This window comes from Pseudocitrobacter cyperus, from assembly GCF_039889165.1.
In the GTDB taxonomy this organism is placed as follows: domain Bacteria; phylum Pseudomonadota; class Gammaproteobacteria; order Enterobacterales; family Enterobacteriaceae; genus Pseudocitrobacter; species Pseudocitrobacter cyperus.
Genome location: NZ_JAYMYY010000001.1, coordinates 690268 through 747589 on the forward strand (window position 1 = coordinate 690268; position 57322 = coordinate 747589).

Annotated in this window: 55 protein-coding genes and 1 other annotated feature (1 of these 56 cut by a window edge); of the genes, 32 read left to right on the forward strand and 23 right to left on the reverse strand. The window is 53.2% G+C overall.

What is annotated here, in order from left to right; genetic code table 11:
- A protein-coding gene (gene pspF / locus VSR74_RS03375) for a phage shock protein operon transcriptional activator (protein ID WP_347793391.1) crosses the window boundary here: on the forward strand, positions 1 to 340 show its 3' end. 644 nt of this gene lie to the left of the window's left edge; 340 of the gene's 984 nt are visible here — the last part of the coding sequence; the start codon falls outside the window, past its left edge; its stop codon occupies positions 338 to 340.
- Here pspF and VSR74_RS03380 read toward each other — a convergent pair.
- Positions 331 to 1722: an MFS transporter gene (locus tag VSR74_RS03380; protein WP_347793392.1), complete on the reverse strand. Its 1392-nt coding sequence runs from the start codon at positions 1720 to 1722 to the stop codon at positions 331 to 333. The genes pspF and VSR74_RS03380 overlap by 10 nt on opposite strands.
- A 24-nt stretch (positions 1723 to 1746) precedes the next feature.
- Positions 1747 to 2919: a M20 aminoacylase family protein gene (locus VSR74_RS03385; RefSeq protein ID WP_347793393.1), complete on the reverse strand. Its 1173-nt coding sequence runs from the start codon at positions 2917 to 2919 to the stop codon at positions 1747 to 1749.
- 172 nt (positions 2920 to 3091) lie between these two features.
- Here VSR74_RS03385 and VSR74_RS03390 point away from each other — a divergent pair, with 172 nt between their 5' ends.
- The 12 genes from VSR74_RS03390 to osmB all read left to right on the forward strand — a co-directional run bounded on the left by VSR74_RS03390 (position 3092) and on the right by osmB (position 16761).
- On the forward strand, positions 3092 to 5404 hold the full coding sequence (locus VSR74_RS03390; RefSeq protein ID WP_347793394.1) for a helix-turn-helix domain-containing protein: 2313 nt from the start codon (positions 3092 to 3094) through the stop codon (positions 5402 to 5404).
- A gap of 90 nt (positions 5405 to 5494) precedes the next feature.
- Positions 5495 to 7144, forward strand: a complete 1650-nt coding sequence (gene sapA, locus VSR74_RS03395; protein WP_347793395.1) for an ABC transporter substrate-binding protein SapA — start codon at positions 5495 to 5497, stop codon at positions 7142 to 7144.
- Positions 7141 to 8106, forward strand: a complete 966-nt coding sequence (sapB, locus tag VSR74_RS03400; protein WP_347793396.1) for a putrescine export ABC transporter permease SapB — start codon at positions 7141 to 7143, stop codon at positions 8104 to 8106. Before sapA ends, sapB begins: the two co-directional genes overlap by 4 nt.
- Positions 8093 to 8983, forward strand: coding sequence for a putrescine export ABC transporter permease SapC (sapC, locus tag VSR74_RS03405; RefSeq protein WP_347793397.1), 891 nt, complete (start codon positions 8093 to 8095; stop codon positions 8981 to 8983). Before sapB ends, sapC begins: the two co-directional genes overlap by 14 nt.
- Positions 8983 to 9975, forward strand: a complete 993-nt coding sequence (gene sapD, locus VSR74_RS03410) for a putrescine export ABC transporter ATP-binding protein SapD (RefSeq protein ID WP_347793398.1) — start codon at positions 8983 to 8985, stop codon at positions 9973 to 9975. Before sapC ends, sapD begins: the two co-directional genes overlap by 1 nt.
- A gap of 1 nt (position 9976) precedes the next feature.
- Positions 9977 to 10783 carry a putrescine export ABC transporter ATP-binding protein SapF gene (gene sapF / locus VSR74_RS03415; protein ID WP_347793399.1) on the forward strand — a complete coding sequence of 269 codons (807 nt, stop codon included), beginning with the start codon at positions 9977 to 9979 and terminating at the stop codon, positions 10781 to 10783.
- Positions 10784 to 10942: 159 nt separating this feature from the next.
- The gene (gene fabI / locus VSR74_RS03420; RefSeq protein WP_347793400.1) at positions 10943 to 11731 is read left to right on the forward strand and encodes an enoyl-ACP reductase FabI; all 789 of its coding nucleotides are present in this window, start codon (positions 10943 to 10945) and stop codon (positions 11729 to 11731) included.
- A 195-nt stretch (positions 11732 to 11926) separates the two neighbouring features.
- Positions 11927 to 13114, forward strand: coding sequence for a CMD domain-containing protein (locus VSR74_RS03425; RefSeq protein ID WP_347793401.1), 1188 nt, complete (start codon positions 11927 to 11929; stop codon positions 13112 to 13114).
- A gap of 50 nt (positions 13115 to 13164) precedes the next feature.
- Entirely contained in the window at positions 13165 to 15099 is a 1935-nt protein-coding gene (locus tag VSR74_RS03430) for an exoribonuclease II (RefSeq protein WP_347793402.1), read from the forward strand.
- 136 nt (positions 15100 to 15235) lie between these two features.
- The gene (locus VSR74_RS03435; RefSeq protein ID WP_347793403.1) at positions 15236 to 15418 is read left to right on the forward strand and encodes a YciZ family protein; all 183 of its coding nucleotides are present in this window, start codon (positions 15236 to 15238) and stop codon (positions 15416 to 15418) included.
- A 73-nt stretch (positions 15419 to 15491) separates the two neighbouring features.
- Positions 15492 to 16241, forward strand: a complete 750-nt coding sequence (yciT, locus tag VSR74_RS03440) for a DNA-binding transcriptional regulator YciT (RefSeq protein WP_347793404.1) — start codon at positions 15492 to 15494, stop codon at positions 16239 to 16241.
- Between the two features lie 301 nt (positions 16242 to 16542).
- Positions 16543 to 16761, forward strand: a complete 219-nt coding sequence (osmB, locus tag VSR74_RS03445) for an osmotically-inducible lipoprotein OsmB (RefSeq protein ID WP_347793405.1) — start codon at positions 16543 to 16545, stop codon at positions 16759 to 16761.
- A 57-nt stretch (positions 16762 to 16818) separates the two neighbouring features.
- On the opposite strand, the gene yciH is transcribed toward osmB, so the two are convergent.
- From yciH to pgpB, 5 genes are all read right to left on the reverse strand, one after another.
- On the reverse strand, positions 16819 to 17145 hold the full coding sequence (gene yciH / locus VSR74_RS03450) for a stress response translation initiation inhibitor YciH (RefSeq protein WP_347793406.1): 327 nt from the start codon (positions 17143 to 17145) through the stop codon (positions 16819 to 16821).
- A complete protein-coding gene (gene pyrF, locus VSR74_RS03455) occupies positions 17145 to 17882 on the reverse strand; it encodes an orotidine-5'-phosphate decarboxylase (RefSeq protein WP_347793407.1) in 738 nt (245 codons plus the stop codon). Before pyrF ends, yciH begins: the two co-directional genes overlap by 1 nt.
- Before the next feature lie 191 nt (positions 17883 to 18073).
- Entirely contained in the window at positions 18074 to 19243 is a 1170-nt protein-coding gene (lapB, locus tag VSR74_RS03460; RefSeq protein WP_347793408.1) for a lipopolysaccharide assembly protein LapB, read from the reverse strand.
- Between the two features lie 6 nt (positions 19244 to 19249).
- Positions 19250 to 19558, reverse strand: coding sequence for a LapA family protein (locus VSR74_RS03465; protein WP_347793409.1), 309 nt, complete (start codon positions 19556 to 19558; stop codon positions 19250 to 19252).
- A 152-nt stretch (positions 19559 to 19710) separates the two neighbouring features.
- On the reverse strand, positions 19711 to 20475 hold the full coding sequence (gene pgpB / locus VSR74_RS03470) for a phosphatidylglycerophosphatase B (protein WP_347793410.1): 765 nt from the start codon (positions 20473 to 20475) through the stop codon (positions 19711 to 19713).
- 178 nt (positions 20476 to 20653) lie between these two features.
- Here pgpB and ribA point away from each other — a divergent pair, with 178 nt between their 5' ends.
- On the forward strand, positions 20654 to 21247 hold the full coding sequence (gene ribA / locus VSR74_RS03475) for a GTP cyclohydrolase II (protein ID WP_347793411.1): 594 nt from the start codon (positions 20654 to 20656) through the stop codon (positions 21245 to 21247).
- Between the two features lie 45 nt (positions 21248 to 21292).
- Here the strand turns inward: ribA and acnA are convergent, their stop codons facing one another.
- From acnA to topA, 6 genes are all read right to left on the reverse strand, one after another.
- Entirely contained in the window at positions 21293 to 23968 is a 2676-nt protein-coding gene (gene acnA, locus VSR74_RS03480; RefSeq protein WP_347793412.1) for an aconitate hydratase AcnA, read from the reverse strand.
- A 204-nt stretch (positions 23969 to 24172) separates the two neighbouring features.
- Positions 24173 to 24271, reverse strand: a complete 99-nt coding sequence (gene ymiC, locus VSR74_RS03485; protein ID WP_347793413.1) for a small membrane protein YmiC — start codon at positions 24269 to 24271, stop codon at positions 24173 to 24175.
- Positions 24272 to 24388: 117 nt separating this feature from the next.
- On the reverse strand, positions 24389 to 24622 hold the full coding sequence (locus VSR74_RS03490; protein ID WP_347794385.1) for a hypothetical protein: 234 nt from the start codon (positions 24620 to 24622) through the stop codon (positions 24389 to 24391).
- On the reverse strand, positions 24547 to 24708 hold the full coding sequence (locus VSR74_RS03495; RefSeq protein ID WP_347793414.1) for a YmiA family putative membrane protein: 162 nt from the start codon (positions 24706 to 24708) through the stop codon (positions 24547 to 24549). Before VSR74_RS03495 ends, VSR74_RS03490 begins: the two co-directional genes overlap by 76 nt.
- A gap of 333 nt (positions 24709 to 25041) precedes the next feature.
- Positions 25042 to 26016 (reverse strand): HTH-type transcriptional regulator CysB, encoded by a 975-nt coding sequence (cysB, locus tag VSR74_RS03500; RefSeq protein ID WP_015964648.1) that lies wholly within the window; start codon positions 26014 to 26016, stop codon positions 25042 to 25044.
- Positions 26017 to 26193: 177 nt separating this feature from the next.
- Positions 26194 to 28791: a type I DNA topoisomerase gene (gene topA, locus VSR74_RS03505; RefSeq protein WP_347793415.1), complete on the reverse strand. Its 2598-nt coding sequence runs from the start codon at positions 28789 to 28791 to the stop codon at positions 26194 to 26196.
- Positions 28792 to 29187: 396 nt separating this feature from the next.
- On the opposite strand from topA, the gene VSR74_RS03510 reads away from it, so the two are divergent.
- Positions 29188 to 29439: a YciN family protein gene (locus VSR74_RS03510; protein ID WP_015964650.1), complete on the forward strand. Its 252-nt coding sequence runs from the start codon at positions 29188 to 29190 to the stop codon at positions 29437 to 29439.
- A 58-nt stretch (positions 29440 to 29497) separates the two neighbouring features.
- Here the strand turns inward: VSR74_RS03510 and sohB are convergent, their stop codons facing one another.
- Positions 29498 to 30544, reverse strand: coding sequence for a protease SohB (gene sohB, locus VSR74_RS03515; RefSeq protein WP_347793416.1), 1047 nt, complete (start codon positions 30542 to 30544; stop codon positions 29498 to 29500).
- Between the two features lie 252 nt (positions 30545 to 30796).
- On the opposite strand from sohB, the gene VSR74_RS03520 reads away from it, so the two are divergent.
- Entirely contained in the window at positions 30797 to 31558 is a 762-nt protein-coding gene (locus VSR74_RS03520) for a YciK family oxidoreductase (RefSeq protein ID WP_347793417.1), read from the forward strand.
- The gene (gene cobO, locus VSR74_RS03525; RefSeq protein ID WP_347793418.1) at positions 31555 to 32145 is read left to right on the forward strand and encodes a cob(I)yrinic acid a,c-diamide adenosyltransferase; all 591 of its coding nucleotides are present in this window, start codon (positions 31555 to 31557) and stop codon (positions 32143 to 32145) included. The genes VSR74_RS03520 and cobO overlap by 4 nt, the downstream gene beginning before the upstream one ends.
- Positions 32146 to 32188: 43 nt before the next feature.
- On the opposite strand, the gene VSR74_RS03530 is transcribed toward cobO, so the two are convergent.
- The 5 genes from VSR74_RS03530 to VSR74_RS03550 all read right to left on the reverse strand — a co-directional run bounded on the left by VSR74_RS03530 (position 32189) and on the right by VSR74_RS03550 (position 38150).
- Entirely contained in the window at positions 32189 to 34381 is a 2193-nt protein-coding gene (locus tag VSR74_RS03530; protein ID WP_347793419.1) for a TonB-dependent siderophore receptor, read from the reverse strand.
- A gap of 212 nt (positions 34382 to 34593) precedes the next feature.
- Positions 34594 to 35478 (reverse strand): 23S rRNA pseudouridine(2605) synthase RluB, encoded by an 885-nt coding sequence (gene rluB, locus VSR74_RS03535; protein WP_015964655.1) that lies wholly within the window; start codon positions 35476 to 35478, stop codon positions 34594 to 34596.
- A gap of 197 nt (positions 35479 to 35675) precedes the next feature.
- The gene (locus VSR74_RS03540) at positions 35676 to 36296 is read right to left on the reverse strand and encodes an L-threonylcarbamoyladenylate synthase (protein WP_347793420.1); all 621 of its coding nucleotides are present in this window, start codon (positions 36294 to 36296) and stop codon (positions 35676 to 35678) included.
- The gene (gene rnm, locus VSR74_RS03545; RefSeq protein ID WP_347793421.1) at positions 36293 to 37174 is read right to left on the reverse strand and encodes an RNase RNM; all 882 of its coding nucleotides are present in this window, start codon (positions 37172 to 37174) and stop codon (positions 36293 to 36295) included. The genes VSR74_RS03540 and rnm overlap by 4 nt, the downstream gene beginning before the upstream one ends.
- Before the next feature lie 58 nt (positions 37175 to 37232).
- Entirely contained in the window at positions 37233 to 38150 is a 918-nt protein-coding gene (locus VSR74_RS03550; RefSeq protein ID WP_347793422.1) for a hypothetical protein, read from the reverse strand.
- 157 nt (positions 38151 to 38307) lie between these two features.
- Positions 38308 to 38402 (forward strand) — a sequence feature (Trp leader region).
- A gap of 33 nt (positions 38403 to 38435) precedes the next feature.
- On the opposite strand from VSR74_RS03550, the gene VSR74_RS03555 reads away from it, so the two are divergent.
- From VSR74_RS03555 to trpA, 5 genes are read left to right on the forward strand one after another with little or no spacing between them, the layout of a single operon-like run.
- Positions 38436 to 39998, forward strand: coding sequence for an anthranilate synthase component 1 (locus tag VSR74_RS03555; protein ID WP_347793423.1), 1563 nt, complete (start codon positions 38436 to 38438; stop codon positions 39996 to 39998).
- The gene (gene trpD / locus VSR74_RS03560) at positions 39998 to 41593 is read left to right on the forward strand and encodes a bifunctional anthranilate synthase glutamate amidotransferase component TrpG/anthranilate phosphoribosyltransferase TrpD (RefSeq protein ID WP_347793424.1); all 1596 of its coding nucleotides are present in this window, start codon (positions 39998 to 40000) and stop codon (positions 41591 to 41593) included. The genes VSR74_RS03555 and trpD overlap by 1 nt, the downstream gene beginning before the upstream one ends.
- 3 nt (positions 41594 to 41596) lie before the next feature.
- Positions 41597 to 42955, forward strand: a complete 1359-nt coding sequence (trpCF, locus tag VSR74_RS03565) for a bifunctional indole-3-glycerol-phosphate synthase TrpC/phosphoribosylanthranilate isomerase TrpF (protein WP_347793425.1) — start codon at positions 41597 to 41599, stop codon at positions 42953 to 42955.
- 18 nt (positions 42956 to 42973) lie between these two features.
- On the forward strand, positions 42974 to 44167 hold the full coding sequence (trpB, locus tag VSR74_RS03570; RefSeq protein WP_347793426.1) for a tryptophan synthase subunit beta: 1194 nt from the start codon (positions 42974 to 42976) through the stop codon (positions 44165 to 44167).
- The gene (gene trpA, locus VSR74_RS03575; RefSeq protein ID WP_347793427.1) at positions 44167 to 44976 is read left to right on the forward strand and encodes a tryptophan synthase subunit alpha; all 810 of its coding nucleotides are present in this window, start codon (positions 44167 to 44169) and stop codon (positions 44974 to 44976) included. Before trpB ends, trpA begins: the two co-directional genes overlap by 1 nt.
- Before the next feature lie 192 nt (positions 44977 to 45168).
- Here the strand turns inward: trpA and VSR74_RS03580 are convergent, their stop codons facing one another.
- On the reverse strand, positions 45169 to 46065 hold the full coding sequence (locus VSR74_RS03580) for a diguanylate cyclase (protein ID WP_347793428.1): 897 nt from the start codon (positions 46063 to 46065) through the stop codon (positions 45169 to 45171).
- A gap of 437 nt (positions 46066 to 46502) precedes the next feature.
- Between VSR74_RS03580 and VSR74_RS03585 the strand changes: the two genes are divergently transcribed.
- On the forward strand, positions 46503 to 46652 hold the full coding sequence (locus tag VSR74_RS03585; RefSeq protein WP_347793429.1) for a hypothetical protein: 150 nt from the start codon (positions 46503 to 46505) through the stop codon (positions 46650 to 46652).
- A gap of 92 nt (positions 46653 to 46744) precedes the next feature.
- On the opposite strand, the gene ompW is transcribed toward VSR74_RS03585, so the two are convergent.
- Positions 46745 to 47380 carry an outer membrane protein OmpW gene (ompW, locus tag VSR74_RS03590; RefSeq protein ID WP_347793430.1) on the reverse strand — a complete coding sequence of 212 codons (636 nt, stop codon included), beginning with the start codon at positions 47378 to 47380 and terminating at the stop codon, positions 46745 to 46747.
- A gap of 274 nt (positions 47381 to 47654) precedes the next feature.
- Here ompW and VSR74_RS03595 point away from each other — a divergent pair, with 274 nt between their 5' ends.
- The 4 genes from VSR74_RS03595 to yciA all read left to right on the forward strand — a co-directional run bounded on the left by VSR74_RS03595 (position 47655) and on the right by yciA (position 49953).
- Positions 47655 to 48059 carry a YkgJ family cysteine cluster protein gene (locus tag VSR74_RS03595; RefSeq protein WP_347793431.1) on the forward strand — a complete coding sequence of 135 codons (405 nt, stop codon included), beginning with the start codon at positions 47655 to 47657 and terminating at the stop codon, positions 48057 to 48059.
- 25 nt (positions 48060 to 48084) lie between these two features.
- Complete coding sequence (locus VSR74_RS03600) at positions 48085 to 48828, forward strand: YciC family protein (RefSeq protein ID WP_347793432.1); 744 nt, start codon at positions 48085 to 48087, stop codon at positions 48826 to 48828.
- Positions 48829 to 48881: 53 nt separating this feature from the next.
- On the forward strand, positions 48882 to 49418 hold the full coding sequence (locus VSR74_RS03605) for a septation protein A (protein WP_347793433.1): 537 nt from the start codon (positions 48882 to 48884) through the stop codon (positions 49416 to 49418).
- 136 nt (positions 49419 to 49554) lie between these two features.
- Entirely contained in the window at positions 49555 to 49953 is a 399-nt protein-coding gene (gene yciA, locus VSR74_RS03610) for an acyl-CoA thioester hydrolase YciA (protein WP_347793434.1), read from the forward strand.
- Positions 49954 to 49989: 36 nt separating this feature from the next.
- On the opposite strand, the gene VSR74_RS03615 is transcribed toward yciA, so the two are convergent.
- A complete protein-coding gene (locus tag VSR74_RS03615) occupies positions 49990 to 50526 on the reverse strand; it encodes a YniB family protein (RefSeq protein WP_347793435.1) in 537 nt (178 codons plus the stop codon).
- A 145-nt stretch (positions 50527 to 50671) separates the two neighbouring features.
- Between VSR74_RS03615 and hxpB the strand changes: the two genes are divergently transcribed.
- The 4 genes from hxpB to VSR74_RS03635 all read left to right on the forward strand — a co-directional run bounded on the left by hxpB (position 50672) and on the right by VSR74_RS03635 (position 54459).
- On the forward strand, positions 50672 to 51340 hold the full coding sequence (gene hxpB / locus VSR74_RS03620) for a hexitol phosphatase HxpB (protein ID WP_347793436.1): 669 nt from the start codon (positions 50672 to 50674) through the stop codon (positions 51338 to 51340).
- A 153-nt stretch (positions 51341 to 51493) separates the two neighbouring features.
- Positions 51494 to 52255: a 2-dehydro-3-deoxy-D-gluconate 5-dehydrogenase KduD gene (kduD, locus tag VSR74_RS03625; protein ID WP_347793437.1), complete on the forward strand. Its 762-nt coding sequence runs from the start codon at positions 51494 to 51496 to the stop codon at positions 52253 to 52255.
- A 90-nt stretch (positions 52256 to 52345) separates the two neighbouring features.
- Complete coding sequence (locus VSR74_RS03630) at positions 52346 to 52936, forward strand: metal-dependent hydrolase (protein WP_347793438.1); 591 nt, start codon at positions 52346 to 52348, stop codon at positions 52934 to 52936.
- Between the two features lie 131 nt (positions 52937 to 53067).
- On the forward strand, positions 53068 to 54459 hold the full coding sequence (locus VSR74_RS03635) for an L-cystine transporter (RefSeq protein ID WP_347793439.1): 1392 nt from the start codon (positions 53068 to 53070) through the stop codon (positions 54457 to 54459).
- Positions 54460 to 54541: 82 nt separating this feature from the next.
- Here VSR74_RS03635 and cedA read toward each other — a convergent pair whose 3' ends face one another.
- Positions 54542 to 54805, reverse strand: a complete 264-nt coding sequence (gene cedA, locus VSR74_RS03640; protein ID WP_347793440.1) for a cell division activator CedA — start codon at positions 54803 to 54805, stop codon at positions 54542 to 54544.
- A gap of 209 nt (positions 54806 to 55014) precedes the next feature.
- Here cedA and katE point away from each other — a divergent pair, with 209 nt between their 5' ends.
- Positions 55015 to 57273 carry a catalase HPII gene (gene katE / locus VSR74_RS03645; RefSeq protein ID WP_347793441.1) on the forward strand — a complete coding sequence of 753 codons (2259 nt, stop codon included), beginning with the start codon at positions 55015 to 55017 and terminating at the stop codon, positions 57271 to 57273.
- Positions 57274 to 57322 lie beyond the last annotated feature (49 nt).

A 57322-nucleotide genomic window follows, 5' to 3' on the forward strand; every position in this document is an offset into this window, starting at 1 on the left:
TGAACACGCCCGTGAAACACTCATGGATTACCGCTGGCCGGGAAATATTCGTGAACTGAAAAACGTTGTTGAGCGCTCGGTCTATCGCCATGGCAGCAGCGAGATCCCACTGGATGATATTATTATCGATCCGTTTCAGCGTCACACAGTGCATGCGCCTCAGCCAGCGCCAGCAATGCCGTCACTTCCGATGGACTTACGACAGTTTCAACTCTCACAAGAAAAAGACCTGTTGCAACAAAGTCTGCAACAGGCCCGGTTTAACCAAAAAAACGCAGCCGAACTGCTGGGCTTAACTTATCACCAGCTACGGGCGCTATTGAAGAAACATCAGCTTTGACATGCCTTCGGCAACATGAAGGCGCTGACCAGCATTGCGCCCAGGCAAAGAGCACAGTTAAACCACAGTGCATACTGTGCCGCTGCCGCCATACCATTTGGCAGGAACAACGCATACAACGAGGCGGTAATAGCCAGACCAAAAGCGCCGCCGAGCGAGCTCCCCATTTTATATATGCCTGACGCCACGCCGACTTTATTTTCCGGCGCGCTGGTTACAGCCGTATCCGTTGACGGTGTGGCGTAGCACCCCAGCCCAAGGCCGAACAGTACATTGCTAAAAAATACGGTGATGATGTAGATCCACGTATCAAGGAAGGTGCAGGAGATAAGAAATATTCCGACCATCGCAATCAGCGGCCCCCCCATCATCGGTAATCTCGCGCCATAGCGTTGCAACAGTTTTTCACCCACTCGAATCATCAGCAAGACAGTAACCAGATAGCCGAGCGTCATCATCCCCGTTTGAAAAGGGCTAAGGTGGCGCCCCTGCTGTAGCCAGATACTGGTGATCATCATGGTGCCAATGGCGCCATTAAGCATAAAGTTCGATAATACCGCCGCGCCGTAAGACCGGTTTTTAAACAGGTCAAAATCAATCAGCGCCGCCTCTTTTTTGCGCTTTTCAGTACGGATGAAAAACGCCATTGCGATAATCGCCCCCGCCAGCATCGCCAGCGTCAACGAATGCCCCCAGCCCCAGTGATGCCCTTTGGCGATAAACAGGTTAAAAAGCACCAGTGCTGTCACAAGGCTAAGTAGCCCGGCAACATCCAGCTTATGCTGCCCCGCCGTTTCGCTACGACTCTCTGGCGTACCGCGAATTAACAACAATGCCGTTAATGCGACAATAATGGAGAAGACAAAAATCCAGCGCCAGCCCAGCCCGGTGGCAATCGCCCCTCCGACGAATGAACACAGCCCACTGCCGCCCCACGAACCAATAACCCAAAAACTGACGGCTCGCTGACGAGCCTTGCCCGCATACCAGGTTTTTATCAACGCCAGCGTGGCGGGCATAATGCAAGCCGCAGAAAGCCCTTGAACGATGCGACCAGCCAGGAACAATACCGGCCCCTGTGAGACGACCAATAACGCGCTGCCGACCACACTCAGCAGTAAGCCAAACGTCGTCAGCCGCAGGCGTCCATACTTATCCGCCAGCCCGCCACTCACCACCACAAAGCAGCCGCTGAATAACGCGCTCAGACTCACGGCAAGCGTTAGGGTTTCCAGCGAGATATCAATACTGTTTTTAACCACTGGCACCACGTTAATAACCGACTGCGCAAACAGCCAGAACGTCAGAACGCTTAATACAATCCCTGCCAGCAATCGGTCGGTGCCAACATATGGTGCTGCACTGATTGAAACACTACTCATGGCGAGCCCTCCTTCCACCGGCCGCTAGGCACGCAGGTAGTGTTCAGTCAGGCCGCACCACAGTGCCGCACCGGTGAGCAGGATCTGATCGTTAAAATCGTAACCAGGGTTGTGCACCATGCAGCGGTCAGGTTCGTCACCCGCCCCGATAGTGAAATAGGCACCCTGAGGATTTTTTTCGAGCATAAAAGCAAAATCTTCGCTGCCCATAAATGGCGATACCGTGCCTACCGCATCTTCACCAAATAGTGAGGTCGCGACCTGCCGCACCATGGCATTAGCCTCAGGGTCATTTTTCAACACCGGGCTGCCGTTCACATGGCTCAGCGTCGCAGTGGCGTTAAAGCTTTCTGCCTGCGCCACGGCGATATCATGAATGCGTTGTAATACCGTACTGCGCACTTGCTCATTTAGCGTGCGAACCGTTAATTTCATCAGCACTTTGTCGTTGATGATGTTTGGCGCATGCCCGGCCTGAATGCTACCGACGGTGACAACCGCCGGTTCGAACGGGCTGATATTGCGTGAAACAATGGTTTGCAGCGCCAGCGTGATATGGCAGGCAACTACGGTGGCATCGACCGTGTGTTCCGGCACAGCGCCGTGACCACCGACGCCCTGAACTTCGATATGCAATGTGTCGGATGACGCCATCATCGCGCCATCGCGCAGGCCAATTCTGCCGAGTTTTTGTCCTGGCATGTTATGCAGACCAAAAATTTTGTCACACGGGAATGCATCAAACAGCCCATCTTCCAGCATCACCCGGCCACCGTACAGTAACTCCTCAGCGGGTTGGAAAATCAGATGCAATGTGCCATTGAACTGGCGTGTTCGCGCCAGATACTCAGCGGCATAAAGCAGCGTGGTGGTATGTCCGTCATGGCCGCAGCCATGAAAACGTCCGTCAGTCTGGCTGGCCCAGGGTTTACCGCTATTTTCCTGCATCGGTAACGCGTCCATATCCGCACGTAGCCCCAGCGTTTTATTGCCTTCCCCCACTTTTAGCGTTCCAACAACTCCCGTTCCTGCCAGACCGTAAGCCACGTCGTAGCCCCACTCTTCAAGCAACGCGGCGACCTGTTTGCTGGTGCGGTGCTCCTCAAATCCGATTTCGGGTTGCTGATGAAACTGGCGACGAAGTTCGATAAAACGTGCTTCCTGTGTTTGTAATGCCTCTACGATAGGATGTGTCATTTTTGTTATACCTTTATTGCCTCACAGTAGTTACTGTCGAGTTTATGTGGTGAAAGAGGCTTTAAAGTGTCGTTTTTTGTTTTATATTGACGGGAAATGAAGCGACTATTTTTCATACTGTTTAGTTATGACAAAAATAACCTGTTTATTTTTGTCTCAGGAGCGTGATGTCATGCCTCATCAGGTCAGCGATTTTTCTGTGAGCGTCGAAGATATTCGTCATAAAACGCAAGATGAACAACCGTGCCTGAAGTTAATATGGCTATTGCAGGGCGAGGTCATTCTCGATGCCCCCGGCGGCACACTTTCTCTGGTTGAAGGCGACCTTGCCATGGTGAACCCTATGCAGCGCTGGCGGCTGCAAAGCCAACGGCCTAATACCATCATGCTTCTGAGCATCACGACAGGCTGGTTAACGCGTATGGATCCGCAGTTTCTGGCCTGTGACTACCAAATTTCGCAGCCAGACAGTAAACCTGAACATCAAAACAAACTGCGCACGCTGATGCGACAGCTTCTTATTTCCCACTTGCTCAATCATGATGCCAGTGCCCGCCTGGAAGCCAACCGCTGGTTAAGTGAGATCATCCTGCTGCTGGCAATGCATTTTCAGCAACCGCGTAAACCCGGGGTGTCAGGCAATAACATGCTCTGGAGCCCGCGTATTCGCCAGGTCGTTGCCCGTATTGAATCGCAGTACAGCCAGCGCTTATCGCTGGCGGAAATCGCCCGTGACGAGCGGGTATCCGAGGCATGGCTCTCCCGACTCTTTCATAAGGAAGTGGGGGTGAGTTTTATGCAATACACCACCGCATTGCGCCTGCAAAAGGCGGAGGAGCAGCTTCTTTCGAGCACGACGTCGGTGCAACGGATAGCGCTCGAACAAGGGTTCGCCAGCTCCCGGGTGATGAGTGATTTGTTTAAACGCCGTCATGGCAAGACACCACGCCAATACCGTCAACAACACCGCACTACGCCAAACGGCAATCGTGGCCGGGAGATGCGACCTGAAGAAGCCCTGCCTGTTGCCACCGATGTCCTCTTTTCGCTTCTCAACAGAACAGAAAAACAGAGTGCCGAAACATCGCCCCAGCTCCTGCATTATCAGCCCTCACGAGAAATCCGTATTGATACACTGTCCCGCCGCCGGCAGTCGTTACGCCACGCGCCAGTCGTGGTGACAGTACGCGAACTTGACGATCTTCTGCGCGAGGACGTTCGTCGAAACCTTGAGATGCTCCATCAGCAAATCCCCATCTACGGGATTGATATCCACGAGCCATTTTTGAGCAGCGCACTTTTCAGTGAAGGCTGGGATACGCCACTCACCACCGAATGCGCATGCTGGTATCCGCTGCAACAGGTGTTTACTTTCCTTTCACGCATGGGCTGGCATGTTTTATTGCATACTAATCTGACAACCCGGCCAGATCTGTTGCGCCAGTTTTTACGCATGTCAGTCCAGCACTTCCCTGCCTCCACGCTTGCAAGCTGGCATTTTGTCTGGCACTGGTCAACGCAGGCATCCGGGGAAACGCGTCAAAAGGTCTGGATGCAGCAACGTGACATCATTCGCGCACATTCACCCGACGCGCTATTGGGTATATGGCATCGTTTTACCGCGCCGGAGCACGCGTTAGCAGATTTGACTCTTCTCGACTCCACCCTGCTGAAAGAGGCCGATTTTCTTGCCTGCTCTGCAAATGCAAACGAAGGCATCCGTGAACAGCCTCTCGATTCCCACCAGCTTGCCGCCGCGGAAAACTCCCCGGTGGATAAAATTCGTCAAATACACCATACGCTGCGTCAGCGTCACCTCACGTTGCCGATTTGGTTGTTATCCTGGAATACGTTAACCGGTGCGACACGCCGAACGAACGGAGAGTTCTTTCGTGGCGCGTTACTCATGAATAATTTGATAGGGCTCTCAGAGCGCACAGGGATGACCGGTTTCTGGCTAAATTCCGCCCTGCAACGCGAGGCGCGCAACAATGGAACCTTCGATACATCAAGTCTGTCGCTGTACTACCATCATGGACTCCCGCGGCCAGTTTACTGGGTGCTGTGGCTTTGGCAGCGTCTAAAAGGGGAAATATTGGTCAATGATAAACAGACTCTGCTGCTGCATAACCGGGGGCGTTACCAGCTTTTGTTACGCAATCCTGTCGTTTACAACCCCTGGCTTTCCAGCGAAGAGACATTTATTCAGCGTTTCCGCCAGTATTATCCTCTGCAAGTCGGCGTACTGAGTGGAAAATGGAAGATAAAACGGCATCTTTTCGACCAATATCACGGTGCGCTATTTCCGCGGCTCGAAGCCATCGAAAGCAGTAGCGGCCCGGATGAAGAGACCTGGTCATGGCTGGCTCACACCACTCGCCCTGCGCTCAGCGTGCAGGAAATTGATGTGGCGGAAAACTGGCAGCTTGCCGACTCACTGGAGAGCAATGCGCTGGTGCTATATGAGTTAACCCCCCTGAATTGATGACTTTTAAAGCGGTTGCACGCAGACATTTGTACCTGAGCGCCTGAAGTGCGATACACTTTGCAGATCACTCTAAAATACAAAAACATTATGCGCCTGAATTTGTCATCCCTCCTGGCGGCGTTAGGGTTAGTTTGTGGTCAGGCCGTTGCTGCACCGCCTTCACCTCTGCCCGCCAGCGCCGACATTCGCGATAGCGGCTTCGTCTACTGCGTCAGTGGGCAGGTCAACACGTTTAACCCGCAAAAAGCAGGCAGCGGCCTGATCGTCGATACGCTGGCCGCCCAGCTATACGACCGACTGCTGGATGTCGACCCTTATACCTATCGGCTGGTACCAGAGCTGGCAGAACGCTGGGAAGTGCTGGATAACGGCGCGACTTACCGTTTCCACCTGCGCGATGATGTTCAGTTCCAGAAGACCCGCTGGTTTAAGCCTACCCGCACGCTTAATGCAGATGACGTGGTCTTTACGTTCGAGCGCATCTTTAATCGCGATCATCCGTGGCATAACGTTAACGGCGGAAGCTTCCCCTATTTCGACAGCTTACAGTTTGCCGATAGCGTACAGAGCGTGCGCAAGCTCGATAGTCACACGGTAGAGTTTCGCCTTAACCGCCCGGACGCCTCCTTCCTTTGGCATCTGGCGACCCACTATGCGTCGGTGATGTCTGCGGAATACGCCGGGAAATTAGCCAAAGAAGATCATGAAGAGTTACTGGATCGTCTGCCGGTAGGAACCGGGCCATTCCAGCTTTCTGAGTATCGCACCGGTCAGTACATTCGGTTACAACGTCACGAACATTTCTGGCGCGGTAAACCATTGATGCCACAGGTTGTTGTCGATTTGGGTTCCGGTGGCACCGGGCGTCTGTCGAAACTATTAACCGGTGAATGTGACGTGCTGGCCTGGCCTGCTGCCAGCCAGTTAACCATTCTGCGCGATGATCCGCGTTTGCGCCTGACGCTGCGCCCGGGAATGAACATCGCCTATCTGGCGTTCAATACCGATAAGCCCCCGCTGAACAACCCTGAAATCCGTCACGCGCTGGCGCTATCTATCAATAACCAACGCCTGATGCAGTCTATTTATTACGGGACGGCGGAAACAGCAGCATCAATTTTGCCTCGCGCCTCCTGGGCGTATGATAACGAGGCTAAAATTACCGAATACAGCCCGGAAAAATCGCGGCAGTTGCTGAAATCGCTCGGCGCAGAAAACTTAACGCTCCAGCTTTGGGTGCCCACGACCTCGCAGGCATGGAACCCGAGCCCGCTGAAAACCGCCGAGCTGATTCAGGCTGATATGGCGCAGGTTGGCGTGAAAGTGGTGATTGTGCCGGTGGAAGGCCGTTTCCAGGAGGCGCGCCTGATGGATATGAACCATGACCTGACGTTGTCCGGCTGGGCAACAGACAGTAACGACCCGGACAGCTTCTTCCGACCCCTGCTGAGCTGTGCGGCGATTTCGTCGCAAACCAACTTCGCCCACTGGTGCAACCGCGAATTTGATGATGTGCTGCGCAAAGCGCTGGCATCGCAGCAGCTCGCCTCACGCATCGATGCCTACGACGAAGCCCAGCAGATCCTGGCGCGTGAACTCCCCGTGCTGCCGCTCGCCTCATCACTGCGTTTACAGGCCTACCGTTATGATATTAAAGGCCTGGTGCTGAGTCCGTTCGGTAACGCTTCGTTTGCAGGCGTGTCGCGGGAGAAAGAAGATAAGGTGAAAAAACCATGATCATTTTTACCCTTCGCCGTTTGCTGCTACTGCTGGTAACGCTTTTTTTCCTCGGCTTTGTCGGCTTCAGCCTGAGCTACTTCACACCGCATGCGCCCTTACAGGGCGCGTCGTTCTGGAACGCACTGGTGTTCTGGTTCAATGGTGTACTGCATTGGGATTTTGGCGTCTCCAGCATCAACGGGCAGTTAATTTCTGAGCAGTTAAAAGAAGTTTTCCCGGCCACCATGGAGCTGTGCATCCTTGCCTTTGGGTTTGCGCTTCTGGTGGGGATCCCGGTGGGCATGGTAGCCGGCATCACCCGTAATAAATGGCAGGATAAATTTATCAGCGCGCTGGCTCTGGTCGGTTTTTCCGTGCCGGTATTCTGGCTCGCGCTGCTTTTCACCCTCTTCTTCTCGCTAACTCTCGGCTGGCTGCCGGTGTCCGGGCGTTTCGATCTGCTCTACCAGGTAAAAAGTGTGACCGGATTTGCCCTGATTGACGCCTGGCTTTCTGATTCACCGTGGCGTGACGAGATGATTGCCAGCGCACTGCGTCATATGGTGCTCCCCGTGCTGACGCTGGCCGTCGCCCCCACTACGGAAGTCGTTCGCCTGATGCGCCTGAGCACTATCACCGTGTTCGATTCCAACTACGTTAAAGCGGCGGCCACGCGTGGCGTTTCGCGCCTGACAATCCTGCGCCGTCATGTGCTGCATAACGCGCTGCCGCCCGTTATCCCGCGCCTGGGGCTGCAATTCTCCACCATGCTGACGCTGGCGATGATCACCGAGATGGTGTTTAGCTGGCCTGGCCTGGGACGCTGGATGATCAACGCCATTCGCCAACAGGATTACGCTGCGATTTCCGCCGGCGTGATGGTGATTGGCTCACTGGTGATTGTCGTTAACGTCATCTCTGATATTTTGGGTGCAATGGCTAACCCTCTGAAACATAAGGAATGGTATGCCTTACGATAGCGTCTACATCGAGAAGCGCCCGCCCGGTGCGCTGCGCACCGTGTGGCGTAAATTCTACGGCGACACCACGGCGATGATCGGCCTGTACGGCTGTGGCGCGCTGGTGTTGTTGTGCGTGTTCGGTAGCTGGTTTGCCCCTTACGGTATCGATCAGCAGTTTCTCGGTTATCAGTTACTGCCGCCATCCTGGTCTCGCTATGGCGAGGTCTCTTTCTTCCTTGGGACAGACGATCTGGGTCGCGATGTGCTGAGCCGCTTACTCAGCGGTGCGGCGCCAACGGTGGGCGGCGCCTTTGTCGTTACGCTCGCGGCCACGCTTTTTGGCCTCGTACTGGGCGTATTCGCCGGGTCTACACATGGCCTGCGTTCAGCGATGTTGAACCACATTCTCGATACCCTGCTGTCGATCCCGTCGCTATTGCTGGCCATCATTGTCGTCGCCTTCGCCGGGCCGCATCTCTCGCATGCAATGTTCGCCGTCTGGCTGGCGCTGCTGCCGCGTATGGTGCGTTCTATCTACAGCATGGTTCACGATGAACTTGAGCGTGATTATGTGGTTGCCGCCCGTCTGGATGGCGCGTCCACGCTGAACATTTTATGGTTTGCCATTTTACCCAACATCGCGGCAGGACTGGTAACGGAGATCACGCGCGCGCTGTCGATGGCCATTCTCGATATCGCCGCACTCGGTTTTCTCGACCTTGGCGCCCAACTCCCTTCCCCGGAATGGGGGGCGATGCTGGGTGATGCGCTGGAACTGATCTACGTCGCACCGTGGACGGTAATGCTGCCAGGTGCCGCAATTATGGTCAGCGTACTGCTGATTAACCTGCTGGGCGACGGGATCCGCCGCGCCATCAATGCGGGGGTGGAATAATGCCTTTACTGGATATTCGTAATTTAACCATTGAGCTGAAAACCAACGAAGGCTGGGTGAAGGCCGTAGACCGCGTCAGTATGACCCTGGCCGAGGGCGAAATTCGCGGGCTGGTCGGGGAGTCCGGCTCGGGGAAGAGCCTGATAGCCAAGGCAATTTGCGGCGTCAACAAAGACAACTGGCGCGTTACCGCTGACCGTATGCGCTTCGATGATATCGACCTGCTGCGCCTGTCCAACCGTGAACGGCGCAAGCTGGTAGGCCATAACGTGTCGATGATTTTTCAGGAGCCGCAATCCTGTCTCGACCCGTCGGAGCGAATCGGAAAACAGCTCAGGCAAAACATCCCCGGCTGGACTTACAAAGGCCGCTGGTGGCAGCGTTTTGGCTGGCGTAAACGTCGCGTGATTGAACTCCTGCACCGCGTGGGCATTAAAGATCACAAAGACGCGATGCGCAGTTTCCCCTATGAATTGACGGAAGGTGAATGCCAGAAAGTGATGATTGCCATCGCACTGGCGAATCAGCCGCGCTTATTGATTGCCGATGAACCGACCAACGCAATGGAACCGACCACGCAGGCGCAGATTTTCCGCCTGCTGACGCGTCTCAATCAGAACAACAACACCACTATTTTGCTTATCTCGCACGATTTGCAGATGCTCACTAAGTGGGCGGATAAAATCAACGTCATGTACTGTGGGCAAACGGTGGAAACAGCACCCAGCGAAGACCTGGTGACGATCCCTCATCATCCGTATACCCAGGCGTTAATTCGCGCGATCCCCGACTTCGGTAGCCCAATGCCGCATAAAAGTCGCCTGAATACGATGCCGGGCGCAATCCCATTGCTTGAGCAGTTGCCAATAGGCTGCCGCCTGGGGCCGCGTTGTCCATATGCCCAGCGTGAATGTATTGAAACACCGCGTCTGACCGGTGCGAAAAACCATCTTTTCGCCTGTCATTTTCCGCTGAACATGGAGAGAGAGTGAAGTGGTCGAAACATTACTTGAAGTTCGCAATCTGAGTAAGACCTTTCGCTATCGTACCGGCTGGTTTCATCGGCAAACGGTTGAGGCGGTAAAACCCCTGAGTTTTACGCTGCGTGAAAAACAGACGCTGGCGATAATCGGCGAGAATGGCTCCGGAAAATCTACGCTGGCAAAAATGTTGGCCGGGATGATTGCGCCCACCACTGGCGAGTTATTGATAGACGATCACCCCCTGCACTACGGCGATTACTCTTTCCGCAGTCAGCGGATTCGTATGATTTTCCAGGATCCCTCTACCTCGCTGAATCCACGGCAGAGAATTTCGCAAATTCTCGATTTCCCGCTACGCCTGAATACTGAACTGGAAGCGGAAGAACGGCGAATACGAATTATCGAAACGCTGCGCATGGTGGGGCTGCTGCCGGATCACGTCAGCTACTATCCCCATATGCTGGCACCAGGACAAAAACAGCGTTTGGGGCTCGCGCGGGCGCTGATCCTGCGTCCGAAAGTGATCGTCTGCGACGAAGCGCTGGCCTCGCTGGATATGTCGATGCGCTCGCAACTGGTGAACCTGATGCTGGAATTGCAGGAGAAACAGGGTATTTCATATATCTATGTCACTCAGCATTTAGGGATGATGAAACATATCAGTGACCAGGTGCTGGTGATGCATCAGGGTGAAGTGGTCGAGCGCGGCAGCACCGCCGATGTGCTGGCCTCACCGCTGCACGATCTCACAAAACGCCTGATAGCCGGGCATTTTGGCGAGGCATTAACGGCGGATGCGTGGCGGAAAGATCGGTAACTGATGGCGGCAACACGCAAAAATTTCATGACCAAACCGGCACAGATTAAGTGGTCGGATTAACTCTCCCGGCGACTCATGCTAGAATCGCCGCGATTTAACGACGGCTCGCCGTTTTCAGGCAGGTCGCCACAACAATGAATATAAGGATTAAAAGCTATGGGTTTTCTTTCCGGTAAGCGCATTCTGGTGACTGGCGTTGCCAGCAAACTGTCCATCGCCTACGGTATTGCACAAGCGATGCACCGTGAAGGGGCTGAACTGGCATTCACCTATCAGAACGAGAAACTGAAAGGCCGCGTAGAAGAGTTTGCTGCACAACTGGGCTCCAGCATCGTGCTGCCGTGTGACGTGGCTGAAGATGAGAGCATCGAATCCCTGTTCACTGAACTGGCGAAAGTATGGCCGAAATTCGACGGTTTCGTTCACTCTATCGGTTATGCTCCGGCTGACCAGTTAGACGGTGACTACGTTAACGCAGTTACTCGCGAAGGCTTCAAAATTGCGCACGACATCAGCGCATACAGCTTCGTTGCGATGGCAAAAGCTTGCCGCAGCATGCTGAACCCGGATTCCGCCCTGCTGACCCTCTCCTACCTGGGTGCAGAACGCGCTATCCCGAACTACAACGTGATGGGTCTGGCGAAAGCATCCCTGGAAGCCAACGTGCGCTACATGGCTAACGCGATGGGCCCGGAAGGCATCCGTGTTAACGCCATTTCTGCGGGCCCGATCCGTACTCTGGCCGCTTCCGGGATCAAAGATTTCCGTAAAATGCTGGCGCACTGCGAAGCGGTTACGCCGATTCGTCGTACCGTTACCATTGAAGATGTCGGCAACTCTGCGGCATTCCTGTGCTCCAACCTCTCTGCCGGTATCTCCGGTGAAGTGGTTCACGTTGATGGCGGCTTCAGCATCGCTGCAATGAACGAACTGGAACTGAAATAAGTTCTTTGCCCTTCCGCGTCGGCGGAAGGGCTTCCCCTCCCCCCGTTTTTCCCTCTGTTATTCCAGTAAGTTATTAATTAGTACCGAACAATATTTTCTCCTATCGCGCGCTTACGCCAGGATATTTATCCATAACGATCCGGTGTTGCCTCTCATTCTTGCATCGGTTCGCCACTTACCATTCAAGGAATGCCCATGGAGCAACGCCGCGCTTACGGTAAAAGCCACTGGTATCATGAGACCCAGTCCCGATCGCAACACAGTGATGTTCTGCCCCTGGTGCCTGAAGCCGCCCACGTTGAAGATCGCTTTTTGTTGGGATTACAGCTACCGGAATCATTGCAACATGCGTGTAAATCCTGGCTGAGCGCGGGGCGGGATCTGGCGCAAGAACTGTTTCCCGAGGAAGTTGCCGTTAGCCGTCTGCGTACTTTTAGCGCCTACGACCGCCTTAGCAGCGCCCTGACGGTCGCACAGGTCTGCGGGGTACAACGGCTCTGTAATCACTACGCCGCCCGCCTGGCGCCGCTTCCAGGCCCGGATTCCTCGCGTGAGAGCAACCATCGATTGGCCCAGATCACCCAGTATGCGCGCCAGCTTGCCAGTTCCCCTTCAGTTATCACCCCTCTTGCCCGCCAGCAGCTCGATGATGTCGGCCTGACGTCCTATGACATTATTCTGATTACCCAGATTGTGGGTTTTGTTGGTTTTCAGGCGCGTGTGGTCGCTAATTTTCAGGCACAGCTTGGGCAGCCGGTTCGTTGGATCCCTGGAATGCCGACGCAGGAAGATGCCAGTGCCGACATTTTTTCCGCGAAATCAAGTACATGGCAGAGTGACCTGCCCGCCGTCGATGAACGTTACGCCAGTAAAACCCAGGCAATGGCTCTGCGACGTTGGCAATCACAACCTGTACTCTCGCAACTGGTTCCTTTTCTTGTGCATGAAGAACGTATCCTGGAAGGGCTTGGGTTGTTGATTAACGCACTGCCCGCCGCCTCGCCTCTGCACGCGCTTGCAGCGCTGGTTCCTGCCCGTATTAACGGCAGCGTGTGCTGCTTCAACCACTATAGCTCGCAGTGGCAAGGTGCCAGCGGGTTGCCCGACGCAATTCGTAACGGCGATCGCGCCATTCAGGCATGGTGTCATCAGTATCCCCGGGAACAGGCCGTTACGCAGGCTATCGGTCTTTTAACCCGCGCCCCCGACCGTTTTAGCCCGGCGCAGTTTGCGGCACTGACGGAGCAAGGCGTTCGTGAAAAAGAGAGTACTGAGATACTCACCTGGAGCGCTCTCTTTGGCTGGCTCAACCGCCTGAGAATCGCGCTGCGAAGCGAGTCGCTACCGGAGCAAAGGATGAAAGAGCGCTTGCCGCAACAGTAAGAATCGCGTAAAACTGTCAGCCGCTCTTTCGACCAAGAAAATAGATCATTATGCTTCAGGATAACCCGCTGCTCGCGCAGCTAAAACAGCAACTTCACTCCCAGACGCCGCGCGCAGAAGGGGTCGTTAAAGGCACGGAAAAAGGATTCGGTTTCCTCGAAGTCGATGCGCAGAAAAGCTACTTTATTCCACCGCCGCAGATGAAAAAAGTGATGCACGGCGACCGTATTGTCGCGGTGATCCATTCTGAAAAAGAGAAAGAGAGCGCCGAACCGGAAGAACTGGTCGAGCCGTTCCTGAGCCGCTTTGTCGGTCGAGTACACCGGAAAGATGACCGCCTCTCTATCGTTCCCGATCACCCGCTGATCAAAGATTCCATTCCATGTCGCGCCGAGCGCGGCGTGACGCACGACTTTAAAGAAGGCGACTGGGCCGTGGCGGAAATGCGCCGCCACCCGCTGAAAGGCGACCGCACCTTCTACGCAGAACTGACCCAGTTCATCACCTTTGGCGACGACCATTTCGCGCCATGGTGGGTGACGCTCGCACGTCATAATCTGGAAAAAGAAGCGCCGGACGGCGTGGCAACAGAGATGCAGGACGAAGGTCTGGAACGTCGCGATCTCACCGCGCTTGATTTTGTTACTATCGACAGCGCCAGCACCGAAGATATGGATGATGCGCTGTATGTGGAAGAAGCCGCAGACGGCAAGCTGAACCTGACCGTCGCGATTGCTGACCCTACCGCATGGATTGTGGCAGGCAGTAAGCTCGACCACATCGCCAAAGTTCGCGCCTTCACCAACTACCTCCCGGGCTTTAACATTCCGATGCTGCCGCGCGAGCTGTCAGACGATCTCTGCTCGCTGCGCGCCAATGAGGTTCGCCCGGTTCTGGCCTGCCGCATGACGCTTGCCGCCGATGGCGCCATTGAAGACGACATCGAATTTTTCGCCGCGACCATCGAATCGAAAGCCAAACTGGCCTACGACGATGTCTCTAACTGGCTGGAGAAAACCGGCGACTGGAAACCGGAAAGCGAAAATATCGCGCGCCAGATAACCCTGCTGGAGCGCGTCTGTCAGGCTCGCAGCGAGTGGCGTAGTACCCATGCGCTGGTCTTCAAAGATAGACCGGACTACCGCTTCATACTCGGTGAGAAAGGTGAAGTGCTGGATATCGTCGCAGAGCCGCGCCGTATCGCCAACCGTATCGTAGAAGAGTCGATGATCGCGGCGAACATCTGCGCGGCGCGTGTGCTGCGCGATAAACTCGGCTTCGGTATTTATAACGTGCACACCGGGTTTGATCCGGCGAACACCGAGGCGCTGGCCTCCCTGCTGAAAAACCATGACGTGCACGTTGATCCGACGGAAGTATTAACCCTGAACGGCTTCTGCAAACTGCGTCGTGAACTGGATGCGCAGCCGTCAGGCTTCCTGGACAGCCGTATTCGTCGCTTCCAGTCCTTCGCGGAAATCAGCATCGCGCCAGGCCCGCACTTCGGGTTGGGTCTTGAAGCTTACGCAACCTGGACCTCCCCGATTCGTAAGTATGGCGATATGCTGAACCACCGTCTGCTGAAAGCTATCATTAAAGGCGAAAACGCCGAGCGCCCGCAGGATGATGTCACCGTGCAAATGGCGGAACGTCGTCGCCTGAACCGTATGGCTGAACGTGACGTCGCTGACTGGTTGTATGCGCGCTACCTGAATCCGCAGGCGGGCAAAGAGACACGTTTTGCCGCCGAGATAATCGATATCAGCCGTGGCGGTATGCGTGTGCGTCTGGTTGATAATGGCGCGGTAGCCTTTATTCCGGCACCGTTCCTGCATGCCGTGCGTGATGAAATGGTATGCAGCCAGGAAAATGGCACCGTGCAAATCAAAGGCGAAGTGGTCTATAAAGTGACCGACGTTATTGACGTAACCATTGCTGAAGTACGCATGGAAACCCGCAGCGTCATCGCCCGTCCGGCGGTTTAAGCCTGATAACACAGCGGCTTCGGCAACGAAGCCGCTTTTCTCTTTATGTTGTATCGTCTGCTATTTTTTTCTCTTCTCTTTTGCCGCTATTTTTAGCATCATTGATTTCATTCAAATTTCTAAACAGGGTCACGCCATGTCCAGTCTTGATGCCCATCAGGTTGCAAAACGTATTGATACCGTACTTGATATCCTGGTTGCCGGTGACTATCACTCTGCAATCAATAATCTGGAAATTCTGAAAGCGGAACTGTTGGCACAAATTGCCGATCAACAAAATACCCAAACAGGTCAGCCGAAATCCCCGTGGGAAATCTGACGCCGTTCACCGTGCGATAATGCGCTAAACTCATGGCGTATTTTCGCCCCCGACTTTTGATACAAAATTGATTATGAATGCCCGACAACAATCCATCCTGCAAATGGTCATCGATAAAGGCCGCATGAGCGTCGCCGATCTGGCCAAAATGACTGGCGTCTCCGAGGTCACGATTCGTCAGGATTTAAACCTGCTGGAAAAAGAGAGCTATCTGCGGCGCACCCACGGATTTGCTGTTCCCCTGGACAGTGAAGATGTAGAAACGCGCATGATGAACAATTTTTCACTCAAGCGTGAACTTGCAGACTTCGCCGCGTCCCTGGTGCTGCCGGGCGAAACGGTCTTTATCGAAAATGGCAGCAGCAACGCCCTGCTGGCCCGAAGGCTGGCTGAGCAACCGGATATCACGATAATTACGGTTAGCAGTTACATTGCCCATCTGCTTAAAGAGATGCCGGCAGAAGTGATTCTGCTGGGCGGGATCTACCAGAAGAAAAGCGAAAGCATGGTGGGCCCGCTGACCAGACAGTACATTCAGCAAGTTCACTTCAGTAAAGCCTTCATCGGCATTGATGGCTGGCAGGCCGCAACTGGCTTTACCGGCCGCGATATGATGCGGGCAGATGTGGTGAACGCGGTGCTGGAGAAAAATTGCGAGGCGGTCGCACTGAGCGACAGCAGCAAGTTTGGCGTTACCCATGCCTATCCGCTGGGGCCTGTAAGCCGGTTCAACCGGGTGATCACGGATGACGCGCTGGCAGCAGAACAACAGGCTGAACTGGAAAAATCAGGGCTGACTGTCGATATTGTTAAACGCCCGTAGTTCAGCGCCTTCCGCTCCTCTCCCCCATGGGAGAGGAAAAACATCCATTCATCGTATTGATATCCCACCACCGCTATGAGATTTTTCCTAGGGTTCAATTAAGACTTTTTACCTGTCGGATATACACCAAAAACGTAAAATTAATGTTAGCGATATAACAGGAAGTAACTATCACTTGCGTGACTAAGTAAAAGTTTTACAACCTGCGCAACATGTTTCACGAGTAAAGCCGTTTTATCTCTGGCCTAAAGCTATTATTAAAAGGCTTCTTCCGTGAATCGAATATTCAGGAGAAAATACGATGACTTCTATGAACAAAAAAATCACTGCAGCGGTTATCGCTGCCACTTTAGTAATGTCACTGAGCGCATGTTCTAACTGGTCTAAACGTGACCGTAATACCGCAATTGGCGCAGGTGCTGGTGCTATCGGCGGCGCGGTATTAACTGACGGCAGCACCCTGGGTACCTTGGGTGGCGCAGCAGTCGGTGGGATTATCGGCCATCAGGTTGGCAAATAATTACCCGACCGAAAAAGAATTCAGGGCCGCGATAATTATCGCGGCCCTTTTTGTTGATTAGCCACCCGCCAGTTTTACCTTCAGCCCTTTTGCTTCCAGTAATGTTTTCAGCAAATCGCGTTTATCGCCCTGAATCTCGATTACGCCATCTTTCACGGAACCACCGCAGCCACATTTCTTTTTAAGCTCTGCCGCCAGTTTTGCCAGGGCTTCATCATCCTGATCGATGCCGGTAATCAGGCATACGCCCTTACCCTTGCGACCGCTGGTCTGGCGTTGAATACGGACAATACCATCGCCCTTCGGGCGTTCTGGCGTAGTTTTCGCTTCTTCAATACGCCCGCTGTCGGTGGAATATACCAGCCGGCTGTTGGAATCGCTCATTACGCCTCCTTATGCAGCGACGCGTTGATGTTACGCAGGGTCTGCGCAGGATCTGCCGATTGCGTAACCGGACGCCCAATAACCATGTAGTCCACGCCCGCTGCCAGCGCCTGCTCAGGGGTCATAATACGACGCTGGTCTCCCGCAGCGCTGCCTGCCGGGCGAATACCAGGCGTAACCAGCTTAAAGGCCTGACCCAGTTCCTGTTTGAAGCGCACCGCTTCCTGCGCTGAGCAAACCACGCCATCAAGGCCGCAGTCTCGCGTTAGCTTCGCCAGTTTGGCGGCATAATCAGCCGGTGACAACGTCACGCCCAGATCCTGTAAGTCACTGGCTTCCATACTGGTCAGAACGGTCACTGCAATCAGCAACGGTGCTTCTTTTCCAAAGGGCAGCAGCGCTTCACGCGCGGCCGTCATCATACGCGCCCCGCCGGATGCATGCACATTCACCATCCACACCCCCAGCTCCGCCGCGGCTGCGACTGCGTGGGCCGTTGTGTTCGGGATATCGTGAAATTTGAGATCCAGGAAGATATCAAAACCACGCTGTTGTAAATCGCGCACAAACTGCGGGCCAAACAACGTGAACATCTCTTTCCCGACTTTAAGGCGGCAATCGCGGGGATCGATTCGGTCGACAAACGCGAGCGCTTTATCGCGGTTATCGTAATCGAGAGCAACAACAACGGGAGAGGATGTGACAATACGGGAAGAAGATGAAGCAGTAGACGTCATGACCAGACCTTCTTGTTGATGGGCGCCCGGCTATTCAGGCGCAGAAAAGGTAAACGGCGAGCATTCTACCTGCGAGTGGAACAAATTGACAGGCGCGATTCGCCCTGCTGACCATTGCATGCTCGATGCTAAATTCGCGAAGGAAAAAACCAAAGAGTATGTTGTAACTAAAGCAGGTATTTTTTTAAATATCACTGCCCGTCGAGACCACGGATTGGCTTAACGGTTGACCATGCCCGGCATGACGGGCAATGCCAGTAAAGGGTATACGCGGTGAAACCACATTTCTGGCAACGATAGCGCGGCTTACTACGGATCTGTTCGCCGACCATGTCACGCAGCACCATCAGGCTCTCTTTCGCACGCCCTTCTTCGGCTTCATTGAGGTGATAGTCCATCAGTTTATGGAACACGCGCATCGTGGGATGACGCTGTAACTGACGGGTGACATACGTTTGCGCCACATCGCCGGTTTCGCGTTGCTCAAGCACCTGCGCCAGCATCAGTTCCGCCGTCGCGCCGGTATTTTCTTCTACACAGCGTTGCAGGAAGGCATCCCATTCGTCGGTTTTACCCAACTGCTGATAACAGGTTTGCAGCATCTCCAGCGTTTCGCTGACCAGTTCTTTATCTTGATCGATGACGCGCAGCAGGCTTTCACGGGCTTTAGCATAATCGCCCTTCGCCATCCAGACGCGGCCCATCATGATAGAGACGCGCGCGCTGGAAGGATCTGCCGCGGCCCCCTTCTTCAGCAAGTTCAGCGCCTTATCCATCTCATCGTTGCCCATCTGCTGCAAAGCCAGTTCACACCAGAAATGCGCGATCTCACCACGATGTTTATCTTTGCCAAGTTTGACCAGTCTTTCGGCGACGTCGATCGCCTTCTGCCAGTCACTGGTAAGCTGGGCAATTTGCAGAAGCTGTTGCAGCGCGCTGACGCGAAAATCGGTTTCATCGACGAGCTGGTTAAACATATCTTCAGCACGGTCATAGAGCCCCGCAGCCATATAGTCGCGGCCAAGTTGCTGCACGGCCAGCAGGCGTTGGTCATAGGTGAGCGAGGCGCTTTCCATGAGTGTCTGGTGGATACGGATGGCGCGGTCAACCTCGCCGCGTGAACGGAACAGGTTGCCCAGCGTAAGATGGGCTTCAACGGTGCCGGTATCTTCTTTCAGCATGTCGAGGAAGAGATCGACCGCTTTGTCCTGCTGGTTACTTAAGAGAAAGTTAACCCCTGCCACATAATCACGTGACAAACGGCTCGCTTCGTCCTGTTTGGACTGTTGTGCACTTCTGCGCCCCATGTACCAACCATAAGCGGCGGCGACGGGCAAAAGCAGAAACAACAACTCCAGCATAAATCGTTATTCCTTCGTCGCGGGCACGGTCGGGTTTACGGACGGCGCACTCACGGGCGCAATCTGATTCTCCAGACGTTTAATTTTACGTTCTGCGCGCAGCAGAGAAACACGCACGCGTAACCAGAACATTCCACAGACCAGCCAGCCAATCGCAAAACCCACGGCAAACAACACCGCCAGCAAGGTAGATATTTTGAACTCGCCCTGCGCCAGCAAATAATTAAAGGTTACGAGCTGATCGTTCTGCGCACCCAGGGTCACTGAGATGACGAAGACCGCTAACACCAGCAAGAAAATGAGAAAATATTTCACACTGCTTCCCGTTATGTAATTCGTGCAGATAAATTGTGTCCAATCTATCGCATCCAGCCTTATAAAGTATCATTTTCCCCGCAGGGACGAAATGGAAAAGCACACGGCCAGTTCAGGATTTGAGGGTAAAAGGGGTGAAAATCAACCCTTGTTCAATTTTCCTGCTCGCGTTTCCTGATTTCCTGCGCTTCTTCACCGGGTGGTGAAAGCGGGCCGCATATTTTTTGTGCAAGCCACGTCGCCACAGTGACCAGCAGCCAGGAGATTAACGTCGACGCGACCAGATCCCGCGGCCAGTGCATCCCTAACAGCAGGCGACTGCCCATCACCGCCGTCGCCCATGCCAGCAATATGGCAATGGTGAAGGTACGTCGACGCGGCCACAGCAGCCCTACAGCTAATAAAGCCCAACTGGCTGCAAACATGGTATGCCCGGACGGAAACGCGAAACCGGTCTCTTTTTGCCAGTGTTTACGCAGGAATGAAGGAATATCCTGTTGTTGTACAAGCTGTTCTTTTACCAGTGCCCCACGCTCCTTTTTCTTTAAAGTGTAGAACTCCGCGACGGGAATATGATGCGTTTTTTCCAGCCAGGTGACATAAGGCCGCGGTTCCTGAGCGACACTCTTCACCCATGACTTCGCCCCCTGCCCAATCATAATGGCTCCCGCAAGAATGGCGAACAGCATGATTGCCGGGCGCAAACGAAAGCGTAAGCACCATAAAAACCAGCCGAATAGCACAACATGCGTGATGATGCCCCACGGCTCGGTCACGGTCTCCGTCACCCAGTAGAACGCTTTCAGCAACACTTCAGATTGCCCAGGCTGCCACGTCCAGCCTGAAACCCAAACCACGAGCGGCATAACTAACAATGCGGCGGCTCCCACGCTGGTTCGTTTGGCGATTGTTAGCATAACGGCTCCTTTATTGATGATTTTTCAATACGCTTCGAATAATAACATAACGGGGGAAGCGGCAAAATTGTGCGCTTTAACGGCAGTCATTTGCGCATCATTAGGTGAACCAAAGTACGTTGTGGCAAAATACAAAAAACAGAAAGCGCTGTTGCGCTGAAATAATCTGGAGAATCACATGCAGCTTAAACGTGTGGCAGAAGCCAAACTGCCAACCCCCTGGGGCGATTTCCTGATGGTGGGCTTTGAAGAACTGGCAACCGGGCAGGATCACGTTGCCCTGATTTTTGGTGATATTTCAGGGCAAACGCCCGTGTTGTCACGTGTTCACTCCGAATGCCTGACGGGCGATGCGCTCTTTAGTCTGCGTTGTGATTGCGGTTTCCAGCTTGAAGCGGCACTGTCCCATATCGCGGAAGAAGGTCGCGGCATCCTGCTTTATCATCGTCAGGAGGGCCGTAACATAGGTCTGCTGAATAAAATCCGTGCCTATGCGCTGCAGGATCAGGGTTACGATACCGTTGAAGCGAACCACCAGCTCGGTTTTGCTGCGGATGAGCGCGACTTCACCCTGTGTGCGGATATGTTCAAGCTGCTGGGCGTGGATGAAGTCCGTCTGCTGACCAATAACCCGAAAAAGGTCGAGATTTTGACGGAGGCGGGTATCAATATTGTTGAGCGTGTACCGCTGATCGTTGGGCGTAACCCGAAAAACGCCTACTATCTCGATACTAAGGCGGCCAAAATGGGCCACCTGCTGAAAGAAGAGTAATCCGTAAGCCCGCCAGAGAACCTGGCGGGCTTCAGCCATCCGGAATCAATCCAGCATATTACGAATCACGTAGTGCAAAATGCCATCGTTCTGGTAGTAGGTAAGCTCTGTTTGCGTATCAATACGACAGCGGCAGGCCAGCGTTTTGGTACTGCCATCCGGGCGAGTCAGCGTCACCGGGATGGTAGCGCCCGGTTTAAGCTGTTGCAAATCAGGAACATCCACTATCTCTTCCCCGGTCAGTGCCAGCGACTGACGCGTTTCTCCCTGCGGAAATTCCAGCGGCAGGATGCCCATACCTATCAGGTTTGAACGGTGAATACGCTCGAAGGATTCGGCAATCACCACGCGAATACCCAGCAGACGAGGCCCTTTTGCCGCCCAGTCACGGCTCGAACCGGAACCATACTCTTTCCCGGCAATCACGACGAGCGGTGTCCCCTGTTTTTGGTACTCCATCGCCGCATCGTAAATCGACATCACTTCCTTTCCAGGCAATAGTCGGGTCATTCCCCCTTCCACGCCCGGCACCATTTCGTTGCGGATACGAATGTTGGCGAAGGTTCCGCGCATCATCACTTCATGGTTGCCACGACGGGAACCATAAGAGTTGAAATCACGACGCTCTACGCCACGCGCCTGCAGGAACCTCCCCGCCGGACTGTCTGGTTTTATGCTGCCCGCCGGTGAAATGTGGTCTGTGGTGACAGAATCGCCGAGCATCGCCAGAATACGCGCGCCGCGGACATCCTCTACTGGCTTGGGTTCTGCTTCCATGTCATCGAAGAACGGCGACAGTCGGATGTAGGTGGAATCGGCCTGCCAGTCATAGGTATCGGATTCAGAGACCGTTATCGCTTTCCACTCCGGAGTCCCTTCGAAAACTTCCGCGTACTCTTTGCGGAACATCTCAGTGGAGACCTGCTGTACCGCTTTGGCAATCTCCTGGCTGCTCGGCCAGATATCTTTCAGATAGACCGGGTCGCCTTTTGTATCGTGACCTAAAGGCTCACTCGCCAGGTTGACGTTCATGTTTCCGGCCAGAGCATAGGCAACCACCAGCGGCGGAGAAGCCAGCCAGTTGGTTTTCACTAACGGGTGGATACGTCCTTCAAAGTTACGGTTACCGGAAAGCACCGCTCCCACCGTCAAATCGCCTTTCTTGATAGCCGTTTCGATCGGTTCCGGCAACGGCCCGGAGTTGCCGATACAGGTGGTACACCCGTAACCTACAAGGTTAAAACCAAGCTGATCGAGATAGGGTGTCAGTCGGGCGTGCGCCAGATAATCAGAAACCACTTTAGACCCCGGTGCCAGCGAAGCTTTCACCCACGGCTTCGGCTTCAGACCCAGCATAGCCGCTTTTTTCGCTAACAAGCCCGCAGCCATCAGCACACTTGGGTTAGACGTATTGGTACAGGACGTTATCGCCGCGATCACCACCGCGCCATCCGGCAGCGGAACGCTTTTGCCATTGAGGGTGTATTCAACGGGCTGCTTATCTTTCTGCGCAGTATTCACTTCCAGTTCATTGCTGGCGGCAAAAGCTTTCGGCACATCGCCAAGCGCGACGCGATCCTGCGGACGCTTCGGCCCGGCAAGGCTCGCCTCCACCTGACCCATATCCAGTTCCAGGCTACTGGTGAAAACAGGCTCATCACCGGTGTTGCGCCACATCCCCTGCGCTTTGGCATAAGCTTCGACCAGCGTGACCTGCTCGTCGCTGCGACCGCTCAGGCGCATATAATCGAGCGTCACACCATCAATGGGGAAGAAACCACAGGTTGCGCCATATTCCGGCGACATATTAGCAATGGTTGCACGGTCAGCCAGTGGCAGAGAGTCCAGCCCATCGCCATAAAACTCGACAAATTTACCCACCACGCCATGCTTACGCAGCATTTGGGTGACGGTCAGCACCAGGTCAGTGGCCGTGATCCCCTCACTCAATTTTCCGGTCAGTTTAAAACCCACCACATCCGGGATCAGCATCGAAACAGGCTGCCCCAGCATCGCCGCTTCAGCCTCAATCCCGCCCACGCCCCAGCCCAGTACGCCGAGGCCGTTAATCATTGTGGTGTGCGAGTCGGTACCCACCAGCGTATCAGGGTAAGCTATCCACTCATCGTTCTGTAGTTCACTCCAGACGGCCTTTCCGAGGTACTCGAGGTTGACCTGGTGACAGATCCCCGTTCCCGGCGGCACGACGCTGAAGCGGCTGAATGCCTGCTGGCCCCAGCGCAAAAAAACATAACGCTCATGGTTACGTTCCATCTCCAGGCGCACGTTTTCAGCGAAGGCATCATCATCGCCGAAGTGGTCTACAGTGACCGAGTGGTCAATAACAAGGTCGACCGGCGAAAGCGGGTTAACCTTAGCCGTATCGCCACCCAGGCGCTTAACGGCTTCGCGCATGGCGGCAAGATCCACCACCGCGGGTACGCCGGTGAAATCCTGCATCAAGACCCTGGCCGGGCGGTAGGCAATCTCCCGGTCGACATGGGCAGTTTTCACCCATCCGGCCAGGGCTTTGATATCTTCTTCAGTAACAGAATCCCCATCCTGCCAGCGCAACAGGTTTTCCAGCAGGACTTTTAATGACTTGGGCAGACGGGAGATGTCACCCAGCGTTTTGGCTGCCAGCGATAAGCTGTAGAAATGGTAGGTTTTATCTTTGGTTTGCAGCGCGTCCTTACTGGCTTCTCGTAGTGTTGACGACATAGCTCCTCCTTTATGTGTAACGGGACTTGCAATCCCCTGACACTCCTCAGGGTACGCATTAAAGATAACACAAAGATGTCGTAACGTTTTGATAACAACTCTAATTGATAAAATCGTTATTACCGGCAACAGAAAGTAAAACGCCTGGCACAAAGGCCAGGCGCGGGTTAACGAGTGTCATACAGCGGTAACATTGAGCGGCGATTATCGGCACAACAGCCAGATAATTTGCCCCCAGAACAGGAGGGAAACCGACAACACCCCCATCCAGGACCAGTATTTGATATTGCGGGTTGTATTCATAAGGCCTACACCTTTATTGCATGAGTCCATTCAGCCGAGAGTTTGTCGACTGACCTTTGCTGTGGTGTATTACCAACCATGCGCTTACGCGTAATAAATGAGGGGCGAGCCACCCTGTTATTCTTTTTTCTTGTGCTCAGTAGGATTAAACGACTCAATAAATTGCCGCTGCTCCTCCGTCAATTCCCATGAATCAGGGATTTTGACCTTATCCTGGTTTACCGGCTGCGGTTTAGGCTCTGCTGGCGGCAGGCGACGGCCGGATGTGAGCATCATCAGCCCCAGAACTTCCAGATAAGCAGTGCTACGGCTACCCAGAATAGCGCCGACCCCAGAAAAACCACGGCCCACGCTTTACGCTTCAGTCGCGGATTGCGCTGCGGCTCATTGGTTCCTGACGGCATTGATAACCTCTTGCAATCGATATTACTTATCATTTCGGCACCAAACAATCGGTACGATTAATCATCATTGAGACAAATCCTAAATAAAATTTAGCCAAAAATCCAGTGATTTTGCCAGGCGATCGCCAGCATTAATTTAATCTTTTGACCAAAAATAAATAATTGAACTGCAAAATTTGCCTTAAGGGAAAATCGTTTCTACTTTTATGCGCCCGATAGCGACTCATTACACAAATTAATGAAAAAAGAGAGTGCTATTCGGAGGATTAGAATAAGTAAACAAAAATGAGGAGGAGTGTTATTTCTATTCAGGCTGGATGTAAACGGTATCCCTTCATCAGGGATACCGGCTTAGCAGGCGGGGAATTACTTTTCTGGCAGTTTAATATCTTTAAACATTGCTTCAATATCTTCATTCGAGCGCAACGCGACTGCCGTATCCACAACATCACGCGTTAAATGTGGTGCAAAACGCTGAATAAAATCATACATGTAGCTGCGCAGGAAGGTGCTGCGGCGGAAACCAATTTTGGTTGTGCTGTGACTGAAGATGCCGTCAGCATCCAGTTTTACCAGATCCGGGTCGGAAACCGGGTCAACTGCCATACTGGCAATCACCCCTACCCCCAGCCCAAGACGGACATAGGTTTTAATGACATCAGCATCGGTTGCCGTAAAGACAATTCGCGGCGTAAGCCCTGCGCGGTTAAAAGCGGTATCAAGTTCTGAACGACCGGTAAATCCGAAGGTATAAGTGACCAGCGGATATTGCGCCAGCTCTTCAATCGTCACCGATGTTTTCGACGCCAGCGGATGCTCCGGCGTTACAACGATGGAACGGTTCCAGTGGTAGCACGGCAGCATCACTAGATCGTCGTACAGATGCAGCGCCTCGGTGGCGATCGCGAAATCAGCGTTCCCCTTTGATACCGCTTCTGCAATCTGCGTTGGCGACCCCTGGTGCATATGCAAAGAGACGCGCGGATAACGTTCGATAAATCCTTTAATTACGCCTGGCAACGCATAGCGCGCCTGAGTGTGGGTGGTCGCGACATATAATGAACCTTTGTCCGGCCAGGTATGTTCACCCGCAACGGATTTAATGGCGTCGACTTTTGACAGGACTTCGCGGGCGATACGGATAATTTCCTGCCCCGCTGGCGTCACCTGCGTCAGGTGTTTACCGCTACGTGCGAAAATCTGGATGCCCAGCTCATCTTCCAGCATTCTGACTTGCTTACTGATGCCCGGCTGGGAGGTATACAACCCTTCAGCGGTGGAGGAGACGTTCAGATTATGGTTAACAACCTCAACAATATAGCGGAGCTGCTGTAGTTTCATGTCTCGATATCCGGTGGCGTAGCGATACGCTATTAATGCGATTTAATCATAAAAAAGATGTTTGCTATAACCACTATATCATTTATAGCAAGAGTGTATAGATGGGAACAAAAAATAATAACGAGGTTATAAAAAAGGGCCGAGAATCGGCCCTTTGTGGTGTCCGTCAGCAGAGAGTTACTTCTTCGCTTCGACCCATTTGCCGTCGACAAAGAAAGCAGACCAACCCGTGGCTTTGCCATCTTTCTCAGAGGAAACATACTGCTGCTTCGTCTTACGACTGAAGCGCACCATGGTCTTGTTCCCCTGGGGATCCGTCTGCGGGGCATCAGCCAGATAACGCAGTTTCTCCGGCAGACGATCGCGGAAACGGAACAGCTCTTCCACCAGCGGCGCTCGGGTTTCGCGCGATTTCGGGAAGGTGTTTGCCGCCAGGAAGACACCGGCAGCACCATCACGCAGGACGAAGTAAGCGTCTGATTTCTCGCACGGCAGCTCCGGCAACGGAACCGGATCTTCCTTCGGTGGCGCAACCTCACCGTTACGCAGGATCTTACGGGTGTTTTTGCACTCGTCGTTGGTGCAAGCCATGTACTTGCCGAAACGGCCCATTTTCAGGTGCATTTCAGAACCACATTTTTCACACTCGACGATCGGGCCGTCATAGCCCTTAATGCGGAACTCACCCTCTTCTATCTCATAACCATCACAGGTCGGGTTATTACCGCAGACGTGCAGTTTACGTTTCGGGTCAATGAGATAGCTGTCCATCGCCGTGCCGCACTTCTGGCAGCGGCGTTTCGCGCGCAACGCGTTGGTTTCAGCGTCATCGCCTTCCAGCACGTTCAGCACTTCGTTTTCCGGCACCAGGTTAATGGTGGTTTTGCAGCGTTCTTTCGGCGACAGCGCATAACCGGAGCAACCCAGGAACACACCCGTGCTGGCGGTACGAATACCCATCTTGCGACCGCAGGTCGGGCAATCGATGCTGGTCAGCACCATTTCGTTCGGCTGCATGCCGCCCTCTTCTGGCGCTTTCTCAGCCGTTTCGAGCTGCTTGGTGAAATCGCCGAAGAAGAGATCAAGCACCTGCTTCCACTCGGCTTCGTGGTTTGCCACGCGGTCGAGGTGGTCTTCCATCTGTGCGGTAAAATCGTAGTTCATCAGCTCGCGGAAATTCGCTTCCAGACGATCCGTGACGATTTCACCCATTTTTTCTGCATAGAAACGACGGTTTTCAGTACGCACATAGCCGCGATCCTGAATGGTCGAAATGATCGACGCATAGGTGGACGGGCGACCGATACCGCGTTTTTCCAGCTCTTTCACCAGAGAGGCTTCGCTAAAGCGCGCGGGCGGCTTGGTAAAGTGCTGAGCCGGAGTCAGTTCAACCAGTGCGAGTTTGTCGCCCTGATTCACCATCGGCAGCGTCCTGTCTTCATCGCCTTTACGCAGCGCAGGCATGACTTTCGTCCAGCCATCAAAACGCAGGGTGCGACCACGCGCTTTGAGTTTGAAATCACCCGCAGCAACGATAAGCGTAGTGGAGTCGTACTGCGCCGGTGTCATCTGACAGGCGACAAATTGACGCCAGATCAACTGATACAGTTTTTGCGCATCAGCTTCCATATCTTTCAGTGATTCAGCGACCACAGAGACATCGGAGGGACGAATCGCTTCGTGCGCTTCCTGAGAGTTCTCTTTGCTGGCGTACTGGTTCGGGTTCTTCGGCAGATATTTATCGCCAAAATTATCGCCGATATAACCGCGCACCATGCTGACTGCGTCCTGACTCAGGTTAGTAGAATCGGTACGCATATAGGTGATGTGGCCCGCTTCATACAGACGCTGCGCCATCATCATGGTTTTTTTCACACCAAAGCCAAGACGGGTGCTGGCAGCCTGCTGTAACGTGGAGGTGATAAACGGCGCGCCAGGCTTGCTGCTGGTGGGTTTATCTTCGCGCTCCAGTACGCTGTAGCTCGCTTTTTCAAGCAGGCTAACGGCAGCCATCGTTTCATCGCGGCTAACAGGGCGGAAAGCTTTATCGCCCTGATGGGTGACTTCCAGCGGTAATGCATCGCCCGCAGGGGTAGTGGTACTGGCAACCACGTCCCAGAACTCTTCCGGAACGAAGGCTTTGATTTCGCGCTCGCGCTCTACCACCAGACGCACAGCAACGGACTGCACGCGCCCTGCGGATAAACCACGGGCGATTTTTTTCCACAGCAGCGGCGACACCATATAACCCACAACGCGATCCATAAAGCGGCGCGCCTGCTGTGCGTTGACACGGTCGATATTCAGTTCGCCCGGCTTATCGAACGCCTGACGAATCGCATTTTTTGTAATTTCGTTAAACACCACGCGGCTATAGCGCGAATCATCACCACCAATCACTTCCCGCAGGTGCCATGCAATGGCCTCCCCTTCGCGGTCAAGGTCGGTTGCGAGATAGATGTGGTCGGCTTTTTCCGCCAGTTGTTTGAGTTCTGAAACTACCTTTTCTTTACCCGGGAGCACTTCGTAGTGCGCTTTCCAGTCATGCCATGGGTCAACACCCATGCGATTAACCAGCGCGCCACGTTCATCCTTTTTAGGCTTTTTGGCCGTTTTGGTGGAGGTAGAGTCAGCGCTCTTTTTGGCGGCTGAGCCACTTGTCGGCAAATCGCGGATATGACCGACGCTGGACTTAACCACGTAGTCATTACCCAGATACTTATTGATCGTTTTGGCTTTTGCCGGGGACTCAACGATAACGAGAGCTTTACCCATATTCACCTTTACCTAATTTGATTCTTCCAGAATACATCGCACATTGAGTCACCTGTCCACTGGCGACAAGCCTTGTATGTTGCGGCGGTCTCAATGGATATCAACCCTTTAGCCACCCGCTTCACATCCTGCAAGCCAGGCGGTTGAGTTCACTGACGTTTTACCGCCAGGTGCTATAGCACGAAGAATTTTCGGTCGAATGTCAAGCAAATCTGTTGCCAGATTGCCGAAAGCGTCACACTGTACCTGATAAAATTCGTTACGCAACTTTATTAGCACGCATTCGTTAAACACGCCAGGAACAGGGCTTTAACTATAGCCCTGAACTTTAAAGGGAGTATTTGCCCCCGGCGCCTGGCGGGCGTAAACTAGGGAAAGTTTTTCGAGGAGTAAAAAATGTCAGGTAATACCCAACCCATCGATCGTCAAACTCTGCTTATTGAAGCAAACCGACTCATCCGTGAACATGAAGATACCTTAGCTGGCATCGAAGCCACGGGCGTAGAACAGCGCAATGGCGTGTTGATATTCAGCGGCGAGTATTTTCTGGATGAACAGGGCCTGCCCACACCGAAAAGCACGGCGGTATTCAACATGTTTAAATACCTTGCCCATCAGCTTTCTGAGAAATATCACCTGGTCGACTAGTACACGTTGAATCAGGTGTCTCACAGCCCGGCAGTGAGCCTACCGGGCTGTCCTGACCTTACATCAGCGGTTTTTGCCCGCGCTGCCACCAGCGCAACAACAAACGATCGGCGCTTTCTGCCGCACTACCGGTAAAACGATCCATCATCTTCTTGCGTTGTTTATAGCTCACGCTCATCACTTCGCGATCTTTCATCAGATTCAGCAGTAATTCATCGCTGGTGCCCACTTCATCAACCAGCCCCTTTTCCTGCGCCTGCACGCCGTACCAGTGCTCCCCTGTCGCTACCGCGTCAATATCCAGAGAAGGCCGCATTTGTTTAACGAAATTCTTAAACAGATGATGGGTTTCGTTAAGATCTTCGCGGAATTTCTGCCGCCCTTCATCGGTGTTTTCACCCAGCAGCGTCAGGGTACGTTTGTACTGACCCGCCGTGTGGAGCTCGATATCGATATCTTTATTTTTCAGGAAACGATGAAGGTTAGGAATTTGCGCCACAACGCCAATCGAGCCGAGGATAGCAAATGGCGCGGCGACGATTTTATTCGCCACGCAGGCCATCATATAGCCGCCGCTGGCCGCCACTTTATCGACCGCAACGGTCAATGGTATCTGCTTATCGCGAATACGCTGCAACTGCGACGATGCCAGACCATAACCGTGTACCACACCGCCAGGGCTTTCCAGACGCACCACCACTTCATCCTGCGGGCTCGCGACCGTAAGAACCGCGGTCACTTCTTCACGCAGGGAAGCGACTTCGTGCGCATCCATACTGCCTTTAAAATCAATCACCCAGGCGCGAGGTTTCGTTGCAGCCCCGTTTTTCCCCTGCTTTGCTTTCGTTTTGGCGGCTTTCGCCTCCAGTTTTGCTTTTTTCTTCTGTTCTTTATGCCAGAGTTTTTGCTGCGGCCCATCGAGTAGCGCCACGGCTAAATCCTCTTGCATCTCTTTATGTTGTTCACTTAAATTCGTGATCCGCAGCTCTCCACGCTGCCGCTTACGCTGTGACAAATTGACAATAACAACTGCGATTACGACGATTGCGACGACAACCGTTACGATCTTCGCCAAAAATAAGCCATATTGAAAAAGAATTTCCACACTTCCACCTTGTACAAAATCACTGAATCTGCAGACCAGTGTACAACACCGATTCCTGTACGTCTCACCCACATTTAACGCCTGCGAGAGGCTTTCCAAAACTGGGATTGACCGATGAAATCATTGCAAATTGTTAATTTCTCGTTGTCTCTCCTCCTGGCTGATTGAAATAGTGGCGCGATTAGGGCATAAAGCCCAAAAGCCATGAAAAGAACACAGATTGTGGCGCCGAAAAGCCACAAAGGAGTCCTCGTGCATTACCAACCTAAACCCGATTTGTTGCAAAACCGTATCATCCTGGTGACGGGTGCCAGCGACGGCATTGGTCGCGAAGCGGCGATCACCTATGCCCGCTACAGCGCAAGCGTGGTTTTACTGGGCCGCAATGAAGAAAAGTTACGCGCCGTGGCGCAAGAGATTGAAAACCAGGGCGGCCTGCCCGTGCGCTGGTTTACCCTGGATTTGCTCACCTGCACGCCAGAAGAGTGCCAGCAGGTCGCACAGCAAATCAGCATGCACTACCCGCGCCTCGACGGTGTACTGCATAACGCCGGGCTGCTTGGCGAGGTGGTACCAATGTCAGAACAGAAGCCGGACATCTGGCAACAGGTTATGCAGGTTAACGTCAACGGCACCTTTATGCTGACCCAGGCGCTATTGCCATTACTGCTGCAATCAGAAGCAGGTTCGCTGGTATTCACATCATCCAGCGTCGGTCGTCAGGGGCGCGCTAACTGGGGCGCCTACTCGGTGTCAAAATTCGCGACGGAGGGGATGATGCAGGTACTGGCCGAGGAGTATCAAAGCCGCCATCTGCGCGTGAACTGCATTAATCCAGGAGGCACACGCACCGGTATGCGCGCCAGTGCCTTCCCGACGGAAGATCCGTTAAAACTGAAAACGCCCGCCGATATCATGCCACTTTATCTGTGGCTGATGGGAGACGATAGCCGTCGTAAAACGGGAATGACCTTCGATGCCCAACCAGGCCGTAAACCGGGGATTGCACAATGAGTGATGAGCGTTACCGCGAGCGCCAGCAGCGCGTAAAAGATAAAGTCGACGCCCGAGTCGCTGCCGCTCAGGAGGAACGCGGCATTGTGATGGTCTTTACCGGTAACGGCAAAGGTAAGACCACGGCAGCATTTGGCACCGCTACCCGCGCAGTCGGTCACGGGAAAAAAGTCGCCGTGGTGCAGTTTATTAAAGGCACATGGCCCAACGGCGAGCGTAATCTTCTGGAGCCGCATGGCGTTGAGTTTCAGGTGATGGCGACCGGCTTTACCTGGAACACTCAGGATCGTGAGAGCGATACCGCCGCCTGCCTGGCCGTCTGGCAACATGCGAAACGGATGCTGGCCGATGCAACTGTCGATCTCGTGCTGCTCGATGAACTGACCTATATGGTGGCATATGACTATCTGCCGCTGGAGGAAGTGCTGAACGCATTACAAAACCGCCCTGCGCACCAGTCGGTGATCATCACCGGACGCGGCTGTCACCGCGAGATAACCGAGATGGCTGATACAGTGAGTGAATTGCGCCCGGTAAAACATGCATTCGATGCTGGTATTAAAGCCCAGATTGGCATCGACTACTGAAGAATAAAGCGCCGGGAAGGTTTCACCTTTCCGGCAATCTCAGTTAGAACGACACCGTAACGCCCGCGTAGTATGCGCGGCCCGGTTCGTTATAGGTGGAAGCCCCGTCATTTTCGCGATATACACGTTTATCAAACAGGTTGTTGATCCCGGCATTAGCGCGCAGATTTTTGGTGATATCGTAATTAACGTTCAGACCAAATATTGCGTATGGGCTGATCTCGCGGTTTGACATCTCACCAGCTTCGTTACGGATCTCCGCATTCTGTCGCGGTTTCTGGCGACCATACTGCGTCCAGCTCAGCGTCGTATCCAGTTTATCCGTCACCTGCCAGTCAAGCTGTGAGTTGATAGTGAACTCCGGGATCACTGACAGCGGGTTACCGGTTTTCTTACTCTCAGAACGGAACATGTAGGTCGCGTTAGTGCGCCACTCCAGCACATCGCGCACAACCGGAATGGTCAGGTTGCCTTCCAGCCCTTCCACCACCGCTTTACCACCATTTTCCCAGCGCAGAATATTGGCGCCATTTGAAGCGTAACCGACCACATCATCACCGGCCACGATTTTGTTTTTATAGTCGTTGCGGAACCAGGTCACGCCTGCCGCATAACCGTTATCATGAAACTCGATCCCGACCTCTTTATTCACGCTGATTTCCGGATCCAGATCTTCATTACCCAACAGGAAGCAACTACCAGAACTCACGCTCACCGGGCAACCATTACCACGCGTAGAAAGTAAATAGCCTTCCGTAGACTGGTACAGATTTGGCGCTTTAAAGGCTCGCGCAATACCCGCTTTGAGGGTGAACATATCGCCCAGTCCCTGAGAAATATTCAGGCTCGGGCTCCAGTTAGCGCCGAATGTATCGTGATAGTCAAAACGCAAACCGGGCAGAACCTGGGTGCTGTCCGTCGCGGCAATGTTATCTTCAAAATAGAGGGAACTGATGGTTGCGCTGTTTTTGCTGCTGCGATCGCTGGCGCTGCCGGATACATTACCCACCGTTACGCCCGTGCTATCTGTCGCCGTCATCGAGGCAGGATCGTTCAGTTCATCACGGTTCCACTCCGCGCCCAGCGTGACGGTTTGATCCACCAGCAACTGGAGCGGGAAGTTCACTTCGCCACCGGCACGATAGCTTTCGAGACGGCTGGTTGAATAATCATCACTGTTGATCATCCCTTCCACTTTACCGGTGGAACCTTCATCCAGTCGCGTGTTGTTAGTCTTTTCGTAGTTTAAGTTAAATTTTGATGTCCCCCAGTCCCAGATACCGTTCCAGGTGATGCCGTAGTTCTGGCGGTACATACGGTTGGTCTCGTCACCATACAGCGACTGAATCAATCCTCCCGGGCTGACGTTGCTGTTACTGTACTGGGTATCGCCCGCATAGATATTCCCCTGGCGACTGTAGCCATAACTGAAATCAACAATCTGTAACGGGGTGATTTTCCAGGAAACGACGGCGTTAATATCTTTATTACGCACCCCTTCACGGCCGGCCGCGGCGGAACCATTCTGGGCGGTATTGATGTCATAGGCATCAGCGTCAGTTTTGTTCAGGTTGCCGTACAGACGCATAGTCAGCGCATCACCGGCCAGCGGGCCGCTGAGGTTGAAGTTAGCGCGTTTGGTCGCACCTTCATTGCTATCTTCCGGCTGATTGGTGAACAGAGAGAGCGAACCGTGCCAGTCGTTAGTCGGACGTTTAGTGATGATATTTACCACCCCGCCCGCCGCACCTGAACCATAGCGCGCCGCCGCCGGGCCACGAATCACCTCAATACGTTCAACCATTTCAGCCGGTACCCAGTTGGTATCACCGCGCGTATCGCGCTCCCCTCGCCAGCTATAACGCACAGAGTTGCGCGATGTCACCGGTACGCCATCGACCATAATCAGGGTGTTTTCCGGCCCCATACCACGAATATCGATCTGACGGTTATTTCCCCGGCTACCGCTGGCGCTGTTCCCCGTCAGATTGACGCCGGGCATTTTGCGGATAATATCGGAAAGGTCATTCACCGGCGGGCTTTTTTCAATATCTTCAGCGGTGATGGTGGAGACCCCGGGCTGCTGTTTCAGCTCCTGCTCAGCGGTAACAATCATGGTTTCATTATCGGCAAGCGGTTCTGTCGGCTCCTCATTGGCGGCCCACGCGGTGGTGCTCAGCAGGCTGGCTAAAAAGAGAGCAATTGGTTTTTTTCGTGCCGTTACAGAAATATACATTTCATCATTCCCTGTCATGAATCATAAAAGCAAGTGCGCATACTAATGATAATTATTCGCATTTCACATATGATTCATGGAATCTCCTTCACATCTCCTTTTTTGAACATAAAACAATCAAATCGATAGATTTTGTGAAGGCGGGATGTCAGGCACAAATAAAAAACCGGGCAAACATTGCTGTTTGCCCGGTTTAATAATCAGGAGAGTGATTAGCCGTTGCTGCGGCTTCCCCCGCCACGACGCGGGTTGCTCACCTGGCTATGGCGTTTCACCGCACGACGAATCTGATTCGCCTTCATGCGACGCCTGTCCTTCTCAACGGCCACTTTTGATGCCGTTTCAGGCGGCAGTTCGACCAGCTCACGCAGGTAGTTGGTCTGCGCCAGATCGAGTTCGGTATAGCCACCGCGCGGCAGGCCTTTTGGCAGCGGAATATCGCCGTAGCGAACGCGGATCAAACGGCTAACCTGCACGCCAACCGCTTCCCAAAGACGACGTACTTCGCGGTTACGGCCTTCCGTCAGGGTCACGTTGTACCACTGGTTGATGCCTTCCCCACCGGTAAATTTGATGGTTTTGAACGCCGCCGGGCCATCTTCAAGCTGTACGCCACGAGAAAGCTCGCGCACTTTGCTGTCATCAATCTGGCCGAACACGCGCACGGCGTATTCACGTTCAACTTCACGGCTTGGGTGCATCAGGCGGTTCGCCAGTTCACCATCGGTGGTGAACAGCAGCAGCCCGCAGGTGTTGACGTCCAGACGGCCGACGGCAATCCAGCGCGCGCCGCGCAGTTTTGGCAGGCGGTCGAATACGGTTGGACGACCTTCAGGGTCGTTACGCGTACAGAGTTCACCTTCCGGCTTGTAGTAAGCCAGAACGCGACAAATTTGTTCTACAGATTCTTTAACCGAAATCAGATGGCCATCAATACGGATTTTGAGGCCAGGGATCACTTCAACGCGATCGCCCAGCTTGGCGATTTTGCCGTCGACGCTCACGCGCCCCGCTTCAATGATCGCTTCGATTTCACGACGGGAGCCGTGGCCAGCGCGAGCCAGCACTTTTTGCAGTTTTTCGCTTTTATCGCTCATAGAGCTTCCTTCCGGTGTCGCCTTCACAGGCGTCTGGGTATACTTTCAAAAACAATGCGTTGAGTTCAATCGAACCCTAACTCATTGAAAGGTATCTTTTACACGTTAAATGACGCACCGCGTGCGCCATAACAAAATTCGTGGCCGCGTATCTTACATGAATTTCTGATGAAAAGATTCATCTGGTTTATTCGCGATTACAGGAACGGTTTCACATCGCCCACGCCTTCACGCAGCACCACTGGCGTGTCGTCAGTTAAATCAATGACCGTCGTCGGTTGCTGCCCCAGATAACCGCCATGAATAATCAAATCGACCACTTTCTCCAGACGATCTTTAATCTCTTCCGGGTCGGACTCGGTAAACTCGCTGCCCGGCAGCATCAGAGAGGTCGAAAGCATTGGCTCGCCTAGTGCCTCAAGCAGTGCCTGAGCAATTGGATTAGACGGCACACGCATACCGATAGTTTTACGTTTTTCCTGCAACAGACGGCGCGGCACTTCTTTCGTTCCTTTAAGAATAAAGGTGTAGTTGCCCGGCGTGTTGTTTTTCATCAGGCGAAACGCCACGTTATCGACGTAGGAATAGGTCGACAGTTCCGACAGGTCGCGGCACATCAACGTAAAGTTATGGCCGTCAGGCAGATGACGAATACGGCAGATACGCTCCATCGCGCCTTTATCTTCAATTTTGCAACCCAGCGCGTAGCCGGAATCGGTCGGATAAACGATCACCCCACCTTTACGCACGATATCGACCGCCTGGTTAATCAGACGCGCCTGTGGGTTATCCGGATGGATATAAAAAAACTGACTCATACTTCCCTCTCAGTAGAATTCTGTGGCGTCTCGAAGCGTTGCCAGATGCCCTCTACCCCAGCGGGTAGCCACAGTTTGCGGCCCAGTTCTATCCATGGGCAGGGCTGGTGAAAATCCGAACCCTGCGAGGCCAGCAAAGCGTATTCCCGGGCATAAGTGGCAAGCTGAGCGCGCTCATGCGGCGCCTGCTGACACTGCGCGACTTCCATCGCATCGCCACCCTGTTCACTAAAGTGGGCCAGCAATCTTTTCAGCCACTTGGCGGAAAGGTTGTAACGGGCCGGATGAGCCATTACCGCCACGCCGCCTGAATGATGAATGACATCAATAGCTTCCTTTATTGTACACCACTGTGGCGGCACGTATCCCGTTTTCCCACGTGCGAGGTATTTTTTAAACACATCACCAATCGTCTTCGCTTTGCCCTGTTCCACCAGAAAACGGGCAAAATGGCCACGCGTTACCGCACCGCCGTCTGCCAGCCGCTGCGCGCCTTCCAGCGCGCCGGGAATATGCGCTTTTTCCAGACGCTCGGCGATAAGCGCCGCACGAGTGTTTCGCCGTACTTTTTGCTGGTTCAGGAAGGCGGTTAAGGCCGGATGGTGGATATCAATATTCAGGCCGACAATATGAATTTCATGGTTTTCCCACAGCGTGGAAATCTCCACACCGGTAATCAGGTTCAGCGCCAGCCCGGCGCGGGCAATTTCCGCCTGCGCCGGAGGGATGCCATCGACAGTGTCGTGATCGGTGATCGCCAGCGTGCCTACGCGCATTTCTCCTGCGCGATGCACCAGTTCTTCCGGCGTCAGTCGACCATCGGAGGCGGTGGTGTGGCTGTGAAGATCGTAAATCACTGCATAGGTTGTGTCGCTCAAAACGGCTCCCGTACAACGTAATGGCTCAATTCAGCGGGCAATTACACCACAGGAAGCATTAACGGCAATAATCATTTTCCCGCATCGGGTCTTTTTGCCCGCCTTTCGCGGATTGTTGAAGAGTGTTCAGGCATGATTCTTTTCGCCAGGGGCTATACAACGTCATCTGCTCGCCTGTATGTGCCCCTGCGGGCGGCGACGCTTTCAGGGAAGTGGCATAAAACCAGGTCGTGCCATCGGGATAAATCACGGTACTCTCCCGGCCATCAACATTTTCGCGAAGGCGAACGACGTAGTCCGGTTTTAGCGCCAGCGTCAAATTCACCGCCACTTTTTTATTTACATCCACGGATAAAGTTCCGGGCTGCCGGGATTGCCAACGCGCGTTTTCGACAGATTTGAACGCAAGCGCGCCGGACGAGTCAATGGAGATGAGTCCATCCCAGGAGCCTGCATCCGATTCATGACGAAGTGTGTAAATGACGGGGCGTAACGCGTTATTTCGCCTGCACGGCTGTAGATTTATTTGCCCATCGCTGGTGCAGGGTTCGATATTAAACGGAGAGTCCACAATCACCATTCTGGGCGGTGCAAAGTACCAGATAAATCGCCAGTTGATCGACTGCAATTGCCAGGCGCATTTGCCAAAATTATCGAGTGGAAAATCAACCTGATAGGGATGGGATTTTTCGGCCTCGCTAAAAGTACGGGTAAGTGTGGAGATTGAACGGTAGCCGTCATCCGCCTCCTCGCTCTGCAATAAATCTTCACCCGCACAGGATGAAGAGCCGTACTTCGCGCTAATCTGTAGCTTCGTATGTGCCGGGATCTCCCCACGCAGCGTCAACTTCACATCATCCGAAGAAATATAAATGGAATCCACTGTTCGATCGGCATAGCGTAAACATAGCCAACTGCTGATACCTGCCAGCAGAACAATAAACAGCACAGGTTTGATTTTACGCGGAGCAGACATTGATGTTCCCTATCAATCGTAGTGTCTCCCGCTATTTTACACTCAATCTCTATTTAAGCGTGAAAAAGCGTTGACAAGCTTAGCGCGAACCAGTTAACTAGTACGCAAGTTCACTCAAGCAAGGTATCGGCAAATGAAGACGAAAATCAATGTACTGCACGGTTGGTGGCGCACTCCCTGATAACGGGCAGTGTCATCACGTCTGCATTATGCAAACAGATACCCGGCCCGCCACTGAGCGGGCTTTTTATTGAACACATTTTTACAGAACAGGCGAAACTCACAATGCAAACACCAAAACCCGCGCTTGAACTTCTGACCAGTGACGCGATTTATCGCGAAAACCCCACTGCGCTGTTCCATCAGTTGTGTGCCTCTCGTCCGGCCACGCTGCTGCTTGAATCTGCGGATATCGACAGCAAGGACGATCTGAAAAGCCTGCTGCTCGTTGACAGTGCGCTGCGGATCACCGCACTAGGTGACACTGTCACTATTCAGGCTCTGACCGACAATGGTGCCTCTCTGCTGCCTCTGCTGGATGCCGCTCTGCCTTCCGGGGTTGATAACCAGCCGACATCGAATGGCCGCGTACTGACCTTCCCGGCCGTAAGCACCCTACTGGACGAAGACGCGCGCCTGTGTTCGCTGTCGGTGTTTGATGCCTTCCGCCTGCTGCAAACGCTGGTCACATTGCCGGAAAATGAACGCGACGCGATGTTCTTTGGCGGTCTGTTCGCCTATGACCTGGTTGCCGGTTTTGAAGATCTGCCCGCGCTTGAGAGCGACACCTCCTGCCCTGACTACTGCTTCTACCTCGCTGAAACCCTGCTGGTTATCGACCATCAGACCAAAAACACCCGCATTCAGGCCAGCCTGTTCACGCCATCATTGAGTGAAAAAGACAGGCTGCTGCAACGCATTGCGGAACTGCGTCAGCAACTGAACGAACCACCTGCGGCTTTGCCAGTAGAGAGCGTTGAACAGATGCGCTGCGAAACGAATCAGAGCGATGAAGAGTACGGTGATGTGGTGCGTAAAATGCAGAAAGCGATTCGCGCCGGTGAGATTTTCCAGGTGGTGCCGTCTCGTCGCTTCTCACTGCCCTGCCCGTCGCCGCTGGCCGCTTACGATGTGCTGAAGAAGAGCAACCCCAGCCCGTACATGTTTTTCATGCAGGATAACGATTTCACCCTGTTCGGCGCTTCTCCGGAAAGCTCGCTGAAATATGAAGCCGCCAGCCGCCAGATTGAGATCTACCCGATTGCCGGTACCCGCCCACGCGGTCGTCGCGCAGACGGCTCTCTGGATCGCGACCTTGATAGCCGCATTGAGCTGGAAATGCGCACCGACCATAAAGAGCTGTCGGAGCATCTGATGCTGGTCGACCTGGCGCGTAACGACCTGGCGCGCATTTGTACACCGGGTAGCCGTTACGTTGCCGACCTCACTAAAGTTGACCGCTACTCATTCGTCATGCATCTGGTTTCTCGCGTGGTCGGCGAACTGCGTAAGGATCTCGATGTTCTGCACGCCTACCGTGCCTGCATGAACATGGGCACCCTGAGCGGCGCGCCAAAAGTTCGCGCCATGCAGCTTATCGCCGCCGCAGAAGGCAAGCGTCGCGGCAGTTACGGCGGCGCAGTCGGCTACTTCACCGCCCATGGAGACCTGGACACCTGCATCGTGATCCGCTCCGCTTTTGTAGAAAACGGTGTCGCCACCGTTCAGGCTGGCGCCGGTGTAGTACTGGACTCCGTTCCCCAGTCCGAAGCCGATGAAACCCGTAATAAAGCACGCGCGGTACTGCGCGCCATCGCTACCGCACACCATGCACAGGAGATTTTCTGATGGCTGATATTCTGCTGCTCGATAATATCGACTCATTCACCTATAACCTTGCAGATCAGCTACGCGCCAACGGTCATAACGTGGTGATTTATCGCAACCACGTCCCCGCTCAAACGTTGATTGAACGCCTGGGTACGATGAAAAACCCGGTGCTGATGCTCTCGCCAGGGCCTGGTACGCCTTCAGAAGCGGGCTGCATGCCGGAGCTACTGACCCGTATGCGCGGCAAACTGCCGATTATCGGGATTTGTCTCGGTCATCAGGCGATTGTCGAAGCCTATGGCGGCTACGTCGGCCAGGCAGGCGAAATCCTGCATGGTAAGGCCTCCAGCATTGAGCATGATGGCCTGGAAATGTTTGCCGGGTTGAGCAACCCACTTCCGGTCGCCCGCTATCACTCGCTGGTAGGCAGCAATATTCCGGCGGGTCTGACCATCAACGCCCACTTCGACGGTATGGTGATGGCAGTCCGTCACGATGCCGATCGCGTTTGCGGTTTCCAGTTCCATCCGGAATCGATTCTGACCAGCCAGGGCGCGCGCCTGCTGGAGCAAACTCTTGCCTGGGCGCTGCAAAAACTGGAGCAGACCAATACCCTGCAACCGATTCTGGAAAAACTGTATCAGGCGCAAACCCTGACTCAGCAGGAGAGCCACCAGCTTTTCTCCGCCGTGGTTCGTGGTGAGGTGAAACCAGAACAGCTTGCCGCCGCGCTGGTGAGTATGAAAATTCGTGGCGAAAGTCCCATTGAGATTGCCGGTGCCGCCACCGCCCTACTGGAAAATGCCGCCCCCTTCCCGCGCCCTGATTATCCGTTTGCCGATATCGTCGGTACCGGTGGCGACGGCAGTAACAGTATCAACATTTCGACGGCCAGCGCCTTTGTTGCCGCGGCTTGCGGACTTAAGGTGGCGAAACATGGCAACCGCAGCGTCTCCAGCAAATCCGGCTCGTCCGACTTACTGGCAGCATTCGGTATTAATCTGGATATGAATGCTGATAAGTCACGAAAAGCGCTGGATGAACTGGGAGTCTGCTTCCTGTTCGCACCGAAATACCACACAGGATTCCGTTATGCGATGCCGGTGCGCCAGCAGTTAAAAACCCGCACCCTGTTTAATGTACTGGGGCCGCTGATTAACCCGGCGCATCCGCCGCTGGCGCTGATTGGCGTCTACAGCCCGGAACTGGTACTGCCAATTGCTGAAACCCTGCGCGTACTGGGTTATCAACGTGCAGCCGTCGTCCACAGCGGCGGGATGGATGAAGTGTCGCTGCATGCGCCAACCGTCGTCGCAGAACTCGACCAGGGTGAAATCAAGAGCTATCAACTGACCGCCGCCGATTTTGGCCTCCGTCCTTATCATCAGGAAGAGCTGGCGGGCGGCACACCGGAAGAAAACCGTGACATTCTAACGCGCTTGTTACAAGGTAAAGGTGAGAATGCACATGAGTCCGCTGTCGCCGCCAACGTTGCCATGTTAATGCGCCTTTATGGCCATGAAGACTTAAAAGCCAACGCACAAAAGGTACTGGATGTCCTGCACAGCGGTGCAGCCTATGATTGCGTCACCGCATTAGCGGCAAGAGGGTAAAAAATGCAGACCGTATTAGCAAAAATCGTAGCCGATAAAGCGATTTGGGTAGAAGCCCGCAAACAACAACAACCGTTAGCCTCGTTCCAGAATGACGTTCAACCGACACAGCGTAGCTTTTATGATGCGCTACGTGGCACGCGTACCGCCTTTATTCTGGAGTGTAAAAAAGCCTCGCCATCGAAGGGCGTCATTCGCGATGATTTCGACCCGGCGCGTATTGCTGGCGTTTATAAGCACTATGCCTCCGCTATTTCAGTATTAACCGACGAGAAGTATTTTCAGGGTAACTTTGAGTTTTTACCTATCGTCAGCAAAATTGCGCATCAGCCGATTCTGTGTAAGGACTTTATTATCGATCCTTATCAGATCTACCTCGCGCGCTTTTATCAGGCCGATGCCTGCCTGCTGATGCTCTCGGTTCTTGATGATGAACAGTACCGCCAGCTTGCGGCTGTCGCCCATAGTCTGAAGATGGGCGTACTGACTGAAGTCTCTAATGAAGAAGAGCTGGAACGTGCTCTCGCATTGGGCGCAAAAGTGGTCGGGATTAACAACCGTGACCTGCGCGACCTCTCTATTGACCTGAATCGCACCCGCCAATTGGCGCCGCGCCTCGGTCATGATGTCACGGTGATCAGCGAATCGGGTATTAATACTTACGCCCAGGTACGGGAATTAAGCCACTTCGCCAATGGCTTCCTGATTGGCTCGGCGCTGATGTCCCACGACGATTTGAATAGTGCCGTGCGCCGTGTGCTGCTGGGGGAAAACAAAGTTTGCGGCCTGACCCGTCCTCAGGATGCGCTGGCCGCATATGAAGCGGGAGCCATTTACGGCGGGCTGATTTTTGTGCCCACGTCGCCGCGTGCTGTCACTGTGGAACTCGCCCGAGAAGTGGTAGCGACCACACCGTTGAACTATGTCGGCGTCTTTCGCAATGCACCAGTTCAGGACGTGGTTGCCCGAGCCACGGAGCTTTCCCTCGTCGCTGTGCAACTTCACGGCGATGAAGACCAGGCGTATATCACCGCGCTGCGCGCTCAGCTTCCTGCAGAGGTGCAAATCTGGAAAGCGCTCAGCGTCGGTGAAACGCTGCCAGCGCGTAATTTGAATCACGTCGATAAATATGTGTTCGATAATGGCCAGGGCGGTACCGGAAAGCGTTTCGACTGGTCGCTGTTGCAGGGGCAGGATCTCAGCAATGTCATTCTGGCAGGCGGATTAGGCGCAGATAACTGCGTAGAAGCAGCCAAAAGCGGCTGTGCCGGGCTGGATTTCAATTCAGGTGTAGAGTCGCAACCGGGTATTAAAGATGCCAGCAAACTGGCCTCGGTTTTTCAGACGCTGCGCGCATATTAAGGTATGAAAGGAGCAACAATGAGCACGTTACTTAACCCCTATTTCGGCGAGTTCGGCGGAATGTACGTTCCGCAGATCCTGATGCCTGCGCTGCGCCAACTGGAAGAAGCCTTCGTTAGCGCACAAAAAGATCCGCAATTTCAGGCGGAATTTACCGACCTGTTGAAAAACTACGCCGGTCGCCCGACTGCGCTGACCAAATGTCGTAACCTCACCGCGGGCACAAACACCACGCTGTATCTGAAGCGTGAAGATCTGCTGCACGGCGGCGCGCACAAAACCAACCAGGTTCTGGGTCAGGCGTTGCTGGCGAAGCGTATGGGCAAAACCGAAATTATCGCTGAGACGGGTGCCGGGCAGCATGGTGTGGCCTCCGCCCTTGCCAGCGCCCTTCTCGGCCTGAAATGCCGCATTTATATGGGTGCGAAAGATGTTGAGCGTCAATCGCCTAACGTATTCCGTATGCGTTTGATGGGCGCCGAAGTGATCCCGGTTCATAGCGGTTCAGCCACGCTGAAAGATGCCTGTAATGAAGCGCTACGCGACTGGTCTGGCAGCTACGAAACCGCGCACTACATGCTCGGTACCGCAGCGGGCCCGCATCCGTTCCCGACCATCGTGCGTGAGTTCCAGCGCATGATTGGCGAAGAAACCAAAGCCCAGGTGCTGGAAAAAGAGGGTCGCCTGCCGGATGCCGTCATCGCCTGCGTGGGTGGCGGTTCTAACGCTATCGGCATGTTTGCCGATTTTATCGATGAAACCCGCGTAGGTCTGATTGGCGTCGAGCCTGCGGGTCATGGTATTGAAACCGGCGAGCATGGTGCACCGCTGAAACATGGCCGCGTTGGTATCTACTTCGGCATGAAGTCGCCGATGATGCAGACTGATGAGGGGCAGATTGAAGAGTCCTACTCTATCTCTGCCGGTCTTGATTTCCCGTCCGTTGGGCCGCAGCACGCTTATCTGAACAGCATCGGCCGCGCCGAATATGTCTCGATTACCGATGACGAAGCGCTGGAAGCTTTTAAAGCCCTTAGCCGTCACGAAGGGATCATCCCGGCGCTGGAATCCTCACACGCCCTGGCTCACGCACTGAAGATGATGCGTGAAAATCCGGAAAAAGAGCAACTGCTGGTCGTTAACCTCTCCGGTCGCGGCGACAAAGACATCTTCACCGTACACGATATTCTGAAAGCTCGAGGGGAAATCTGATGGAACGCTATGACAACCTGTTTGCAGAACTGAAGGCCCGCAAGGAGGGTGCGTTTGTTCCCTTTGTGACTCTTGGCGACCCAAATCCGGAGCAGTCGCTGAAGATTATCGATGCGCTGATTGAAGGCGGCGCGGACGCGCTGGAACTGGGGATCCCCTTCTCCGATCCGCTGGCAGACGGCCCGACTATTCAGAGTGCGACCCTGCGCGCATTTGCCTCAAACGTCACGCCGACGCAATGTTTTGAAATGCTGGCAGCCATTCGCCAGAAACACCCGACAATGCCTGTCGGCCTGCTGATGTACGCGAACCTGGTGTTCAACCGCGGGATTGACGAGTTCTATGCCGAGTGTGCGCGTGTTGGCGTCGATTCGGTGCTGGTCGCCGATGTGCCTATCGAAGAGTCAGCGCCCTTCCGCCAGGCGGCCATGCGCTACAACATTGCGCCCATCTTTATCTGCCCGCCAAATGCGGATGATGAGCTGCTGCGCCAGATTGCTTCTCACGGCCGCGGGTATACCTACCTGCTATCCCGTGCGGGCGTAACCGGAGCGGACACCCGCGCCGCCCTGCCGCTGCACCACCTGGTGGAGAAACTGGCGGAATACCATGCCGCACCGCCGTTACAGGGCTTTGGCATTTCCACGCCGGAGCAGGTTCGCGCATCGATTGAAGCTGGTGCCGCTGGGGCAATTTCCGGTTCTGCAACGGTCAAAATCATCGAGAAAAATCTCGACAAACCGGATGTGATGCTGGCTGAACTGAAAGCATTTGCTCAGGCGATGAAGTCCGCCACGCGCACCGCATAGACGGCAAAAGCGGCTTTTATATGGACGCTAAAAATGCAATTAACACAAAATGTAGGGTTGATATCACAAATGAGAACCGTTATCTTTCTCATTAACGAATAGTTGAGTAAATCTCTCAACTATTCGTTACGACATTGCTCACATTGCTTCCAGTATTACTTGCCCACCATCGGTGGGCTTTTTTTTTGCCTGTTAATCTACAACGCGTTCAATGGAGCCCTGCTCATCGATGAACATGCAGCGGTTCCTGCCCGACTGCTTGCCAACGTACATTGCCGCATCTGCTCGCTCAAGTACCATGCGCAGTAACTCTCCCGGTACCGCACGAGTTAAGCCAGACGTCACCGTAACAGGGATGTGATACTGCCCTACCATAATCTGATGATGCTCAATCGCACGGGTGATACGTATGCCTGCCGCCATCGCCTCCGCCTCATTCTTCGCTTTGAGGATCACAATGAACTCCTCACCGCCAAAACGATAAACCGGCTCATAGTTGCGGGTACTGCTTTGCAGCTTTTGCGCAAAGGCGCGCAGCACTTCATCACCCACCACGTGACCGTAGGTATCATTGATACGTTTAAAGTGATCGATATCCAGAATCATGACATACAGATCGCCGTTGCTACGATCCATCACTTGTTTATCAAATGACTCATCAAGAATACGCCGTAACGGTAAACTGGTCAGCGCATCATAGCTAATACGCAGTTGTAACAAATGTGTCTGATAACAGGTAATTGCACCAACAAATCCCTGTAGTGCATGTTCAAAATCATTAAACAATGAATCCTGAATTTCATTTTGCAAAATTGATTCGACTAATTGCCGACAAGCTTCATGCACATGAATATGCTTTTCATGAATGGTTAACAAAAAACCCTTATCTTCTGTATCCGTGGCAAGATGTTTATTCACCCAACAACCAAACTGACAGAAATTATGCGCCTCAAGGCTGGAGACATCCTCCAGATTCCTTTCATGCTTAGCAATAATCTTGAATGCCTGCACCAGCCAGTGATAGTGCGCTCCGACCGAGCGATTTAACCCATCAAGCAGTTCATCTATCGCTTTCAACTTCCTGTTCATCTTGCCTCCATGTAACGTTGCACCGCTAATACTAAAACTTAAAAATAACTAATTAAAACGATGTCAGTTTTGATAAGAAAAATAAACCATTCTTTAAATGAATGATTTGTAGTATAAATAATTCACCACAACTCATTAATTTGTTTTGATAACTATATCTTATCAGTAGCATTCTTATATTACTGTATTAAGAAAATTACCACAAAGCGAAATGAGAATAAATGAAGATATGCCGATAAGGAAGTGCGCATACCCTAAAATTAAAAAATAGATGCCAATGTGAAGTTCTCTCCCATTGAGAAAGCATGGAGTACAGTACTGGCGATGCCTCTTGAGAACGCTACATGGTGAAGAGTATCAGAGCTGATATTGTCCGCGGGGTGTTTTTCAATTAATGTAAATCTGTTTCATAACCAAATAAGAATAAGGATGTTCTTATGTTCACAAATTATCTGCTCATCATCGCTGCCGCATTAGCCAGTTTATTTCTGGAGATAGACATGGATGTTCACACCATTGTGCAATGGCTTGACCCCTGGATCGATTCCCTACGGGAATGGGCGCGATACAGCGTGATTTTTGCTTAATCGTGTTGGCGGGTAAGGCTTTGACGGTATCACGTGGCGAAAGTGCAACAGCAGGCAAGGCTGGTCGTACAATGACCAGCCTTGTGAATAGATTAGAAGCGATAGCCCGCAGAGAACATAAACACCCACGGGTCAAGACGGGTGCTGACGCTTTGACGCTCGCCACCCGCTTTAAATTTCACCGTCGTGTCGATATCCATATACCAAACGGACATGTTCACCAACCAGTCGCGGTTGATTAAATAATCCAGCCCAACCTGGCCTGCTGCGCCCCATGAATCATCGAGGCTGAGGTCAGAAAGGCCCGCTTCTTTGCCGGTATCGTTGAAATCATTATCAAAGAAAGTCGTGTAGTTGATACCCGCGCCGACGTAGGGACGGAATTTGCTGCTGGAATCACCGAAATACCACTGCGCCATCAGGGTTGGCGGCAAATGGTGGACAGTCGCAATGTCACCCGTCGGGCCCGTACCTACTTTATGACGGAACGGCGTTGCGGCAAGCAATTCGATGCCGATGTTATCCGTTGCCATATAGGTAAAGGTCAGGCCCAGTTGAGTATTATTATTGACGTTAAAGCCACCCAGAGATCCCAGAACATTGTCAGACCCTTCCGTTGGGCGAACTGTTGCTGAACCGGCACGAATGAAGAACTCACCAGCTTCGTGAGCAATTGCCTCACCGGTAAGAGAACAAAGTGCTAAGGCCGCCACTGCTAATTTTTTCATACCCACTCCTTTTTAGGGGTTTTATCAATCGCGGCAAATATACCTATAAATAGTTAATAAGATAGCAACACAGATCACACTAAATGTTAAATATTAACATTTGTTGATCTGGATTAATTTTTGCGTAGTAAGGCAAATAACAAATACGTATCCACATCAATTTAATGAAGTTTGTGACATCTTAAGCATGTCCGGATCCCGTCTTGATCTTATCGAGGCGGCTGGCTAATTTAGACACGACAATTTCTGTTGATGCGTTTTTTTCAGGTGAGCTATGAGCGATTTGAATCCGTGCATGACGTGCGGGGCCTGTTGTGCGTATTTTCGTGTCTCCTTTTACTGGGCTGAAGCCAGCGATGGCGGCGGGCTGGTTCCTGCACAACTGACAGACCCTGTCTCCCCCTTTCTGCGATGCATGAAAGGAACCAACAGTAAGCAGCCCCGCTGTACCTCCCTTGAAGGGGAAATTGGCAGTAAAGTGAGCTGCGCCATCTACCATCACAGACCCTCTCCCTGCCGGGAATTTGCTATGTCTGGCGAAAAAGGCGAAGAGAACGAAGCCTGTAATCGCGCCCGCAGGCGTTACGGCTTACCTCCCCTTTACAAAGATATGCTTTTCCATACGAGTCTTGATGCTGCCACGAGCGTACTAACTGCGGTACAATCAGCGGCTAAATAACACCTGCAATACTCAAGGAGAGTGCATGTCTATCACGGCGCAGTCCGTATACCGTGACACGGGTAATTTTTTCCGTAATCAGTTTTTAACCATTTTGCTGATTGCGCTGCTATGCGCATTTATCACGGTGGTGATTGGTCACGCCTTTACCCCCAGCGATGAACAGCTTGCTCTGCTGCGTCAGGGCGACAGCGTCGCCGGAAGCGTAGGCCTGTTTGAGCTGGTGCAAAACATGACGCCAGAGCAGCAACAAATCTTGCTGCGCGCTTCCGCCGCATCGACATTTTCCGGGCTGATTGGCAATGCGATTCTCGCAGGCAGCGTCATGCTGATGATTCAACTGGTCTCTGCCGGTCATCGCGTCAGCGCCCTGCGCGCCATCGGTGCAAGCGCCCCAATCCTGCCTAAACTGTTTATACTGATCTTCCTCACGACCTTTATCGTGCAAATGGGCGTGATGTTAATCGTTGTGCCAGGCGTGTTGTTAGCCATTGTGCTGGCTTTCGCACCTGTCATGTTAGTGCAGGATAAAATGGGTATCTTTGTCTCCATGCGCAGCAGTATGAAGCTGGCGTGGGCCAACATGCGCCTGGTTGCCCCGGCGGTAATTGGCTGGCTGCTGGCGAAGACGCTGTTGCTGGTGTTTGCGCCGAACTTTGCCGTATTAACGCCGAACGTCGGCGCAGTCGTGGTCAATACACTCAGCAACCTTATCTCTGCCGTGTTGCTGATTTATTTATTCCGCTTGTATATGCTTATTCGCAATTAATTTTCCTGCTGGCTCAACGCCGTTGGGCCGCAACTGGAGTACGGAATCGAAGTATGAAGCAGTTTCTGGATTTTTTACCACTGGTCGTCTTCTTTGCGTTTTATAAGATTTACGACATCTATGCCGCAACATCCGCGCTGATTGTCGCTACCGCTATCGTGCTTATCTACAGTTGGGTGCGCTATCGCAAGGTCGAAAAAATGGCGCTCATCACCTTTGTTCTGGTGGCCGTTTTCGGCGGTTTAACCCTCTTCTTCCACAATGATGAGTTCATTAAGTGGAAGGTAACGGTGATTTATGCCCTGTTTGCTGGCGCACTGCTGATCAGTCAGTGGGTGATGAAAAAGCCTTTGATTCAGCGCATGTTGGGTAAAGAGCTTACTCTGCCAGCCTCCGTATGGTCGAATCTGAATATCGCATGGGCTATCTTCTTTATTCTTTGCGGGCTGGCCAATATCTACATTGCGTTCTGGCTGCCGCAAAACATTTGGGTCAACTTTAAAGTCTTTGGTTTAACGGCGATGACCCTGCTCTTTACTGTACTGAGCGGTGTGTACATCTATCGCCACATGCCACAGGAAGAAAAATAACCCAATCCCGACGCACTTCTGTACAGAAGTGCGTCATTCTTCCCGCAAGCCCTGACCACCGTGCGTTTCACTATTCTCCCTTTCCATTTCGTAGTAGCATCCCGCCTGACGTCTATTGATAAGCACAGGGATTATAATGACAACGAAAAATGACGCTCCGCTGGGTGAACTGGTTTTACGCACCCTTGCCATGCCGGCGGACACCAATGCCAACGGAGACATCTTCGGTGGCTGGTTAATGTCACAAATGGATATTGGCGGCGCGATTCTGGCCAAAGAGATTGCCCACGGTCGGGTGGTGACCGTGCGGGTTGACGGAATGACCTTTCTGCGCCCGGTGGCCGTTGGCGATGTAGTGTGCTGTTACGCGCGCTGCGTTAAAAAGGGTAATACGTCAATTACGGTAAACATTGAAGTGTGGGTGAAAAAAGTCTCTTCTGAACCGATTGGCCAGCGTTACAAAGCCACTGAAGCGCTATTTATCTACGTCGCCGTGGATCCTTCAGGTAAACCCCGACCGATTGCCGCAGACTGATAAAAAAGCCCGGTCATTGACCGGGCCCCCGCTGGCTTACAGAAAACCAAGCACACTAAAGAAGAAGTAACCTATCACCAGCACCACTATCGGCAGGATATAGAGTGGGAAAATTTGCGTAAAAATGGTGTTACGCGGCGCTTCAATACGCGCCTCCAGCGCTTCGCGGCTCATTCCATCAGCCCCTTTCGCTTTTTCCAGGATGAGCTGATCGTTCACCCCTTCACGTAAAAACTTCGCCTGACGGCTCATTCTCGCGCCAGAGTCCTGCAATGCCAGAGCCACAAAGACCAGCGCATAAATCACCCAGAACGCCACGTTCATACCCTGCTGAAAATTGGGTGTGGGTGAGTTGTACCAGAAGAAATTCAGGAATGGCGTATTGAAACGCATCATTTCAATCATCACATGGGCGAAGTCCATCATCACCGCGTCGATGCCCGGCTGCTTTTCGCTGTGTTCGTACATAAACTTCAGTACCGAAACCAGCGTTGAAATCAGCGCGGGAATGAAAATCACCCAGCCTAAAATACGTTTGAGAATCGCGATGCGTCCCGCTTGTTGATACGTCATGGGTTCCCCTTGTTCAGACGTCTTTTCGTCAGGCTATGTTCTATGAGTCTACCCGCTGGCAGCCATTTTTCCCGACTTTAAGCGCGATATGATATACCATATTAAACGGCATTCATCGCCTAAGTTACTCAACAGAGAGGTTGTTATGTCCGCAGAGCGCCAGATACTCGCCGCTATTTTTGATATGGATGGATTACTGATCGATTCCGAGCCATTGTGGGATCGTGCTGAACTGGAGGTCATTGCGAGCCTTGGCGTTGATATTACCCGCCGCAACGAAGTGCCGGATACGCTGGGTCTGCGTATCGATATGGTGGTTGATCTGTGGTTTGCTCAGCAGCCCTGGAACGGGCCGAGCCGCGAAGATGTCACCGCGCGCATTATCGAACGCGCCATCAGCCTGGTGGAAGAAACTCGCCCGCTGTTGCCTGGCGTTCGCGAAGCAGTGGCGTTGTGCAAAGCAAACGGGCTTAAAGTCGGCCTCGCGTCGGCCTCTCCGCTGCATATGCTGGAAAAAGTGTTGACCATGTTTGAGTTGCGCGACCAGTTCGATGCGCTGGCATCGGCGGAAAAACTGCCTTACAGCAAGCCTCATCCGCAGGTTTATCTCGATTGTGCCGCTAAACTGGGCGTCGATCCCCTCACCTGCGTGGCGCTTGAAGATTCCGTTAACGGTATGATTGCCAGCAAAGCGGCGCGCATGCGTTCAATCGTCGTGCCTGCCGAAGAAGGGCGAAACGATCCTCATTTCGTGCTGGCCAATGTCAAACTGCGCTCGCTGGCTGATTTAACCTTGCGCGATCTGCGCGGCTAACCTTTCCGTCGCGGGCAATATCGATTGCCCGCAAATCCAACGCCCATCATATTTTTGAAACATTGTTTCATTTTTATTTGAGTTTTTCATCACGCCCTTCTATGCTTGTCGTGTGGGTAGCTATAACGACAATAACAGCATACAGAGGTCACTATGATACTGAACGCCTTCAACCTCCACGGTAAGGTTGCGCTTGTCACCGGATGCGACACAGGTCTGGGTCAGGGAATGGCGCTGGGGCTTGCGGAAGCAGGCTGCGACATCATCAGCGTGAGCAGAAAAATTCCGCAGGAGACGTCCATCAAAGTCCAGGCGCTTGGCCGCCAGTTCACGGCTATTCAGGCAGATCTCAGCCGCCAGGATGCAATTGACGATATCGTTACCCGCTCGGTGGAAGCGATGGGCCATATTGATATCCTGGTGAACAATGCCGGTACTATCCGTCGGGAAGACGCGCTCTCATTCAGCGAAAAGGACTGGGACGACGTGATTAACCTGAATCTGAAGTCGGTGTTTTTCCTTTCTCAGGCGGTGGCGAAACAGTTTCTGCATCAGGGAAGCGGCGGGAAAATCATTAATATCGCCTCCATGCTCTCTTTCCAGGGCGGGATCCGCGTGCCGTCTTACACCGCGTCCAAAAGTGGCGTGCTGGGGATTACGCGACTGCTGGCTAACGAATGGGCGCAGCACAATATTAATGTGAACGCTATCGCGCCGGGCTATATGGCCACCAATAACACTCAGCAATTGCGCGATGACGCCGAACGCAGCAAGGCGATCCTGGATCGTATTCCTGCCGGACGCTGGGGGTCTCCTGAGGATTTAAAAGGGCCGGCGGTGTTCCTCGCCTCTTCAGCCTCTGATTACATCAACGGCTATACGCTGGCGGTGGACGGCGGCTGGCTGGCGCGTTAATTTTTTAACAAAGAGTTACACCGTAACCTCTTCCGCCTACTGTATAAAAACCCTATACTGTATGAATTGACAGTTTTATCGGGTTTTATCATGACGGCGGAAGGCCACCTGCTCTTTTCCATCGCCTGTGCGGTATTTGCCAAAAATGCCGAGCTTACGCCTGTGCTGGCGCAAGGCGATTGGTGGCATATTGTGCCATCGGCGGTGCTGACCTGCCTGCTACCGGATATTGACCACCCTAAATCCCTGCTTGGGCAACGCCTTAGCTGGCTGTCAAAACCTGTGGCTCGGGCATTTGGTCATCGCGGGTTTACTCACAGTCTGCTGGCCGTTTTCGCCCTGCTCACCGTTTTCTACCTCAAAGTACCCGATACGTGGTTTATTCCGGCCGACGCACTTCAGGGTATGGTGCTGGGCTATCTCAGTCATATCCTTGCCGATATGCTCACCCCGGCTGGCGTGCCGCTATTATGGCCCTGCCGCTGGCGTTTCCGTCTGCCCGTTCTTGTGCCGCAAAAAGGCAATCAACTGGAGCGTTTTCTTTGCATGGCACTCTTTGCTTACGCCATCTGGATGCCTCAGTCGCTACCGGAGAACAGCGCCGTTCGCTGGTCTTCAGGGGTGATTAATTCTCTGCAAATGACCTTCAATCGTTTTATAAACCACCAGATTGAACAATAACCATACAAAACTATCACTTTTGTCATAATCCATTCCATTTGGATATAAGCGACTATTGCCACTTCTGTTACCCTTTTCACATCTGACCAGCCCGGTGAGGTTGGCTATATAATGAAATCAGGAGAACGGGGATGAATTTTCCATTAATCGCGAACGTTATCGTGTTCGCGGCATTACTGTTGCTGTTGGCGCAAACGCGTCACAAACAGTGGAGTCTGGCAAAAAAAGTACTGGTAGGTCTGGGAATGGGGGTCGTCTTTGGCCTCGCGTTACAGTTTATCTATGGTTCTGACAGCCAGGTTCTTAAAGACTCTATTCAGTGGTTCAATGTGGTCGGTAACGGCTATGTGCAACTGCTGCAAATGATCGTTATGCCACTGGTCTTCGCCTCAATTCTGAGCGCGGTCGCCCGCCTGCATAACGCTTCCCAATTGGGTAAAATCAGCTTCCTGACCATTGGTACCCTGCTGTTCACCACGCTTATTGCTGCGCTGGTCGGTGTACTGGTCACTAACCTGTTTGGCCTGACGGCGGAAGGTCTGGTACAGGGCACAGCAGAAACCGCGCGCCTCGATGCGATTCACAGCAACTATGCTGGCAAAGTTGCAGACCTGAATGTACCGCAACTGCTGCTCTCCTTTGTGCCGAAAAATCCGTTTGCCGATCTGACCGGTGCAAATCCTACCTCTATCATTAGTATCGTGATTTTCGCCGCTTTCCTCGGGGTGGCTGCGCTGAAATTGCTGAAAGACGATGAACCAAAAGGCCAGCGCGTACTGACAGCGATTGATACGCTGCAAAGCTGGGTGATGAAGCTGGTGCGTCTGGTGATGCAACTCACACCTTACGGCGTACTGGCGCTAATGACTAAAGTCGTTGCCGGTTCTAACCTGCAGGACATCATCAAGCTGGGTAGCTTCGTGGTGGCCTCTTACATCGGCCTGGCAATTATGTTTGCCGTGCACGGCTTGCTGTTGGGTGTAAACGGTGTCAGCCCGCTGAAATATTTCCGTAAAGTTTGGCCCGTAATTACATTCGCCTTTACCAGCCGTTCCAGCGCAGCGTCCATTCCTCTGAACGTTGAAGCGCAGACCCGTCGTCTGGGTGTTCCGGAGTCTATCGCCAGCTTCTCAGCTTCTTTCGGCGCGACCATCGGTCAGAACGGCTGTGCTGGCCTCTACCCGGCAATGCTGGCGGTGATGGTTGCACCGACCGTAGGCATTAACCCGCTCGACCCACTGTGGATTGCGACGCTGGTCGGTATCGTCACCGTAAGTTCTGCGGGTGTTGCAGGCGTGGGCGGCGGGGCAACCTTTGCCGCGCTGATTGTGCTGCCTGCTATGGGTCTGCCGGTTACGCTGGTCGCACTGCTGATCTCCGTAGAACCCCTGATCGATATGGGTCGTACTGCGCTTAACGTCAGTGGTTCAATGACCGCCGGTACCCTGACCAGCCAGTGGCTGGGTCAGACGGATAAAGAGATTCTGAACAGTGAGGATGATGCGGAACTGGCGCATCGTTAATGAAAGGACATATTGCAAAAACGCGCAGCGCAGGCTGCGCGTTTTTTTTACATCTATTGAGATGAGAATGGGAGCCTACGCTCTACTGCGCGATCTCCCCTTCCTGGCGCACCTGATTAGCCCAACGCTGCGCCGACTCCGGTACGGTAAATGCAGGCGAACGCTGAAATGACTCCCCCATTAGCACAAAAGCGACATACTTACCGCGCAGTATCCATACGTCACGAAAAGTATCCATTTTTATTGCATGTTCAGGCGGTGCTGGCTCCACCCGCGGGACATAGCTAATAACCGGACGATTCTGTTGGCGAAGAGATTTCATATTGGGCTTTTTCACTAAAGACAAATTTAAAAATCGAAAAGTGTAATCTTAGCCGATTTCACATCCTTACGTCCTGTCCTCTGTGTGCGGTTTGCTTCTCCGGGTTATAAATGCGTACTTAAGCACAATCCTAATCTTCCCCTGTCGGCGGACAAAACCCGAGATTGTTCTATAGTTAGAAGGGTTTTACCGCAATATCGACCAATTTTCAGCGATGAAAACAGGAGAGGAGCATGTCGGATCAACAACCAAAAGCGAAAACCCATTCATCACCGGTACACGATGCCGCAGAGTCTAAACCAGGCCTTGACTCCCTGGCACCCGAGGACGGGCGCTGGCGACCAACCCCTGAGCATACCGCCCCAGGCGCAGAGCCGACAGCGCCTGGTAGCCTGAAAGCGCCAGATACCCGCAACGAAAAGCTAAATGCACTCGATAAACAGCGTAAAGGTGGCGAAAATTTCCCACTAACCACCAATCAGGGCGTGCGTATCGCCGATGACCAAAATTCACTGCGTGCCGGCAGCCGTGGTCCTACTCTGCTGGAAGACTTTATCCTGCGCGAGAAAATCACCCACTTCGACCACGAACGCATTCCGGAACGCATCGTCCATGCGCGTGGATCTGCAGCGCATGGTTACTTCCAGCCCTACAAAAGCCTGAGTGATGTTACGAAGGCGGACTTTCTCTCTTCAGAAGAGAAAATCACCCCCGTTTTCGTGCGTTTCTCAACCGTTCAGGGCGGTGCGGGATCGGCCGATACCGTGCGCGATATCCGCGGTTTTGCCACTAAGTTTTATACAGATGAGGGTATATTCGACCTGGTCGGCAACAATACGCCGATCTTCTTTATTCAGGATGCGCTGAAATTCCCTGACTTCGTGCATGCAGTGAAGCCCGAGCCACACTCGGCAATTCCCCAGGGGCAAAGCGCCCATGACACGTTCTGGGATTATGTCTCACTCCAGCCCGAAACCCTGCACAACGTCTTCTGGGCCATGTCGGATCGCGGTATTCCACGCAGCTATCGAACGATGGAAGGCTTCGGCATCCACACCTTTCGTTTGATTAGCGCCGAGGGGAAATCGACCTTTGTCCGCTTCCACTGGAAGCCAGTGGCCGGGAAAGCGTCGCTACTGTGGGATGAATCGCAAAAGCTTACCGGGCGCGACCCCGATTTTCATCGCCGCGATTTATGGGAAGCAATAGAAGCCGGAGATTATCCGGAATATGAACTGGGGCTCCAGTTGATTCCCGAAGAAGACGAATTTAAATTCGATTTTGACCTGCTAGATCCGACTAAGCTTATCCCCGAAGAACTGGTGCCGGTACAAAGGGTCGGGAAAATGGTGCTGAACCGTAATCCGGACAACTTTTTTGCCGAGAATGAACAGGCAGCATTTCACCCCGGGCATATTGTTCCGGGGCTGGATTTCAGCAATGATCCGCTATTACAGGGGCGTCTGTTCTCCTACACGGATACGCAAATCAGTCGCCTCGGTGGGCCGAATTTCCACGAGATCCCGATTAATCGCCCGACCTGCCCGTACCATAACTTCCAGCGTGACGGCATGCATCGCCAGGATATCGACACCAACCCGGCGAATTATGAGCCCAACTCCATTAATGACAACTGGCCGCGCGAAACGCCGCCGGGGCCGAAACGTGGTGGTTTTGAGTCTCATCAGGAGCGCGTCGATGGGCATAAAGTCCGTGAACGCAGCCCCTCTTTTGGTGAATATTACGCACAACCCCGGCTTTTCTGGAATAGCCAGACGCCTATTGAGCAACAGCACATTATCGATGCCTTTAGCTTTGAGTTAAGTAAAGTGGTACGTGAATGGATCCGCGAGCGGGTGGTCGATCAACTTGCCAGCGTCGATATTCGTCTGGCGCAAAGCGTAGCGGAAAACTTAGGCATAACACTGACCGAAGAACAGCGTAACCGTACCCCTCCCGCTGACGTGAATGGCCTGAAAAAAGACCCGACACTCAGCCTGTACACCCTCCCAGGTGGCACTGTGAAAGGACGGGTAGTGGCGGTCTTACTAAACCAGAGCACATCCTCTGCTGATGTACTAACCCTGCTCAAAGAACTTAAATCTCAGGGCGTACATGCCAAACTGCTCTATTCACGAATGGGTGAAGTCACCGCTGATGATGGCTCGAAATTACCCGTCGCCGGAACGTTCGCTGGCTCCCCTTCACTGACGGTGGATGCGGTAGTCGTACCGGGTGGCGATCTCAGCGCGCTGTTAAATAGCGGTGATGCGCAATACTATTTGCTGGAGGCCTACAAACACCTTAAGCCGATACTGCTGGCGGGGGATGCACGTCAGTTTAAAAAGATACTGCATGTTGATAGCCAGGGTGAAGAAGGTGTTGTTGAAGAAGATACGATCACATCACCTGCCGTTGAAACGTTACTCAGCCTGGTAGCGGCGCACCGCGTCTGGTCACGCGCGGCTAAAACGGCAACCATACCGGCGTAAAAAAAAGCCCGGTGACGGATTACCGGGCGAAAAGCACAACATTCTCTCA

What these genes read in the sequence shown, in the direction of transcription:
- VSR74_RS03380 (WP_347793392.1), bottom strand. Translation starts at nt 1,722, where the DNA reads ATGAGTAGTGTTTCAATCAGTGCAGCACCATATGTTGGCACCGACCGA.
- VSR74_RS03385 (WP_347793393.1), bottom strand. Translation starts at nt 2,919, where the DNA reads ATGACACATCCTATCGTAGAGGCATTACAAACACAGGAAGCACGTTTT.
- VSR74_RS03390 (WP_347793394.1), top strand. Translation starts at nt 3,092, where the DNA reads ATGCCTCATCAGGTCAGCGATTTTTCTGTGAGCGTCGAAGATATTCGT.
- sapA (WP_347793395.1), top strand. Translation starts at nt 5,495, where the DNA reads ATGCGCCTGAATTTGTCATCCCTCCTGGCGGCGTTAGGGTTAGTTTGT.
- sapB (WP_347793396.1), top strand. Translation starts at nt 7,141, where the DNA reads ATGATCATTTTTACCCTTCGCCGTTTGCTGCTACTGCTGGTAACGCTT.
- sapC (WP_347793397.1), top strand. Translation starts at nt 8,093, where the DNA reads ATGCCTTACGATAGCGTCTACATCGAGAAGCGCCCGCCCGGTGCGCTG.
- sapD (WP_347793398.1), top strand. Translation starts at nt 8,983, where the DNA reads ATGCCTTTACTGGATATTCGTAATTTAACCATTGAGCTGAAAACCAAC.
- fabI (WP_347793400.1), top strand. Translation starts at nt 10,943, where the DNA reads ATGGGTTTTCTTTCCGGTAAGCGCATTCTGGTGACTGGCGTTGCCAGC.
- VSR74_RS03425 (WP_347793401.1), top strand. Translation starts at nt 11,927, where the DNA reads ATGGAGCAACGCCGCGCTTACGGTAAAAGCCACTGGTATCATGAGACC.
- VSR74_RS03430 (WP_347793402.1), top strand. Translation starts at nt 13,165, where the DNA reads ATGCTTCAGGATAACCCGCTGCTCGCGCAGCTAAAACAGCAACTTCAC.
- VSR74_RS03435 (WP_347793403.1), top strand. Translation starts at nt 15,236, where the DNA reads ATGTCCAGTCTTGATGCCCATCAGGTTGCAAAACGTATTGATACCGTA.
- yciT (WP_347793404.1), top strand. Translation starts at nt 15,492, where the DNA reads ATGAATGCCCGACAACAATCCATCCTGCAAATGGTCATCGATAAAGGC.
- osmB (WP_347793405.1), top strand. Translation starts at nt 16,543, where the DNA reads ATGACTTCTATGAACAAAAAAATCACTGCAGCGGTTATCGCTGCCACT.
- yciH (WP_347793406.1), bottom strand. Translation starts at nt 17,145, where the DNA reads ATGAGCGATTCCAACAGCCGGCTGGTATATTCCACCGACAGCGGGCGT.
- pyrF (WP_347793407.1), bottom strand. Translation starts at nt 17,882, where the DNA reads ATGACGTCTACTGCTTCATCTTCTTCCCGTATTGTCACATCCTCTCCC.
- lapB (WP_347793408.1), bottom strand. Translation starts at nt 19,243, where the DNA reads ATGCTGGAGTTGTTGTTTCTGCTTTTGCCCGTCGCCGCCGCTTATGGT.
- pgpB (WP_347793410.1), bottom strand. Translation starts at nt 20,475, where the DNA reads ATGCTAACAATCGCCAAACGAACCAGCGTGGGAGCCGCCGCATTGTTA.
- ribA (WP_347793411.1), top strand. Translation starts at nt 20,654, where the DNA reads ATGCAGCTTAAACGTGTGGCAGAAGCCAAACTGCCAACCCCCTGGGGC.
- acnA (WP_347793412.1), bottom strand. Translation starts at nt 23,968, where the DNA reads ATGTCGTCAACACTACGAGAAGCCAGTAAGGACGCGCTGCAAACCAAA.
- ymiC (WP_347793413.1), bottom strand. Translation starts at nt 24,271, where the DNA reads ATGAATACAACCCGCAATATCAAATACTGGTCCTGGATGGGGGTGTTG.
- VSR74_RS03495 (WP_347793414.1), bottom strand. Translation starts at nt 24,708, where the DNA reads ATGATAAGTAATATCGATTGCAAGAGGTTATCAATGCCGTCAGGAACC.
- cysB (WP_015964648.1), bottom strand. Translation starts at nt 26,016, where the DNA reads ATGAAACTACAGCAGCTCCGCTATATTGTTGAGGTTGTTAACCATAAT.
- topA (WP_347793415.1), bottom strand. Translation starts at nt 28,791, where the DNA reads ATGGGTAAAGCTCTCGTTATCGTTGAGTCCCCGGCAAAAGCCAAAACG.
- VSR74_RS03510 (WP_015964650.1), top strand. Translation starts at nt 29,188, where the DNA reads ATGTCAGGTAATACCCAACCCATCGATCGTCAAACTCTGCTTATTGAA.
- cobO (WP_347793418.1), top strand. Translation starts at nt 31,555, where the DNA reads ATGAGTGATGAGCGTTACCGCGAGCGCCAGCAGCGCGTAAAAGATAAA.
- VSR74_RS03530 (WP_347793419.1), bottom strand. Translation starts at nt 34,381, where the DNA reads ATGTATATTTCTGTAACGGCACGAAAAAAACCAATTGCTCTCTTTTTA.
- rluB (WP_015964655.1), bottom strand. Translation starts at nt 35,478, where the DNA reads ATGAGCGATAAAAGCGAAAAACTGCAAAAAGTGCTGGCTCGCGCTGGC.
- VSR74_RS03540 (WP_347793420.1), bottom strand. Translation starts at nt 36,296, where the DNA reads ATGAGTCAGTTTTTTTATATCCATCCGGATAACCCACAGGCGCGTCTG.
- VSR74_RS03550 (WP_347793422.1), bottom strand. Translation starts at nt 38,150, where the DNA reads ATGTCTGCTCCGCGTAAAATCAAACCTGTGCTGTTTATTGTTCTGCTG.
- VSR74_RS03555 (WP_347793423.1), top strand. Translation starts at nt 38,436, where the DNA reads ATGCAAACACCAAAACCCGCGCTTGAACTTCTGACCAGTGACGCGATT.
- trpD (WP_347793424.1), top strand. Translation starts at nt 39,998, where the DNA reads ATGGCTGATATTCTGCTGCTCGATAATATCGACTCATTCACCTATAAC.
- trpCF (WP_347793425.1), top strand. Translation starts at nt 41,597, where the DNA reads ATGCAGACCGTATTAGCAAAAATCGTAGCCGATAAAGCGATTTGGGTA.
- trpB (WP_347793426.1), top strand. Translation starts at nt 42,974, where the DNA reads ATGAGCACGTTACTTAACCCCTATTTCGGCGAGTTCGGCGGAATGTAC.
- trpA (WP_347793427.1), top strand. Translation starts at nt 44,167, where the DNA reads ATGGAACGCTATGACAACCTGTTTGCAGAACTGAAGGCCCGCAAGGAG.
- VSR74_RS03580 (WP_347793428.1), bottom strand. Translation starts at nt 46,065, where the DNA reads ATGAACAGGAAGTTGAAAGCGATAGATGAACTGCTTGATGGGTTAAAT.
- VSR74_RS03585 (WP_347793429.1), top strand. Translation starts at nt 46,503, where the DNA reads ATGTTCACAAATTATCTGCTCATCATCGCTGCCGCATTAGCCAGTTTA.
- ompW (WP_347793430.1), bottom strand. Translation starts at nt 47,380, where the DNA reads ATGAAAAAATTAGCAGTGGCGGCCTTAGCACTTTGTTCTCTTACCGGT.
- VSR74_RS03595 (WP_347793431.1), top strand. Translation starts at nt 47,655, where the DNA reads ATGAGCGATTTGAATCCGTGCATGACGTGCGGGGCCTGTTGTGCGTAT.
- VSR74_RS03600 (WP_347793432.1), top strand. Translation starts at nt 48,085, where the DNA reads ATGTCTATCACGGCGCAGTCCGTATACCGTGACACGGGTAATTTTTTC.
- VSR74_RS03605 (WP_347793433.1), top strand. Translation starts at nt 48,882, where the DNA reads ATGAAGCAGTTTCTGGATTTTTTACCACTGGTCGTCTTCTTTGCGTTT.
- yciA (WP_347793434.1), top strand. Translation starts at nt 49,555, where the DNA reads ATGACAACGAAAAATGACGCTCCGCTGGGTGAACTGGTTTTACGCACC.
- VSR74_RS03615 (WP_347793435.1), bottom strand. Translation starts at nt 50,526, where the DNA reads ATGACGTATCAACAAGCGGGACGCATCGCGATTCTCAAACGTATTTTA.
- hxpB (WP_347793436.1), top strand. Translation starts at nt 50,672, where the DNA reads ATGTCCGCAGAGCGCCAGATACTCGCCGCTATTTTTGATATGGATGGA.
- kduD (WP_347793437.1), top strand. Translation starts at nt 51,494, where the DNA reads ATGATACTGAACGCCTTCAACCTCCACGGTAAGGTTGCGCTTGTCACC.
- VSR74_RS03630 (WP_347793438.1), top strand. Translation starts at nt 52,346, where the DNA reads ATGACGGCGGAAGGCCACCTGCTCTTTTCCATCGCCTGTGCGGTATTT.
- VSR74_RS03635 (WP_347793439.1), top strand. Translation starts at nt 53,068, where the DNA reads ATGAATTTTCCATTAATCGCGAACGTTATCGTGTTCGCGGCATTACTG.
- katE (WP_347793441.1), top strand. Translation starts at nt 55,015, where the DNA reads ATGTCGGATCAACAACCAAAAGCGAAAACCCATTCATCACCGGTACAC.